This is a genomic window from Mesorhizobium sp. L103C131B0 (assembly GCF_000502275.1).
Classification (GTDB): Bacteria; Pseudomonadota; Alphaproteobacteria; order Rhizobiales; family Rhizobiaceae; genus Mesorhizobium.
The window spans coordinates 1-56,667 of record NZ_AYXC01000027.1 but is presented as its reverse complement, the minus strand read 5'-3'; the positions used below and the strand labels follow the sequence as shown (position 1 = coordinate 56,667).

General features: G+C 58.3%; 45 protein-coding genes and 1 pseudogene. 20 read left to right on the top strand and 26 right to left on the bottom strand.

The features are described 5' to 3' along the window. Nucleotides 1-297 precede the first annotated feature (297 nt). A complete protein-coding gene (locus X730_RS137620; RefSeq protein WP_023827542.1) occupies nt 298-1,728 on the bottom strand; it encodes a hypothetical protein in 1,431 nt (476 codons plus the stop codon). A gap of 481 nt (nt 1,729-2,209) precedes the next feature. Between X730_RS137620 and X730_RS1000000165550 the strand changes: the two genes are divergently transcribed. Together X730_RS1000000165550 and X730_RS1000000167835 are read left to right on the top strand one after the other, a co-directional pair. Further along, nucleotides 2,210-2,992 (top strand): pyridoxal phosphate-dependent aminotransferase, encoded by a 783-nt coding sequence (locus X730_RS1000000165550; protein ID WP_081731670.1) that lies wholly within the window; start codon nt 2,210-2,212, stop codon nt 2,990-2,992. Between the two features lie 87 nt (nt 2,993-3,079). Further along, nucleotides 3,080-3,319, top strand: coding sequence for a hypothetical protein (locus X730_RS1000000167835; protein ID WP_155922539.1), 240 nt, complete (start codon nt 3,080-3,082; stop codon nt 3,317-3,319). Nucleotides 3,320-3,919: 600 nt separating this feature from the next. On the opposite strand, the gene X730_RS0134825 is transcribed toward X730_RS1000000167835, so the two are convergent. Further along, nucleotides 3,920-4,504, bottom strand: a complete 585-nt coding sequence (locus X730_RS0134825) for a response regulator (protein WP_245261434.1) — start codon at nt 4,502-4,504, stop codon at nt 3,920-3,922. A gap of 26 nt (nt 4,505-4,530) precedes the next feature. Next, a complete protein-coding gene (locus X730_RS1000000168335; RefSeq protein WP_023827539.1) occupies nt 4,531-4,932 on the bottom strand; it encodes a hypothetical protein in 402 nt (133 codons plus the stop codon). Nucleotides 4,933-5,298: 366 nt separating this feature from the next. On the opposite strand from X730_RS1000000168335, the gene X730_RS1000000168875 reads away from it, so the two are divergent. Next, a complete protein-coding gene (locus X730_RS1000000168875) occupies nt 5,299-5,643 on the top strand; it encodes a hypothetical protein (protein ID WP_023827538.1) in 345 nt (114 codons plus the stop codon). Between the two features lie 893 nt (nt 5,644-6,536). On the opposite strand, the gene X730_RS1000000166900 is transcribed toward X730_RS1000000168875, so the two are convergent. The 6 genes and pseudogenes from X730_RS1000000166900 to X730_RS1000000168870 all read right to left on the bottom strand — a co-directional run. Then, nucleotides 6,537-6,830 (bottom strand): helix-turn-helix transcriptional regulator, encoded by a 294-nt coding sequence (locus X730_RS1000000166900; protein WP_081731668.1) that lies wholly within the window; start codon nt 6,828-6,830, stop codon nt 6,537-6,539. 322 nt (nt 6,831-7,152) lie between these two features. Then, nucleotides 7,153-7,452: a DUF1236 domain-containing protein gene (locus tag X730_RS137630; protein ID WP_023827537.1), complete on the bottom strand. Its 300-nt coding sequence runs from the start codon at nt 7,450-7,452 to the stop codon at nt 7,153-7,155. Between the two features lie 375 nt (nt 7,453-7,827). Further along, entirely contained in the window at nt 7,828-8,094 is a 267-nt protein-coding gene (locus X730_RS1000000168325) for a hypothetical protein (protein WP_155923348.1), read from the bottom strand. Nucleotides 8,095-8,683: 589 nt separating this feature from the next. Then, the gene (locus X730_RS137645) at nt 8,684-8,968 is read right to left on the bottom strand and encodes a hypothetical protein (protein ID WP_023827535.1); all 285 of its coding nucleotides are present in this window, start codon (nt 8,966-8,968) and stop codon (nt 8,684-8,686) included. A gap of 321 nt (nt 8,969-9,289) precedes the next feature. Then, the gene (locus tag X730_RS137650) at nt 9,290-9,550 is read right to left on the bottom strand and encodes a hypothetical protein (protein WP_023827534.1); all 261 of its coding nucleotides are present in this window, start codon (nt 9,548-9,550) and stop codon (nt 9,290-9,292) included. Between the two features lie 340 nt (nt 9,551-9,890). Continuing rightward, nucleotides 9,891-10,079 (bottom strand): annotated as a pseudogene (locus X730_RS1000000168870) (DoxX family protein); the annotation flags it as partial. Nucleotides 10,080-10,568: 489 nt separating this feature from the next. Here X730_RS1000000168870 and X730_RS137660 point away from each other — a divergent pair. The 4 genes from X730_RS137660 (at nt 10,569) to X730_RS137670 (ending at nt 22,302) form a co-directional block, all read left to right on the top strand. Continuing rightward, nucleotides 10,569-16,037 carry a trifunctional serine/threonine-protein kinase/ATP-binding protein/sensor histidine kinase gene (locus X730_RS137660; protein WP_023827532.1) on the top strand — a complete coding sequence of 1,823 codons (5,469 nt, stop codon included), beginning with the start codon at nt 10,569-10,571 and terminating at the stop codon, nt 16,035-16,037. Between the two features lie 695 nt (nt 16,038-16,732). Further along, nucleotides 16,733-18,031: an epoxide hydrolase family protein gene (locus tag X730_RS137665; RefSeq protein ID WP_031197413.1), complete on the top strand. Its 1,299-nt coding sequence runs from the start codon at nt 16,733-16,735 to the stop codon at nt 18,029-18,031. Between the two features lie 1,091 nt (nt 18,032-19,122). After that, on the top strand, nt 19,123-21,894 hold the full coding sequence (locus tag X730_RS0134810; RefSeq protein WP_023827529.1) for a PAS domain-containing protein: 2,772 nt from the start codon (nt 19,123-19,125) through the stop codon (nt 21,892-21,894). Between the two features lie 42 nt (nt 21,895-21,936). Further along, the gene (locus tag X730_RS137670; RefSeq protein ID WP_023669218.1) at nt 21,937-22,302 is read left to right on the top strand and encodes a response regulator; all 366 of its coding nucleotides are present in this window, start codon (nt 21,937-21,939) and stop codon (nt 22,300-22,302) included. Nucleotides 22,303-22,728: 426 nt separating this feature from the next. On the opposite strand, the gene X730_RS1000000168865 is transcribed toward X730_RS137670, so the two are convergent. Continuing rightward, nucleotides 22,729-22,938 (bottom strand): hypothetical protein, encoded by a 210-nt coding sequence (locus X730_RS1000000168865; RefSeq protein ID WP_023698552.1) that lies wholly within the window; start codon nt 22,936-22,938, stop codon nt 22,729-22,731. Nucleotides 22,939-22,969: 31 nt separating this feature from the next. On the opposite strand from X730_RS1000000168865, the gene X730_RS1000000168860 reads away from it, so the two are divergent. Next, complete coding sequence (locus X730_RS1000000168860; protein WP_023827528.1) at nt 22,970-23,110, top strand: hypothetical protein; 141 nt, start codon at nt 22,970-22,972, stop codon at nt 23,108-23,110. Nucleotides 23,111-23,209: 99 nt separating this feature from the next. Here the strand turns inward: X730_RS1000000168860 and X730_RS137675 are convergent, their stop codons facing one another. Next, entirely contained in the window at nt 23,210-23,590 is a 381-nt protein-coding gene (locus X730_RS137675; protein ID WP_023669215.1) for a nuclear transport factor 2 family protein, read from the bottom strand. Nucleotides 23,591-23,684: 94 nt separating this feature from the next. Further along, complete coding sequence (locus tag X730_RS137680) at nt 23,685-24,281, bottom strand: redoxin domain-containing protein (RefSeq protein ID WP_031197408.1); 597 nt, start codon at nt 24,279-24,281, stop codon at nt 23,685-23,687. Between the two features lie 433 nt (nt 24,282-24,714). Here X730_RS137680 and X730_RS1000000167825 point away from each other — a divergent pair, with 433 nt between their 5' ends. The 7 genes from X730_RS1000000167825 to X730_RS137710 all read left to right on the top strand — a co-directional run bounded on the left by X730_RS1000000167825 (nt 24,715) and on the right by X730_RS137710 (nt 31,997). Further along, nucleotides 24,715-24,867, top strand: a complete 153-nt coding sequence (locus tag X730_RS1000000167825) for a hypothetical protein (RefSeq protein WP_023669213.1) — start codon at nt 24,715-24,717, stop codon at nt 24,865-24,867. Continuing rightward, complete coding sequence (locus tag X730_RS137685) at nt 24,864-27,302, top strand: PAS domain-containing protein (RefSeq protein WP_155922537.1); 2,439 nt, start codon at nt 24,864-24,866, stop codon at nt 27,300-27,302. The genes X730_RS1000000167825 and X730_RS137685 overlap by 4 nt, the downstream gene beginning before the upstream one ends. Then, entirely contained in the window at nt 27,299-27,673 is a 375-nt protein-coding gene (locus X730_RS137690) for a response regulator (protein ID WP_023669211.1), read from the top strand. The genes X730_RS137685 and X730_RS137690 overlap by 4 nt, the downstream gene beginning before the upstream one ends. Before the next feature lie 42 nt (nt 27,674-27,715). Beyond that, nucleotides 27,716-28,384: a response regulator gene (locus X730_RS137695; protein ID WP_023827525.1), complete on the top strand. Its 669-nt coding sequence runs from the start codon at nt 27,716-27,718 to the stop codon at nt 28,382-28,384. 292 nt (nt 28,385-28,676) lie between these two features. Further along, complete coding sequence (locus X730_RS137700; RefSeq protein WP_081731671.1) at nt 28,677-29,639, top strand: enoyl-CoA hydratase/isomerase family protein; 963 nt, start codon at nt 28,677-28,679, stop codon at nt 29,637-29,639. Between the two features lie 54 nt (nt 29,640-29,693). Continuing rightward, entirely contained in the window at nt 29,694-31,100 is a 1,407-nt protein-coding gene (fumC, locus tag X730_RS137705) for a class II fumarate hydratase (protein ID WP_031197403.1), read from the top strand. A gap of 93 nt (nt 31,101-31,193) precedes the next feature. After that, nucleotides 31,194-31,997: an aquaporin gene (locus X730_RS137710; RefSeq protein WP_023827522.1), complete on the top strand. Its 804-nt coding sequence runs from the start codon at nt 31,194-31,196 to the stop codon at nt 31,995-31,997. A 515-nt stretch (nt 31,998-32,512) separates the two neighbouring features. Here X730_RS137710 and X730_RS137715 read toward each other — a convergent pair. The 4 genes from X730_RS137715 to X730_RS137730 form a co-directional block, all read right to left on the bottom strand. Beyond that, nucleotides 32,513-34,111: an MFS transporter gene (locus X730_RS137715; RefSeq protein WP_023827521.1), complete on the bottom strand. Its 1,599-nt coding sequence runs from the start codon at nt 34,109-34,111 to the stop codon at nt 32,513-32,515. After that, complete coding sequence (locus X730_RS137720; protein ID WP_245261432.1) at nt 34,108-35,250, bottom strand: HlyD family secretion protein; 1,143 nt, start codon at nt 35,248-35,250, stop codon at nt 34,108-34,110. The genes X730_RS137715 and X730_RS137720 overlap by 4 nt, the downstream gene beginning before the upstream one ends. Before the next feature lie 272 nt (nt 35,251-35,522). Continuing rightward, nucleotides 35,523-36,596 (bottom strand): MBL fold metallo-hydrolase, encoded by a 1,074-nt coding sequence (locus X730_RS137725; protein WP_023669203.1) that lies wholly within the window; start codon nt 36,594-36,596, stop codon nt 35,523-35,525. Nucleotides 36,597-37,900: 1,304 nt separating this feature from the next. Continuing rightward, a complete protein-coding gene (locus tag X730_RS137730) occupies nt 37,901-38,194 on the bottom strand; it encodes a hypothetical protein (protein ID WP_023827519.1) in 294 nt (97 codons plus the stop codon). Between the two features lie 629 nt (nt 38,195-38,823). Here X730_RS137730 and X730_RS137735 point away from each other — a divergent pair. The 3 genes from X730_RS137735 to X730_RS137740 all read left to right on the top strand — a co-directional run bounded on the left by X730_RS137735 (nt 38,824) and on the right by X730_RS137740 (nt 42,174). Continuing rightward, nucleotides 38,824-39,471, top strand: a complete 648-nt coding sequence (locus tag X730_RS137735; RefSeq protein ID WP_031197399.1) for a VOC family protein — start codon at nt 38,824-38,826, stop codon at nt 39,469-39,471. A 219-nt stretch (nt 39,472-39,690) separates the two neighbouring features. Beyond that, nucleotides 39,691-40,983 (top strand): epoxide hydrolase, encoded by a 1,293-nt coding sequence (locus tag X730_RS0134800; protein WP_031197397.1) that lies wholly within the window; start codon nt 39,691-39,693, stop codon nt 40,981-40,983. A gap of 129 nt (nt 40,984-41,112) precedes the next feature. Continuing rightward, nucleotides 41,113-42,174, top strand: coding sequence for an alpha/beta hydrolase (locus tag X730_RS137740; RefSeq protein WP_023827515.1), 1,062 nt, complete (start codon nt 41,113-41,115; stop codon nt 42,172-42,174). A gap of 56 nt (nt 42,175-42,230) precedes the next feature. Here X730_RS137740 and X730_RS137745 read toward each other — a convergent pair whose 3' ends face one another. Then, a complete protein-coding gene (locus X730_RS137745) occupies nt 42,231-43,994 on the bottom strand; it encodes an MOSC and FAD-binding oxidoreductase domain-containing protein (RefSeq protein ID WP_023827514.1) in 1,764 nt (587 codons plus the stop codon). 571 nt (nt 43,995-44,565) lie between these two features. On the opposite strand from X730_RS137745, the gene X730_RS137750 reads away from it, so the two are divergent. Both X730_RS137750 and X730_RS137755 read left to right on the top strand, forming a co-directional pair. Next, nucleotides 44,566-45,291 (top strand): ATP-binding protein, encoded by a 726-nt coding sequence (locus X730_RS137750; protein ID WP_023669196.1) that lies wholly within the window; start codon nt 44,566-44,568, stop codon nt 45,289-45,291. 77 nt (nt 45,292-45,368) lie between these two features. After that, entirely contained in the window at nt 45,369-46,445 is a 1,077-nt protein-coding gene (locus X730_RS137755) for a tellurite resistance protein TehA (RefSeq protein ID WP_023669195.1), read from the top strand. Here the strand turns inward: X730_RS137755 and ugpC are convergent. The 9 genes from ugpC to X730_RS137800 form a co-directional block, all read right to left on the bottom strand. Next, entirely contained in the window at nt 46,420-47,517 is a 1,098-nt protein-coding gene (gene ugpC / locus X730_RS137760) for a sn-glycerol-3-phosphate ABC transporter ATP-binding protein UgpC (protein ID WP_023827513.1), read from the bottom strand. The genes X730_RS137755 and ugpC overlap by 26 nt on opposite strands. Further along, nucleotides 47,517-49,625, bottom strand: coding sequence for an ADP-ribosylglycohydrolase family protein (locus X730_RS137765; protein WP_023698539.1), 2,109 nt, complete (start codon nt 49,623-49,625; stop codon nt 47,517-47,519). Before X730_RS137765 ends, ugpC begins: the two co-directional genes overlap by 1 nt. A gap of 26 nt (nt 49,626-49,651) precedes the next feature. Continuing rightward, nucleotides 49,652-50,485 (bottom strand): carbohydrate ABC transporter permease, encoded by an 834-nt coding sequence (locus X730_RS137770; protein WP_023669192.1) that lies wholly within the window; start codon nt 50,483-50,485, stop codon nt 49,652-49,654. Then, nucleotides 50,482-51,327, bottom strand: coding sequence for a sugar ABC transporter permease (locus tag X730_RS137775; RefSeq protein ID WP_023669191.1), 846 nt, complete (start codon nt 51,325-51,327; stop codon nt 50,482-50,484). The genes X730_RS137770 and X730_RS137775 overlap by 4 nt, the downstream gene beginning before the upstream one ends. Before the next feature lie 47 nt (nt 51,328-51,374). Further along, complete coding sequence (locus tag X730_RS137780) at nt 51,375-52,694, bottom strand: extracellular solute-binding protein (protein ID WP_023706328.1); 1,320 nt, start codon at nt 52,692-52,694, stop codon at nt 51,375-51,377. 36 nt (nt 52,695-52,730) lie between these two features. Next, entirely contained in the window at nt 52,731-53,747 is a 1,017-nt protein-coding gene (locus tag X730_RS137785; RefSeq protein WP_023669189.1) for a LacI family DNA-binding transcriptional regulator, read from the bottom strand. A gap of 164 nt (nt 53,748-53,911) precedes the next feature. Further along, the gene (locus X730_RS137790; protein ID WP_023669188.1) at nt 53,912-54,304 is read right to left on the bottom strand and encodes a heme-binding protein; all 393 of its coding nucleotides are present in this window, start codon (nt 54,302-54,304) and stop codon (nt 53,912-53,914) included. A 47-nt stretch (nt 54,305-54,351) separates the two neighbouring features. Next, nucleotides 54,352-55,191 (bottom strand): enoyl-CoA hydratase/isomerase family protein, encoded by an 840-nt coding sequence (locus X730_RS137795; protein ID WP_023827512.1) that lies wholly within the window; start codon nt 55,189-55,191, stop codon nt 54,352-54,354. A gap of 324 nt (nt 55,192-55,515) precedes the next feature. Further along, on the bottom strand, nt 55,516-56,667 hold a 1,152-nt coding region (locus tag X730_RS137800; RefSeq protein WP_023827511.1), incomplete at its 5' end, for an ABC transporter ATP-binding protein/permease.

The following is a 56,667-nucleotide window of genomic DNA, read 5'->3' as shown; positions in this document are numbered from 1 at the left end:
CAGTGACGTGAACAATCACCAGCCTGCCATGACCGCCCCCTCTCAGCGAATTTGCAGAACTCTCAGCACACTACCCGTGATGCCGACAGGGGTGACGCCTGCGGCCGACGCGCGAGGCTCGTCTGGGACATTGTCCCGGCTACAAGGATACCCCAACAGGATTTTCCTGGCCGCCTCACCAAGTCCTGCCCCGACAACAGCGTTAGTGTCCTGTCATCTTTTGCGCAACAAACAGCGCATACCGTTCCACGATCATCAACATGGGCAATTGCCTCACGAGGAGAGGTTCTTTGCTTCCTACGACGCGGCGAGGGCCCTGCGGCGGACACGGCGTGCGGCATGCACCGTTCGGTCTGCAGTCACCGCTACATTTGCCACGTCAGATGTATGCGGCAAGGCGTTCGCGCTTCCATGCGACCTCTTGTAGGGCAGCAATTCCCTGACCCGAGCATTGACCGAGGCAATTTCGACCCGCAAGTCCTCGCATTCCTGCCGTCTCACATCGAGTTCAATCTGATCGGACGCCTGCTGCATGGACAGCTGTGCAAAATCTGCGGTGATCTTGGAAAGGTTCACCTTGTTGGTTTCGGCCTCCTCAGCGAGTGCGGCCAACCTTTCGTCAGTCACCTGTTTTTCCGCCAGGGCGTCGCTCCATTGTAGCTGGAGCCTGGCGATCTCGGCTGCGGCCTCGTTGTTTGCGATTGAGGCGAGTTCGAAGCGCGATTGGAGGCTTTGAACTTCTGAGCGCAATCCTCGGTTCTCAGCCTGGCAGCGTTTAAGCTCGCCATCCATGTCCGCCTGCATAATCCTGGCTGCTTCGGTCACCTCCCATAACTTCGCCTGCGCAACCTCGAGTGAGGTGTGCAATTTGATTGCCTCTTTTTCGCTCTTGCCGAGCGCACTCAGCATTTCGGAATTTCGCGCAGCTTCGTTGGCATGGATCGTCGAGAATGCATCCAGCCTATGCCGTGCCTCTTCCTCCCGCTTCATGGCCTTTTCCAGGTCAATAGACAGGCTCACATTCTTTTCACGCAGCTGTTTGTTCTCTCGGGAGCGCCTGTCGGCCTCGACATTTGCGGCGGCAAGCATGTTCGTGAGGTCGCCAAATTCCGCTTCGTTCTTTGTGGTGTTGTTCGCCGCTTCGACCAGCTCCAGCCTTGCCGCGGCCAATGCGCCACGGAGCACTTCGCACTCCTGAACAAGGCTTGCCTGGCGCTGCTGCAATGTCTCGACCGTGCCTTGACGCTCACAGTACCGTCTGTTCAGGTCATTGAGTGTTTCCGACAAGCTCCTTTGATCTGCGATCAGATTTTGATTCGCCAACTCCAGTTCGTTCGCACGGAGAATGTCCGCGTGAAGGATGTGAAAAAACTCGAACGTCAGTTGACATGTGCTTGTAATTTCGGAGATTTTTGCGTTGATCTCCTCGAAATGGAGCTTGGCATCGTGGAACAAGCCGTTAAACGAGCTCACGGCAGCAATTCGGCTCTGCGTGTGTGAGGTCATCCGATGCGCTGGTATCGGCGAGCTATCATCGTCGTCGCCGGCACCGTCCTCGCTTGGTACGCTGTCATCCTGTTCGTTGTTTTCGCCTGCCATGTTTGGCACGTCGGCGACATCCTCCAAATCGAGGCACTGGTCGACAGCGTTAGCCAAGTCAGCTTCGAGATCGTCGAACGACCTCTCCACATTGTCCTCGGCGCGTCTGATCAAATCCCTGAACTTCATGACTTCATCCCCTGCAGCCGCATGCCCGGACCATTGAGGCACGAGGACTGAGATGCTTTTGTATCGAGAGCTCAACTCAGCGTCTTCGTTCAATCAAACGATGCCAGGGCGCCGGCGCCGCGAGGAGCCGAGAGCTGCGATCGGAAGGCCCTACATCGGTCTAGGTGCCTGCTGACTTATTCTTGAGGACTGCGCGGCTCCCCTTCTTGCCATCGTCTTGGCGTCAATGGTGTGTTGCCTGGGCACATTAACAACTCAGGTGCAGAAGCCCCGACGAACGGCCCGGCACAGCCTCTTGTGGGGCGCATCAGGCGGCCGGGCCTAACCGGCGGTTGAGTGTTTTGGTTTGCCGGCTGACTCACCATGCGACATTGGCGAGGCAAGCGCATCATTCGAACGAATTGGGGACCGGCCGCCTGGCCGCTCAATCGCACTAAGCTTCCGTTGCCGGAGCTGGCGACGAGGTGCTTTGCCTTGAGCCTTGGTATCTACATACGAAGCGGCAATACGCGCCGATGGAGCAGTGGTCCGACCCGTCAAACTATCGCTGCAAAATGCGCGGCGGAAGGCATCCGAGGATATTCTCCGTTCAGCGGTAGGAGATCGAACGCGGGCGATCTTGCTGAACTCCCCAAACAATCCCGGCGGATATGTGTTCGGCAAGGAGGATCTGGAAACCATTGCCACATTTGCCGAGCGGCACAATCTATGGATCATCAGCGATGAGGTTTACCGCAGCACAGTGTTCGACGGCGAGTTCCTCTCAATAGCATTCAGTCCCGGAATGAGAGAGCGGACGATAATTGTGAACAGCCTGTCGAAGTCTCATGCAATGACCGGCTGGAGGCTAGGGTGGACGCTTGGGCCGGTCTCGGCATCAGTTCATCTGGAAAATCTTGCGCAATGCATGCTCTTCGGGTCGCCGACCTGTATTCAGGATGCCGCAGCGGTGACTCTCGATGAGGCGGTGACGAAGAGATGCGTTTTTCTCAAGCGAACTGAAGCGCAGACGCGATCTGATGTGCGCGATCGCACACGAAAGTTCTGCTTCTTTTCTTTTTTAGTTCCGACGACAGAGCCGCCGGCAGCCCTTTTCGGACGCCCTTCTGCCGCTGATTTGACCATTGCTGTGCGGATGTTCGCCGGGATATCCGTGAACCTTATCGTCCGCTGCGGCGCTCAGTTTGCATGGGGCTCTTGGAACCGTTCCGAACTTTCTCCTTGCACCTCCGATCGAGTTGCGCGTGCTCATGCGGGGCGCTGAGGTGTCTCGATCCGCAGTGGCGCGGCCATTATGCGACGAAGCCGATCAGCTTAGTTGAAATTTGTCCCCAGCGGACGGGAACGACGCTTGGCCATGTTAGTTGATGTGAATGGAGCAGCTAAGAAAAGATCTGGCATTGCTTACGCGACCGGGCTTCTGGATAGCTTTCGGCATTTTGTTGCTGCTTTACGGGATTCAGGTCATTTTTCTAATTCGGGCATGCCAATGCCTTTAGCCTGGAACATCGATACCGCTGGCTGGAACGCGGTCTGTCCATCTCCCGGCGGCTGCGCCGATAGCGTTGATCAACGACATATTCATTTATAAGCCTGCTACTGCCGGGGATGCCGAGGTTGGCAGCGCCTGCATCGTTGATTACGCACGTGGCGCTCCCCTCAAGGTAGGTGGTTACCATTCTCGCGCAGCCGGTGAGCATTGGAGCCCGCACTGTGTTGGACGTGCGCTCATGCGTCGGGAATTTCTTATAGACAGGGGAGGGTCTGTCAGGCTGGAAAATCACAAGCTGTCCCGCGAATGAGGAAGCAAAAAAGGTGCAAGACCAGATCGATTTCTTCCAGGCAACTCGGTCCTCGCATCATCGCCGATCAGCGGCCGTACCGTCGAGAACCAAAATGCGTACGATCTCAGCCGGTCGGCTTCGACCAAAACATGCGGACTACCGGGCGGGGACAGTCGGTGCCGCGTCCCGTCCTGTGGCCGGCGCTATGCTGACGCTCCTACGGTATCCCGTTCACCGCCCGCGGCAGGAGGGCGAATTTCCTCCGTCCTGCGCGCGACAACCGTCCACTGTTGCGGCCGCACGCAGGACTGCGGCTTATACGCCGTTCTTCCTTTGAGCGGCGTCCAGTTCGCAGGGCTAAATTCACCATTGGTATGCAGACGAGCCTCTCGGCGTCTGGACAGAGATCAATTGCGCTTTGCACCAGGGTTCCTGGATCGTAAGCTCCAAACACGCTGCAGTCGCCTGATATGGTCCACTACGTTGGCCGGCTCATACGGCTTCGCAAGGTGCGGGCCTTCCTGACAAAGGTCGCCCGCCGCGATCGCAGTTCGTTCTACTGCGGCNCATACGGCTTCGCAAGGTGCGGGCCTTCCTGACAAAGGTCGCCCGCCGCGATCGCAGTTCGTTCTACTGCGGCAGATAGCACTGTTGACCTCGGGCTTGTTCTCACGAACCCACTTCGACAGTTGGAACCCGTTCATGTTGCCCGGCAGGTCAACGTCACACAAGACGGTGTCGACACCGAACTCCGCATAGTTCAACGCTTGTTGCGCCTCACGTGCGAAATGGGCCTCAATCACCCTGTAGCCACAGTGGCGGAGATAGTCCGCGATGACGCATCGGGCGATGACGTCGCCGTCAACCACGAGGATCGTTTGGCTCTGTTGGTTCGGGGCTTCCATTGACGGAGAACGGTCAGCAACCGGCAGGGTTCCACGCATCATGACCTGCGCGGGATGCCGACCGAAGATCGCGGCGAGATCCTGCACGAAATGATCCCTGCCGGCGGGCGCATTCAATTCAGCGGAGCGATGCCGCACTGGTGACGCCGTCTACCACCTGGTCGACGAGACGGGCTAGAAGACATGGTCTCGAAGCTCAAGGGCAGCCCATATCGCAGCGGCAAACGAGCGCTTGGCGCAAGATCAAGTGCTTTGAGGAAAAGGAAATGCAAATCATCGGTGCACAGCGCGAGCGCGGCAAAGCTACCCAGGTGATCATGGCTGAAAAGGGCCTCTACAAAGGCGGCGCACTCGTCAACTTCAATGCCGATGAGCGGCAAGCGCTTTGGGATCGTGTCCAGGGCAAGGTTGGCGGCCCGGTCCCGAAGGGACATAAAAAGGAAAAGGCCGAGTGGCTGAAGCCCGGACTGGTTGGCTGGGTCGAGACCCTCAAAGGCGAAGAGAAGCTGCGGCACGCAAGGCTGCTGGATTCCGGGAGGATGATGCAAATGCCATGCCTAAGAAAGATCAGGAACGCGCCACCTACGCCTGGATGTACGGCGCCTAAGCGCGCAAGGATGGCAAGGAGCGTGAGGTGCCAGCTTACTGGCAGGAACATGCCGACGCGTGGCTGCAGGGCTTTGACGGTGTGGCGATGGACGGTTTTGGCAAGACCAAGACCGTCAACGACGAGACATGGAAGCCGAGGTCGACGAAGCTGCCGTCGAGCGCCCCGACGAATAGCCATTTTGCCGTATGCCGTATGGTCGTTTTTAATTGGAGAAGGGTTTCGTTGGGCCTATAAAGATTGCGTTTACCATTGCCTTTTTAGGGAGAATGCGATGGTTGCAACGCCCATAGAAATCGCCCAAGCCGCTACTGCGACTACGGCCACCTTGCTGAAGTGGCAGAAGTCCATGGAGGAACGCGCCACGTTTCGCCAGAACATGGATCAATCGCGCAGGGCGATTCAAGCCTCACGCGATCTGCTGAAGCGCCTTCGCCAACGTCATCGCGACGACATGGCGGAAAGTTCGGAAAATGCCNGTCACGCTTATGCGATCGGGCGTCACCCGGCCGCGCACAATCGCCGTGACTGCGACCTCGTCGCCAACTTTGATATTTCCCCGAGCGATGCCCAAGACTTTGGAGCAGCCGGCGCCAGCGTCAAGATGAGGGGGAGCTAATAAACCCCTCCGCGCCGCGATGCAACATCCAGCGCTAATGCGGATTCCACCTTGAAAGATCGATTCCCCAGGTCTTATAATCCGTAATTAGCCTATTGGAGGTGGAGGGAACTGCGATGGGCGGCACAGTTCAGAACACAAACTCAGACAGTGTGGAGTGGCCGAAGCCTGCTGAGAATGGCTGGTCCGCGTTATAGAGAAGGGCAAGGAAGACAGCTGATCGAGCTCGAATCTTATGCCATGGCCTCTGCGGAAGGCCAACGGATCCGTCTAATCTCGAGAAGTTCGGTCGCGAGGCTTTGCCGGTCCTGTCCCATTCCACTGGATGAACTGCGCGTTCTGGCCGGTGATACGAGCCTTTGAGCTACGGCCGAGTATGGTGAGGCCACGGAGACGATCCGGATCGAAGGGCAAGGAACAGCTTGCCTGCCCCCTTCAGCATTTGGACTTAGGTCTGATTGCTCCGCGTAAATGGCCGAAGCCGGAAACATTTCTCCTTCTACGTTGTTGCAGTGGCCGTGCCGCTGAGGAGAACATGCACAGTGCCTCTATCAAATGAACTGCGCGACGTACCTTTAGNTTGTTGCAGTGGCCGTGCCGCTGAGGAGAACATGCACAGTGCCTCTATCAAATGAACTGCGCGACGTACCTTTAGAATTCCAATGCCCCTCCTGTTCACGCCCTATGGTGAGAAGGGGATCCTGGCTGAAAACGATTGCCGGTTTCAAATGCGATAGCTGCAGGTCCAGAGTGCGGCTCGGCTACGAAGAGAAGCTGGCCATATTCGAGCGGCACCTTAGAAAGGTGAGCGCCAGCACAAAGTCAGTGAACAACCGCCCTTGTTAGCGGCCGCTTTAGACATCGGGTGCAGTGGGTACACGGGCTTTTCCCCGCTATCCTTTTTTCTCCCGGCCCCGCCACCGTCTATTATCGGCGGCTAGGCCGCTATCACCTTCTGAGCGGGCTAGCGATGGAGTGCCTTGGACGGTGAAAACGATTCCGGCATCCTCAAACGCTTTGCGGATGGCGGCGATGTTGTGGGGACGCGGTTTCCTGTATCCGTTCTCAAAAGCGCTGATCACCATCTCGCTAAGATTGGCCTTGGCGGCAAGTCGCACACGCGGCCAGTTCAGTAGGGCTCGTGCCGCTCTGACTTGATCTGCTGAGAGTACGGTTCGGCTGTCCATAGCCAGTCGAACATTTAGTATCGCTAAACTGTTCCCCTTGACCTTCTGCGATTTCTAACGGTGTGAGGCCGGCCTGTCGCAAGCCGTCATCGATTGTGGCTGCAACCTTTCGGACGGTTGTTACCTCGGCACCAACAAGACGTGCTGCCTGCATTCTTGCTTGGAGATCAGCCAAGCGGGCAACCAGGGCTTGCGTCCTCTCGAGTTCAGGGTTCGTCATGTTCATTGTCCAGCTGAGTGGCAATTTGAATTGTCCGGCTGAGTAGCGTTTGAATGCACACACTCGCCACCCAAGGGTGGCGAGCGTGGGTTGTTCGAAATCTCAGTCGTAAACTTTCACGATCTTGCGGGTGCCCGGATCGACCAGGACCGTGCGGTTGTCGACCACCACGTAACGGTATTTGACGTTCGGGACCTCGTGGATCTCCACAGTTTCCGGCAGAGCTGTCCCGACGTTCAATTCCACGCCGGGAAGGTTCACCGAAGCCAAGGGCTGCTTCTTGACATACTCACGGATGACGGTGTCCTGTTCCGGCTGGATGATAATGTCGTCAGCGGCGGCGGAGCCGATCCCCGCCAAGAGCAACATGGCTGCGACGGTGTTCACAAAGTGCATCTTCATATCTTCTCTCCTGCAAGGACCGGCACACGACGATCATCGTCCCGCACTGCCCGGCAACCAACTTTGAGCCGCGGTAAACGTTCCCGCCTACGCACCTTGGTCTAATCCGATTGGGCTAAAGTCGGACCAGACAACGCAATGGTCTTACCTTTGGACTAGGCGGAACGGATTAGGGCTTCAGCTTGTTGGTTCTCCACAACGGGAGAGAACAAATGGATCAAAGTGTTGGCCAGGCGCGATGGTTGCTCGCACCGATTTTTGCAACAGCCGTTACCTTTCTGGTAATGGCGTAGCTGACATGTCTTGGATCGGCGCAGCCAGGTCCCTTCCTGCGCTGATAGGATTCGCGAGTTGCTTGAGCGGCTGGCCAATCCTCTATTTTACCGTGCGCTGGGCCTGCTCCTTCAGCAGGCGGGGCGCTTCGTTCAGCTCATGTAACTTGGGAGGTTTACTATGGATCGGCGATCCTTTTTGACAGCGATATTTGGCGTTGCAGGGGCAGCAGCCTTTGCAGGCGCGGTCCGGCCTATCAACGCATTGGCCGGTGTTCCAGCGGCCAAAAGCGGCATTCTCGAAGAACTCGACGCGCCAGACGCCTTCGACAACGAAGGTACTCACGCGGAAGTGGAGCCGGTCAACCATCGGCGCTACTACGACCAAGATTACGACCCAGACTACGACCCAGATTACTACCACCGGCGCCGCCGCCGGCGCGGCTGGAGAAGAGTCTGCCGTAGTTACTGGCGACACGGGCGCCGTCGGGTCCGGTGCTATCGCCGACGTGGTCCTTCGGTCGTCTTGCGATTTTAGCCAGTTGGCTGTTCTCCCCATGGCCCGTTCCGGCTGACGTGCTGAGAACGGGCCGGTACGATTCCTTTTTCGTGGCAAACGCAATCCATCTGTCCAAGGGCACTCATCAGCAGGGCCGATGGACCTGACTTACAGCTTGGTGGTGTCGCTGTGGTGCGCCAGGAGCGGTCTGACGATCCCTCTTCTGCAGCCCTTCGGCTGCCGCCAGCCTGGGAAAGCTTTTCGGAACGTTTGGTTTTGGCCGTTAGGCCACGGGGCCAAGCTCAGTCATCAGGACACCCCGCAAGCGATGAGCAGCGGGGCCTGGCAAGGCCCGGCGACCTCCTTTTGACACACGGGGAGAAACCAAGAAGGGCGCCGAGCCTTACCGGCGCTGCTTTGAGGGAGACGACGCCGGACGAGATGAGAGTAGGCGATAATGCTAATCTCTGCGAACCATGCGAATGACGGAAAACCGTGTGCGATTCTTCGCTACCCAGCCACGAACCTCTGCCTTTCGGACATGGCGGTCCGTCGCTCGATCGAAGATGAAGAACGCCTGATGTAGCTGCTCGACTTCGTAGAGCCCGACCCGGATCTCGAACCCTGTCTGGCCGGTGGCATCGAAGTCACCGGGACCGATGACAGGGAAGGCGACGACGATGGCGAAGCGGACGACGAGCGCGAAGCCAACGATGCCGAGTATGGCTTCATTGAGGGAGGGCAAGGCCTATAATTGTCCGGTCGAGAATGAATAGCCCGCTGCCTCACGGTGGCTGGCTTCAGTTTTTGTGTGGCACGATGTAGCGACTGCTCACCGCACCCGCCCCTGTGCCCCGCGTGACGACAATCGTGCTATACCCGGCTGGAACGGAACCTGTAGCGGAGGGATCAATCGAACTGCATCGCCCCACGATCTCCCCGTTGGGAGCGCCCTCGAGCCTCACGGCTAACGCCAACTGGCATGTCTCAAGGGATCCGAACATGGACGGTGATGTATCGAGTGGCTTGCAGACTCCCTGGGCGGGACTGCAAGAAAGCAAAATCATCACAGCTGCAGTTGCCGGATCCATTCGTGAAGCTCCGTTGTTCGACGAGCCTCAACGCGGAATAGCGAGCTTTGTTTCGCAGGTGCTAAAATATGAGTTTTCTGGTCTGGCACGGTGGCGGGCTTTTCATTGTCACAGCTTTCGCCTCTCAAATCGTTCCGATCCCGAACGGCAAAACAGCCATCGCCGAGACACACCGAGGGGATCGCGATGGCCAGAAGGATGCCGCCGGCAATGTTCACCATCAACTTGAAATCCATCGGACCTCTCCCTCTTATATGCCGACACTCGGAAACTCGTGAAATCAACATGGGTGAACAGGTTGCGAACATGCTGCTACGGTTTTTGCAGAGCCAGGAGATGAGACGAGACGGACCAGCACGACAGGGACTAGCTCTCGTCGCAACAAATTGACACACAAGGACTCGACGGAGTTGAACGGCAAGGGCAGGGACGCCATCAAGCGAATTTCAAAACCGGTGCCTTGGCCGACGGGTAATCGCTGATAACATCAAGGTATGCCCTGAGGTGACGTCACAAGGCAGTGTACTTGGGTGCCGATCGGCGGTCGGGTTGTATGATGCCGGCGTGTTGGCCGGTTTAGAATGGAAGCTTGATTTCGCCGACCGAGAGAGGCCTACCGGCCGCTATCAGCGCCGCAACCGTCTTTCTGTCCTGTTGCCGGCGCTTCACCAGGCCGTTCAGCACCCTGTCGAGAGATATCGCGCCGGCGCCGGCTATGGCCAGGACGAACATGCCGCCCGCTATGGCGAGATCCTTTTCGAAATGGTGTGATCGGGACCGTGCTGGGGATCCCGGTTCTGGCGGGCTCGTCGGCTATGCCTCGGGCGAGGCTCTGCGGCAGGTTGGCCGCGGCAACTTAGCGCGCCCCTTGCCCGCCGGGGGATCGGGCCGCCGGCCGTCGGCTGCGTCCTGAGCGAAACCCTGGGCCAGCCCCTCCTAGGGTACAGGCGAGGGCGGGCTCCCGCCGTAGCTCTGGTGACTGGCGGGCACTTCGACAGGGCGACAACGGGAACGTACGCCAAGGCATTGACCTTGTTCGCTGTTGCGGTCGCGGCGATCATGGTAGCCTTTCCGCCGAACCTCCAAATGGACCTAAGTCCTGAAAGACTTAAAGCCTGATTACGCCTACTCTTCGCAGAATTTCACGGTTGATCGCTTCGCCAGATTGGCTGAAGCTCCACACGGGATTTGCGAATTTGCGCGGCCGAGTTCACTGTGTGGACAACGGCTCATCCCATAGCAAGAAGAATCGTGATGCCTGAGGGTTCGAAGTACGCGTTAGAGTTGCTTCGAGAAGGCGCGGAGTTCACGCTTTACCGCGGAAGAGAGCATGGCAACCACATGCCGATCTTGGCGGTAACGGTAGCTGGTGAGCAGCCGTCGATTCAGAATCTCCGGCGGCTCGAACACGAATACTCGTTGGCGAGCGAACTCGATTCAGCGTGGGCGGCTCTGCCCCTCGGAATGATTCGTCTTCAAGGCCGAATGCTCCTCATTCTTGAGGACCCAGGTGGTAAACCCCTGGATCAGACAGTTGAGCAGCACAAGGGACACCCGATCGACCTGGTCCGCTGCCTGCATGTAGCCATCGGCCTGGCAGCCGCGCTTGGTCAAGTCCACCGGCAAGGCCTCATCCATAGGGACATTAGGCCGGCGAACGCACTTGTGGACGACTTTGGTCGCGTGTGGCTCACCGGTTTTGGGGTCGCGTCGCGGGTCCCCCGCCAGCGTCAGGCGCCCGAGGCGCCCGAATTTATCGCTGGATCACTCCCATATATGGCTCCCGAACAGACCGGGCGGATGAACCGTTCTATCGATTCTCGGAGTGATCTCTATTCTCTGGGTGTCACGCTGTACGAAGTCTTGACCAGCCGGCTTCCGTTCACCGCTTCAGATCCGATGGAGTGGGTTCATTGCCACATTGCGAGGCGCGCCGACTCGCCCAGTGAGAGGATAAGCCAAATTCCACAGGTGCTTTCGTCAATCGTGATGAAGCTTCTCCTGAAGACCGCGGAGGAACGCTATCAGACCGCCGGGGGTGTCGAGGCTGACCTGCGTCGCTGTTTGATGGAATGGCAGCTGCATGGTCGCATCGAACCATTCTCGCTCGCCGCGCACGACATGTCGGACCAGTTGATGATCCCGGAGCAGCTCTATGGGCGGGAACGTGAAATCAATTCCTTGATCGCGTCCTTTGATCGGGTCGTGGCCGAAGGCGTCTCGGAACTCGTCCTGATATCGGGCTATTCCGGCGTCGGCAAATCCTCCGTGGTGAGCGAATTGCATAAGGTCCTTGTCCCGTCGCGCGGACTTTTCGCAGCAGGCAAGTTCGACCAGTACAAGCGCGATATCCCATACTCGACCCTCGCACAGGCCTTCCAGAATCTGGTCCGGCAGATTCTCGTCAAAAGCGAAGCGGAAGTGGACCAATGGCGGCGTGCCTTGGCTGAGGCGGTTGGATCGTACGGACAGCTGATCGTCAACCTCGTTCCCGAAGTCGAGTTCCTCATCGGCAAACAACCGGCCGTTTCCGACCTGCCACCGCAAGAAGCGCAGAATCGATTTAAGGTGGTGTTCCGCCGCTTCCTTTGCGTGTTCGCCAAGCCGGATCATCCGCTCGTCTTGTTCCTCGATGATCTGCAATGGCTGGATACGGCCACGCTCGACCTCATCGAGCATTTGATCACGCATTCGGAAGTGCGCCACCTTCTCCTGGTTGGCGCCTATCGGTATGACGAGGTCGGTCCCGCACACCTTCTTTTGCGAACGCTGGATGCAATCAAAAAAACAGATGCGAGGGTGGGCGAGATAATCTTGGCTCCCCTCGGTCTAAAAGACGTCGATCAGCTTATCGCGAGTGCGATGCAGTGTGACATCGAGCGGGCACGGCCGTTGTCGCAGCTCGTTCAGGAAAAGACTGGCGGAAATCCATTCTTTGCAATCCAGTTCATGACCGAGTTAGCTGATGAGGGTCTGCTGATGTTTGACCCCGTCGCGCAAGCTTGGCGTTGGGAACTCGATCGCATCCACGCAAAGGGTTATACTGACAACGTGGTGGATCTCATGGTGGAAAAGCTGAAGCGGCTTTCTCCGCCTACCCTGGATGTGCTGAAACAACTCGCTTGTTTAGGCCACGTCGCCGACACCGCCACCCTGACTCTGGTACAGAATGGACCAGAGGAAGCAATGCACGCGACACTCCGGGAGGCAGTCTATACTGGTCTTGTCGATCGGCTGGATGGCGCATACAGGTTCCTGCATGATCGAATTCAACAGGCGGTTTATTCGCTCATTCCCGACGAGCACCGCGTTGACACCCACCTACTCATCGGCCGCAAGCTGCTGGCGAACATGTCGGGTGATCAACTTGCCGATCATCTGTTCAATGTCGTTGCTCAGCTCAATCGGGGCGCTGCAGTGCTGACCGACTCGCGGGAGAAAGCCCAACTGGCGACACTCAACCTGCGCGCCGGGAGAAAGGCCAAAGCGTCGGCTGCCTATGCGTCTGCGGGCGTGTATCTTGCAGCCGGACTGGCCATGCTTGACGAAAAAAGCTGGGACAGCCAGTACGAGCTGACGTTCAGCCTCTGGCTCGAACGTGCGGAGTGCAATTTTTTGATCGGCGATTTCGAAGAAGCCGAGCAATTGTTAGTAGAATTTTCGCAACGCGCGGCGTCGAAAGTCGATCTTGCGATCACCTACCGTCTGAAAGTCCTTCTCCACACTCTGAAATCGGAAAACGCCCAAGCAGTCGAGAGCGCACTCTCGTGTTTGCGGCTGTTCGGCATTGACGTCGCGGCGCACCCAACCCTGGCGCAGGTCCAGGCCGAATACGAGATGGTCTGGCAGACCCTCGGCGGACGCCCGATCGAAAGCTTGCTTGATCTGCCACTGATGACGGATCCAGAAATGCTGGCCGCGATGGACGTGCTCTCAGTGCTCCTCTCCCCAGCTAACCATACTGACTTCCATTTGTGGTGTTTACTCGCGTGCCGGATAGCGAAGGTGACCATGGAGCACGGCACAAGCGGCGCATCTGCCCATGGCTTTGCGGATCTCGGTCAAATCCTTGGACCAGTATTTCGCCGTTACAGCGAGGGTTATCGATTCGCGGAGCTCGCCTGCCACATCGTTGATAGACACAACTTCGCGGCGTACCGTGGAAAGGCCTACCACGCGAAAGGTGTAGTCGCCGTCTGGACGCAACCGATCTCAACCTCGATAGATTTTCTGCGAACGGCCTTTCGCATAGCGACCGACACCGGTGACCTGACCGTCGCCTGCTACTGCATGGACAAGTCCGTCACCAATTCTCTGATGCGGAACGATCCGCTGGACGCGGTGTGGCGTGAGTCGGAAATGGCCCTGGACTTTGTCCGGAAAGCTCGGTTCCACGACGTCGCTACCGTTATCGTGGCCCAGCAACGCTTCATTGCTACCATGCAGGGCCGTACCTTCACCTTCTCCACCTTCAGTGATGCGCAGTTTGACGAAGCGGACTTCGAAACGCAGATCGCGGCTGACGCAACGGCGACCGCGGCGTGCCTATACTGGGTCCTCAAGTTACAATCCCGGTTTCTGTCGGGCGACTGCGTCGAGGCGCTAGCGTCAGCCGAGCGGGCGAAAGAACTGCTTTGGGCCGCACCCGTTCATTTCCAGCGGCTCGACTACTTCTATTACAGCGCGCTGGCGATGGCCTCATTGTATGAGAACGCTTCCGCCGGCGAGAAGCGAACATGGGATGATCTCCTGGCGGTGCATCTGGAGCAACTGAGAGAGTGGGCCGAAATATACCCACCAACGTTCGGTGACAGGCATGCACTGCTGGCTGCGGAGATCGCCCGTATTGAAGGACGGGACGCCGCGGCCATGCACCTTTACGAGCGGGCTATTTCCTCGGCGCGCGACCAAGGTTTCGTACAGAACGAGGGGCTGGCCTATGAGTTGGCGGCAGGGTTTTACAACGCGCGCGGCTCCGAGACATCCGCCAATGCCCATCTGCACAAGGCCCGGCGTTGTTATCTCCGCTGGGGCGCCCACGGCAAGACGGCGCAGCTCGATCGGCTTTATCCACACCTGGCCGCCCCAGAAGGACAACATGATGCCGCAATCGTTGGCTCGCCGGTTCAACATCTGGATGCTGCGAGTGTCGTAATAGCCTCTCAGGCTTTGTCCAGTGAGATCGAGTTGCCCCGTTTGATCGAGCGGCTGATGAAGACCTTAATCGAGAATGCAGGCGCGGATCGCGGCCTGTTGATTCTGCCATCAGGGGATGAATATCTGATCCAAGCGGAGGCGCGAGCGAGCGCAGATCAGATCGACGTCATGATGCGTCAAGAACCGATCACACCGATCACCTGTCCAGAATCGCTCGTCCGATACGTCATCCGTACACGCGAAAGCGTGATTCTCGATGATGCCTCCAAACCCAACCTGTTCTCCGTTGATGACTATCTGCGTAAACGACAATCGAAGTCTATCCTCTGCGTGCCGCTCATCAAACAAGGAGAGTTGACCGGAATTCTTCTCCTTGAAAATGCGCTGACTTCACACGCGTTCACACCGGCACGAATTACTGTGTTGGAAATGCTGGCGGCGCAAGCGGCGATCTCGCTCGAGAACACACGCCTCTATAGCGATCTCCAAGAACGGGAGGCGAAGGTTCGACGCCTTGTCGACTCCAATATAATTGGGATATGCATCTTTGATCTTGACGGCCCCATCCTGGAGGCCAACGAGGCCTTTCTTCAGATCGTGGGATATAACCGCGAAGTTGTTATTTCGGGCAGCCTGAGCTGGAGCTCCTTGACTCCGGCCGAATGGAGGGGAGCCGACGAACGAGCCTTGGCGGATATGGCTTCTACTGGCACCTGCAGACCTTACGAAAAGGACCTTGTTCGGAAAGACAACAGCCTCGTGCCCGTGCTTGTGGGTGGGGCGACCTTCGACGAACTCCGACATCAGGGCGTGGCCTTCGTTTTGGACCTGACGGAGCGAAAACGCGCCGAGGCAGAGGTGGTGCACGCCAACCGCGTGGCAACGATGGGCCAACTCGCCGCGTCCATCGTCCACGAAGTCAATCAACCTATTGCTGCTACGCTTATGAATGCTGGAACCGCGATGCGCTTGCTCGACCGTCAGCCGCCAAATTTGGAAGGGGCCAAGTACGCGATCGACCGGATTATCAGGGACGGAAAGCGAACCGCTGATATTGTGAGCCGGATTCGTGACTTCTCCAGGAATGCGCCGGCACGAAAGGAAGACTTGGATGTCAACGAAGCAATTTTGGAAATTGCGGCCCTAGCCCGCATCCCAATGTCAGAGAGAGGGGTCTTGCAGACGATGCAACTGGCAGAGGGCCTGCCGCACATTTTGGGGGACAGAGTCCAATTGCAGCAAGTGATCCTGAACTTGATCATGAACGCCATCGAAGCGATGAGCGAGGTTGGGCAGGGACTGCGCGAATTGTCGATCAGGACCAGCAAGGCTGAGCCAGACGGAGTGCTGGTCGCGGTAAGCGATACGGGTCCGGGTCTGTCTCAGGCCAATCCCGATAGCATCTTCGAGGCGTTCTACACGACCAAGTCCAGCGGTTTAGGGATGGGATTGCCGATCTGCCGCTCGATCGTGGAAGCGCATGGCGGCCGTCTCTGGGCAACGCCTAACAAACCTCGTGGCGCCGTGTTTTGCGTGATGCTGCCAATCGGAAAAGAATCGGCTTAGAACCCATCTGCGGCTAGGGCCGCTAAAGGCGAACGCAACTGGTTGGGCCGCCGAAACTACCGAAATCAGCGGCGTGCTAGTTGGAATTCGCGCCAGCTGTAACGCTCTGACTACGGCCAGCGACCTCACGATTCCAGAAAAGCCCTTTCCTCAAACCGATGACAGGTGGCCGGGGCGATGACGACAGTGCGTAAGCACAGCTCCAGTTGCAGATAGAGCCCATACGTTTTCATTGGAGGCCGGGGGCTACCCGTACGGCAACCGTGCCGCCGCATATATTCCGTGCCTATGCCAGCGCGCCAGCTCGATGGCGCAATGGCTCGGCTCTACAATCCGTGACAGAAGCTGACAGAACCAGCATTCAGGTGACCACTCGGCCATGCGAGCGCACAACGTTTGGCCTCGCGCGCCGCCAGACACGCATCCATTGGACCCCAGGTATCGCCGATACATTTGTACCGACGTGGACGGCGTGGATGCGCCCGCCCTTGGCGCTGTCGTGCCGCAAGCGCCTCAGGCATCAGTCCAGAGGTCACGTGGCGGAGCCTCGGGGTGCGGTGAGATGCGCTTGACGCGGGAGCATACCAAGGTATCGGCGATACCAACGTCCAATAGAGCCGACCGGCACTTACTGGCCTCATGGGTTGATGCTGGCTCGACGCGAGCAGCTTTCGCCAAATTATGAGGAGGTACAGATGTCACCATTATCTTCAATGTCCACGCGCCGGGAAGTTCTCGTAGCATCCGCCGCAGGGGCTATTGCAATGATTGCCTCGGCGGGTGTCGCCGGGGCGATTTCGACGAGTGGCGGATCTGCCGCCATCCGCCCGTTCCGTATCCATGTTGCGGACGCCGATCTCGTCGACCTCAAGCGGCGTCTCAAAGCCACGCGTTGGCCCGAGCGCGAGACGGTGAACGACACCACCCAAGGCGTTCGGCTCGCGACGATGCAGGCGCTTACGCATTATTGGGAGACCGAATACGACTGGCGCAAATGCGAGGCCTATCTGAACGGGCTGCCGCAATTCGTTACCGAAATCGACGGGCTGGACATCCACTTCATCCACGTCCGCTCCAAGCATACCAACGCATTGCCGATCATCGTTACCCATGGGTGGCCCGGCTCGATCATCGAGCAGCTGAAGATCATCGGCCCCCTGACCGATCCGACGGCCCACGGGGGCAGCGCCGCCGACGCCTTCGACGTGGTCATCCCTTCGCTGCCGGGTCACGGCTTCTCGGGGAAGCCGACGGCGGCGGGCTGGGACCCGATCCGGGTCGCGCGAGCCTGGGGCCAACTAATGACGCGCCTAGGGTACACGCGATATGTGGCGCAGGGCGGCGATTGGGGAAATGCCGTCACCGAGCAGATGGCCTTGCAGACGCCGCCGGGTCTTGTCGGCATCCACACGAATATGCCGGCCACCTTGCCCGATGAAGTATCGAGTGCGCTTGCTGCGGGTGGCCTCGCGCCGTCGGGGTTATCGGCCGACGAACGCTATGCCTGGAATCAGCTTGACTTCTTTTGGAAGCATGGGCTGGCCTACGCCCAAGAGATGGCGAACCGGCCACAGACGCTGTACGCGCTGGCCGATTCACCTATCGGGCTGGCAGCCTGGATGCTCGACCACGATGCACGCAGCTATGACCTGATTGCCCGCGTCTTCGACGGAAAGTCCGAGGGTCTGTCCAAGGAAGACGTCGTCGACAACATCGCACTCTACTGGCTGACCAACACCGCGGTCTCATCGGCGCGCCTTTACTGGGAAAGCAAGCTCGCCTTCTTCGCGCCGAAAGGCGTACCCCTGCCCACCGCCGTGAGTGCGTTTCCAGACGAGATCTACACGGCGCCGCGGAGCTGGACCGAGAAGGCGTATCCCAAGCTGATCTACTACAACCGTCTCCCGAAGGGAGGTCATTTCGCGGCCTGGGAACAGCCGCAGGTTTTCGCCAGCGAGCTTCGGGCCGCGTTCGGGTCGTTGCGTAGCGCCTGACCAGTGCGCTGCAGACCTGCCTCGGGCCCAGGTAAGGGAGATGTGCGCGGCGGCCCGCCGTCCCGTAGGCGGGGCGGCGGCCTCTGCTTCATGACGTCATCGTCGATGAATCGTCATCGGCGGATGGTTGGTCAGCGGCGCTGTTCTCTAAAGGTGTGACTGGGTAGCCGGGTGTTGCGTATGCAGCGGTTTCATGCGGATTTGTTCCCGATGTAAGGAATGGCAAATGAGATGCTCGCTCTCCCAATGGGCACTGTCGCGATACGTCCGACAGCCGGTCACTGTATAACAAGCCTTCGGGCGCCCCGGACGACGCCAGTGCCAAATCTCGCCTGGCCGAAGGGTCCTTCCAGCGAATGTGCGAGGCTAAGCGCTGTGAGGTTGAGAAGATCTCTCATCGATCCCTGAAGGTGCTTGGCCTCCTCGGCCGGATTTTCGAACGTTGCCATATTTGGCAATTTCGTTGGCTCCGATTGATGCGTTTGAAACGGGAACAGCGGAAATGCTGCGTCTCAAGGAAATCATCTCCTAAAGAGTGGGAGAGAGGACGCGAACGTTTTTGCATCCTTTTTGATCGAGCGTTTGCCCGTCGACCGACAAAAAACCCCAGACCAATACCAAGGTGCTATGGATTTTCGGAATAGCAGGGGCCAGCGTTAGCATTGGCGCATTAAAGTCCAGTGCTTGTGGAGTTGCGTGGGTACGTCAGCGTAGCCTATGGTGCTTTTAGGGCGCTCAACTGTATCGAGTGGCTAGTGTTTGTGTATTCTTCAATGCGGGGACCAAGGGTATCGCGTTTTCATGCCATGGATAAAGAATCGCTTTGACCGCGACCATCGAGTGGTTCAGATGGCGGGTCTTTGTGGTCCTGGTCACCTTAGTTGCCAATGGGATCCCGACGGGATCGACGCCATGTCGACGGAGCGCATTGACGAGTTGACTCCTCGCACAGCTGCTGGCGCCGACCGATGCGTCGGTCAGTTCGATATCGTTGAGCAAAATCCGTTCTTAGCCACCACGCAGGAGTTTCTTCAAGGACTTCTTCAACGCGGTACCGACAAAGCGCTCTCGCACCGAACCGCAAGCTGATCATGTATACCGATGTTCTCGCCGAGAATAAACGGCTTCAGCGCTGTCTCAGGGACTTGGGCAGTGTTATGGCGCTGTCCAGCGAATGGGTTGGCGGCGAGTCATCCCTGATCGCCGGTCAATTCCTCGAGTTAGTCCTCGGCATGTTGGACCTCGACTTCGCACACTTACACTTGAAGAGCGCCAGCAACGACTCGCCACTAAAGGTAACGCGGCTGTCACAATGGGCGCGCAGCGTGGCCACATCGGAGAATTTCGGGGCGATGCTCGCGCCCTTGACGACCGCCGAGGCGCCGCAACGACTTACGGCTGGCGGCAGTGTTCTTACGATCCTGCCTATGCGCCTCGGCGTGCTCGGAGAGTTCGGGCTGCTGGTGACGGGATCGCGGCGGGAGGATTTCCCGCGCCACACCGAGACAGTTCTCCTGAGAGTCGCGGCCGCCCAGGCGACGATCGGCTTGCAGGCGGCTTTACAAATTAGCGAACAGAAACGCTTTGCCCATGCAGAGCAAGCGCTCGCTGCAAACGAACGTAATCTTGCACAATTCCTAAACACGATTCCCGGTCTAGCGTGGTCGGCCCGGATCGACGGCTCGGCCGAGTTCTTCAACCAGCACTACCTCGACTACGTTGGGCTTACGGTCGACGAGGCGCTTGGGGCGGGCTGGGTGAAGGCAGTTCATCCGGAGGATCTAGAGGGGTTGATTGCGAGTTGGCATGCAATGTTGGCTTCACGTCAGGCGGGCGAAGCGGAGGCTCGGCTCAAGCGCTTCGACGGGGAGTACCGCTGGTTTCTGTTTCGCACAAATCCTCTGCACGACGAGGCCGGCGGCCTTGTCAAATGGTTTGGTGTCAACGTCGACATCGAAGATCGCAAAAAGACCGAGGAAGCGTTGCGCGCCGGGGAGTGGAACCTTCGTCAGCTAACCGAAACCATCCCTCAGATGCTGTGGAGCGCTACGCCGGATGGATCCATTGACTACTGCAATGCGCGTTTGTTGGATTACACCGGGTTCTCGGTCGATGAAATCATCGGCGGTGGTTGGACCAAAATGCTACACGCCGACGATGTCGAACGGGCCCGCAAAGTGTGGCTTGCTTGCATTGAGAATGGTGCGCCCTATCAGGTCGAAGTGCGGACGTTTCATGCTGCCGACGGCAGTTATCGCTGGGTCTTGACCAATGCGTTGCCACTCCATGACGACTTCGGTCGAATCCTGCGATGGTACGGTAGTTGTATCGACATCCATGATCGAAAGGAGGCTGAATCAGCTATTGCAGCGAGCGAGCGGACCCTCGCACAAATCATCGATACGATTCCGGTCTACGTTTGGTCGGCTAGTGCCGATGGTAGCACCGATTTTCTCAGTAGCGGCTATCTCGAATATCTCGGAATTGGGCGGGATCAGATGCAGGACTGGCCCTGGTCGGCTGTGGTCCATCCGGACGATCGTGAGGCAAGCGCCGGTGTTTGGAAGGACTTGTTGGTTTCGGGGCGCGCTGGTGAAGTACAAGCCCGGTTCCGTCGTTTCGATGGGGAGTACCGTTGGTTTTTGTTTCGGGCAAATCCGCTTCGGGATGGAGCGGGAGCCGTCAAGTGGTTCGGAGTTACGATAGATATCGAGGAATTGAAGCGTGCAGAGGAAAGGTTGCGCGCCAGCGAATGGAATCTGCGTCATCTCACGGAGACCATTCCTCAGATGCTATGGAGCGCCAGACCTGACGGGGCGATTGACTACTGCAACACGCGTTTGCTCGACTATACCGGATTGGCTGCCGGCAAAATCACGGGCGACGGTTGGAAAAGTGTCGTTCATGCCGATGATCTCGCCCAAACTGCGCGCGCGTGGTCCACGAGTATCGAGACTGGAACGCCATATCAGGTGGAAGCGCGCCTCGTCCACGCTGCCGACTGTTCGTTTCGCTGGTGTCTAACCACAGGCCTGCCGCTGCGTGATGAAGAAGGGCGTATCCTCAAGTGGCATGGCGTATGTGTCGACATGCATGATTGGAAAGAGGCGCAAGACGAACTCCGCGAGACCCAGGCGGCGCTCGCTCACTTAACGCGCGTGATGACCATGAGTCAGCTTACAGCATCGATTGCCCACGAGCTAAATCAGCCTTTGGCCGGCATCATGACGAACGCCGGTACGGCCCTGCGCATGCTGACCGCCGATCCGCCGAACGTCGACGGAGCTCTTGAAACCGCAACGAGAACAATCAGAGATGCTCAGCGCGCATCGGAGGTAATCTCTCGGCTACGGGCCCTCTTCACCAAAAGAACCACGATTTCTGAGGTCGTAGATCTGAATACCGCCGCACAAGAGGTAGTTGCACTATCATCGAACGAATTACATAAACGCAATGTAAGCCTTCGCGTCAATTTTACCCAAAATCTGCCACACGTTATGGGTGACCGCGTTCAGCTGCAGCAAGTAATCCTAAACTTCATACTGAATGGCGCCGAAGCGATGGATGAAGTAATGGATCGGCCGAGAGAATTGTTGGTCTCGACGGAGCTGGAACGAACGGGCCATGTTAGGGTTTCGGTCAAGGACGCGGGCGGCGGTTTCGATCCTGCTGTAGCCGAGAAGCTCTTCGGCTCGTTCTATACGACCAAAAGCAACGGAATGGGCATCGGCTTGTCGGTTAGCAAAACCATAATCGAGAATCATCAGGGGCGTGTTTGGGCCGAACGTAATGATGACCTTGGCTCCGCATTCTACTTCTCCGTTCCTTCTCTGATTGCGGGAATATCCGTCACCAATTCTTAAACACGTTCCGCCGAGTTTGGGCGATAATTCTGGAAATGCACAATGATACCACGAGCCTACATCGCTGTTGTTGACGATGATGAGTCCGTTCGCGAGTCTCTGCCGGATCTAATCGGTGTCTTTGGGCATGAGGCCGAGGCATTCTCCTCGGCGGAGGAATTCCTGGCTTCTAAACGGGTCGATCAAACTAAGTGTTTGGTTCTTGACATCGCAATGCCTGGTATGTCCGGCATCGAGCTCCAACGCGAGCTGGCGCTCCAAGGTCGGCAGATTCCGATCGTTTTTATCACAGCACATGGTGATGACCGGGTCTGTCAGCGTCTGCGTCAGAGCGGGACAGTCGAATGTCTGCTAAAACCGTTTACTGACACTGCGCTGCTTGATGCTCTCAACGCTGTTCTCCACTGACCGGTTCAGGATGTTGCGGACGTCGCAGACCCGTGCTCTAACCGCTGCCCAAGTACCTCCGAAACTTTCGCGAAGTCTTCGCCGTCATGATTGTTGACGCGGAGAATGGCCGCGGACATGTCGTTCTGCGCCTCGCGATGACCGATCCTACTCGGCGGGATGGCACTGAAGCATTGTGCAGCCAAGGATTTCATTTAGTGAGAGGGTTCGCCTTCGGGCCATGGGAATTTCAAGCCGGCTTTTCGTTTTGGGAAGCACGGGCGGCCGTCTTTTCCCCCGTACTCCTGGGTCGCTGACGAACGGACTCTCCCTGACACAAAAATCGCGGCAGGCGCTCGCATCCTTCAAAATGCCGATCGCGTTGCTCTGCCCAATTTCACCGGGTTCATGGCTACCGCATGCGACGCCGTGGTGATCGCGTCCAAGTCATCGAGGCCTTCCGGCAAAGATCGAGCCCGTCGAGCGAACGATCAATCCGCAGCGCTTGGGCGAGCCTTCCCGGTCCTCGCGCCAAGTCGCGCAAGCGCTCAATGCTTCGACATTTGCCCGGATGATCTCGATGCGTTCGAGCGGCTCGAACGCCGTGATCAGGACGCCGATGCCGGTGCCCGGCGTCTCGTTCGAGACGTTGAGCATAGAAGGTGCCGTAGGCGAGATAGACATAGGCATGCCCGCGCTCGAGGAACAGCGAGCGGTTGCGCGGCGTCATCCCGCGATAGCCGTGGCCGGCGGCGTCGCCGATGACATAGGCTTCGGTCTCGACGATGCGACCGCTGGCGACGCCTTCCGGCAACTCGCGAACCACTAACTTGCCAATGAGATAGCGGGCGAGGGCGGCCGTATCGTTCGGCAGCTCCGGGGGCGGGCGAGTGGGCGGCGGATGACCATCCTTTATGGCGGCCAGGGTTCAGGGAATCCGCTCGACCCATTCCGCACGCGAAGGCCCCGGCTCGAACGGATCGCCGAAATACTGGGTCTCGCGAGCCACCTTGCCATCGAGAAACTCCATGATGCTCACTGCGTAGGACGGCCGCCCGTCATAGGTCAGGACAAATTCCGTGACCCAGAGGTCGCCCGTGCCGATGATGCGCCGCACCGTGAAGCGTTTCTTGTTCGGCTGCGCGGCGCGGGACGACTGAATGCATCGCAATCCGCGAATGCGCTCGCCCGATTGCGGATAATCGAGCACCGCGTCCTCCCGATAAACCTGATGTTCCGCCTCGAGATCGTTCGCATCGGAGGCGGCCCAGTGGCGATCCAGAGCCGCTCGTATCTCCCGGTCTTCCATATCAGATCTTCTTACCCCCTAAGGCCTAACCTCGCACAGCGACTAAAGCTCGTCACCTTGCCAGCCCGCTCTCGCGCCCCGACAATCTTCGAATTCATTTCATTTCGCGAAGTGTTTGAGCGCGCGTCTTTCCATAGGGATAGAAGAGCTCCTTACGACCCGTCTGCCACGCAGCCTTGAGTTCCGGGCTGGTGATGTCCCAATCCGGTCGGCATTTCACGGTCACCGCTCGCATGTCCTGCCGCAGTTCCTCCACGGTGGGTCGCCCGAAAAACCAATACCCATTGTAGACCTTGGAGACGATGAGGCCGGGTTCCATGACGATAATGTGAGGGATCATGGGGTTGTGCGCGGGATCCGTGTACTCGGCGATGTCGAGGTCCTTCTGGATCACGCGCCGCGAGTCGGAAAGAAAAGGCCAATGAGCGCCAGCGCTCAATCGATACTCGTTTGTCTCTAGGAGATTATCCGTGGTGATGGTGACGAGCCGGCAATAACCCACCGCCATTTCGTGATAGAGCTGAACAAGCCCTTCCGCCTGCCGTCGGTCCCTAGGACAGTACCCACCTCTGCCGAGAACCAGGACCATGGGGTCTTCCCCCTGCAATTCGGAAAGCCTTCGTCGCACGGCGCCATGATCCGGTAACTCATAATCCGGAAAAATCGATCCTGGAATGATGTCGGAACGCATCTGAAAGCCTCACTGAGTGTCCCGGAGGTTGAGAACCATTTTGGCCGGACGGACCAATGAAAAGCCGGAAGAGGTATCAAAATCCATTATCCGATGGTGTCGCCGATACCATGGAATAATGGTTACTCCAGCATCGAATATAGGTCGCTAGGCTAAGGCTGAGGTTGCTGAGTCTTAGCACAATGCACCGCTTGCCAAGCCAAAGGTTCGGCGCCGGTCGCCGGCTTGTTCAGGGTTTGCTCCACTTGATGGTGAATGCATCGCGGGTCGCAGACATTGCCCGTCATTGCCTTGAAGCGTTTGAGTTGGCTTTTTCCCATCGCGCGTTTCGATCTCCGTAACCAAAATCGACACCAAGGCATAATAGACGTTCGTGTTGTCCGGGGGCATGGTCCGCCACGACGTAGACCCGTTCTGTTAGGCGACAACGGCCATGGAGAAAACCGACGCATCCGCTTCCTTCGCCGGATATGAACTCGGCGGAGCGCGTCATGGCCGTGCTTTCTTCAACGGCGATGACGAGGCGTTTCGCGTGATTGCCGCAGAACAGAAGAAGCACTGTGCAAAAGCGAAAAAGTGGTCGTGACAAGTCAGCACAATTTTAAACTCATCATCGATACCATTCCTGCGATGGCGTGGTCAGCTCGGCCCGACGGACCCATTGAGTTTCTAAGCCATCCCTATCTTGAGTACACGGGTCAATCCATTGAGCAGGCGAGGGGTTGGGGCTGGACGGCCGCGGTCCATTCTGACGACCTGGATGGGCTGATCACCATATGGCAGACAATCATAGCCTCGGGTAAGGCCGGGGAGACCGAAGCGCGATTGCGCCGATTTGATGGAAGTTATCGGTGGTTTCTTATCCGCGTTAACCCGTTGCGGGATGAGACTGGCAACATCGTCAAATGGTATGGGGCGAACACTGACATCGATGAGCGGAAGCGGGCTGAGGACAAGGCCATCGAAGCTGAGGGCGAGCTACAACGGACTATCGACGGCATACCGGCGCTGGTTGCGACCTATAACGCGGATGGCTCGCGAATTTCTATCAACAGGCGGGGACGCGAGTTCACGGGGCTCTCTGCTGAGGATGTGACGAATGGTAGGTGGAGAGGCGCAATCCACCCAGATGACATCGGACTTGAAGAGAGCAAATGGCGCGCATGTGTCACGGCTGGAGAACCGTTCGAACATGAATACCGAGTGCGAGCGGTCGATGGTACGTATCGCTGGCACATGGCCCGTCGCGTGCCGCTCCACGACGACGCCGGTAAAGTGACCCGCTGGTACGGCATGAGCCATGATATTGAGGGTCGAAAGCAGGCGGAAGCGTTCCTCGCGGGCGAAAAGCAACTGCTGGAGATGATCGCATCGGGCAGTTTGCTTCGCGATGTTCTAAGCGCATTGTGCGAATTTATTGAAGGGGCCGCGCCTGATTGCGTATGTGATGTTCACCTGATCAATTGGAGCAACTCGACATTTGAATATGCCGTGGCTCCTTCTCTGCCTTCCGCCTACAGCGACCCGATTGCGGGGATGCCTGTCAGCGGTGAGCTTTTGCCATGTGGCATAGCGGCTTCTCAAAAGATACAGGTGGTAGCGGTGGACATCGAATCCGATCCGCGCTGGTATACGTCGCCTGTTCGGTCCCATGTTCTGCAGCACGGATACAGATCGGTCTGGAGTACGCCGGTCTGTTCCAGGGAAGGGCGGGTGTTAGCCACCTTTTGCATCGTCCAACGAAAGCCAGCGGCCCCATCGCCGCACCACCAGGATCTCATTGCGCACGCAACGCAGATCGCCAGCATCGCTATCGAGCGTTCCCTGACCGAAGCAGCGCTTAAGCGGACCGAAACTTTGCTCTCGGAAGCTCAACGTCTGAGTTCAACTGGTGCGTTCTCGTGGCGCTTGGACACAGACGAGATCGCATTTTCCGAGGAACTTTATCGTATCTTTGAATTTGACCCGAATGTCCCTGTGACGCTCGACCACATCAGTGGGCGAATCCACGCGGACGACATTCCGTCACTAACTACGCAAATGACCCGGATTCGCAGCGGTCAGAGCTATCTGGGCTACGAGATTCGGCTACGGATGTCGGACAACAGGGTAAAGTATCTCCGCACTTTCGGCCGGGTCATCCGTCATCAGGATGGCCGGATGGAATGCCTTACTGCAGTTCAGGACATCACAGAGCGCCGGCAGGCGGAAGAAGCCCTTGGCAAGGCTCGGTCTGAACTCGCACATGTCACCAGGGTTACGAGTCTCGGAGCGTTGACCGCCTCGATAGCACATGAAGTCAATCAGCCGCTGTCGGGCATCATCACCAACGCGAGCACCTGCCTTCGGATGTTGGCCGCCGATCCGCCAAATGTTGACGGCGCACGTGTGACGGCACGTCGCACGATACGCGACGGCAACCTTGCCGCCGATGTGATCGCGCGACTGCGTGCGCTCTTCAGCAAACAAGCCCCTACGATCGAGCCGGTAGATTTGAACGAGGCTGCACGCGAGGTAATAGCATTGTCGGCGGGCGACCTTCAGAGAAGTCGCGTGGTTCTGACCTCCCAATTCCCTGAGGGGCTTCCCCTCGTCGCAGGCGACCGTGTTCAACTTCAGCAAGTGATTATGAACCTGTTGCGAAATGCTGCGGATGCGATGAGCGGCGTCGAAGATCGGCCCAAGCGGTTGGTGATTAAAACTGAACCCGACGGAGAGGATTCTGTGCGTCTCTCGGTAGAAGATGCAGGTACGGGGTTCGGCGCCGATGGTCCGGAGCGGGTATTCGAGGCTTTCTACACAACCAAGAATGAAGGCATGGGGATAGGTTTGTCCGTCAGCCGCTCCATTATCGATAACCATTGCGGGCGCCTGTGGGCGGCAGCGAATGACGGCCCGGGGGCTACGTTTACGTTTTCCGTACCCGAGTATTCCAAGTGCCAGTTGTCAGCAGGGGACGTGGCTCTAAGCGCGGGTGTCCGAGGTCGGCGACGCTCAAAGGTCAGTGTGGGGGTTAGATGAAGCTTACGCATGCACTCGTGTCGGTGGTCGATGACGATCAATCCGTACGTGAGTCCCTACCAGATTTGCTGCAGGAGTTCGGCTTTAGCGTGAAGGCATTCTCTTCAGGGAAGGAGTTCCTCGCATCTGATGCCGTCGATAAGACCAAGTGCCTCATTCTCGATGTTGCCATGCCTGGCATGACGGGACCCGAGCTGCAAGTCGAGCTGGCACGTCGCAGCAAGATGATCCCGATCATCTATATCACCGCGCAAAGGGATAGCACGATCCGCCAGCGTCTCATCGAACAGGGTGCAGTGGAGTGTCTGTTCAAGCCGTTCAGCGATCAGGTTCTTCAGGACGCGCTTATTTCGGCGCTCCGTGATCCTTGAACCTGGTAGATTGTTAATGCCATCTCAGGAGGATAATTTGCGATGTACTCTTATCCGGCGGTTCAACGAGACGGTGCGGCGAGATCGTCAACCATGTCGGACGAAACACCTGTCGTATTCATTGTCGACGACGACGTTTCGGTACGCGAATCGTTGGAACTACTCATCTGCTCTGTGGGCTGGCGACCAGAGACGTTCGCCTCAGCAAAGGCATTCCTCGAGCGGTCACGTTCGCTGGTTGCGAACTGTCTGATCCTCGACGTGAATCTTCCTGATCTGAGTGGGCTCGACCTGCAGAAGCTCATATCTGTCGACCGTACCGACATGCCCATCATCTTCATAACCGGCTATGGCGACGTACCGATGACGGTAAAAGCGATGAAGGCTGGGGCTGCCGAGTTTCTCACCAAACCATTCAACGACGAGGAACTTTTGGGTGCGATCAAGCTGGCACTCGAAAGAAGTAAGACCGCACTTGCTCTGGACTCTGAGTTGCACGTCCTTAGGGATCGTTATGTATCGCTCAGCCGACGCGAGCAAGAGGTTATGACGCTGGTCGTGCGTGGTCTCTTGAACAAGCAGGTCGGCTTTGAGCTTGGCATCAGCGAAATCACAGTCAAGGCACACCGTGGCCAGGCTATGCGGAAGATGCAGGCCCGCTCGCTGGCCGAATTGGTGAACATGGCGGCCCGACTGCGCATCACTGAGTAGAGGTTTCTCCGCGCGCGAACTATCGTGCAATCGCCATCGCGGTGAGAAGTCTCATCAATGCCAAGGTATTGGCGACACCATCGTCCTATCGCTTTGGCGACAATGTTCCTGCACCTATATCCATAGTTTCGAAGCAATGTGGAATTGTTGGCAGACCGGCTGGCGAGGCAGGGGGGTGTTCGTCAGTATTTTCGAGAGAGATGGTGTTTGGCATTGTTAAATATGTATCGGTGTCGAAAGTTAATCTCTTTCAACGGTGTCGATCTCGACGACCAATGAGGTGGAGATAGCAATGGACAACTCTAAATCTAGAAAACCAGTGATACTGTTTTCCATTATTGCATTGTTATGCTTCTCAATTAGTGTGTTCGGGCAGAATTCAAAGCAATCCAATGATTATAGCACGCTGCTTGCAACGACGCCAACTACGAAGACGGCGAAGATCCGCCTGACGCGGAAGAGTGAGGCCTACTGGGAAGTCACTTTCGATAATCCGCCGCTCAATATAGTTGGCCCGTCCGAAGTCCGCGAGCTTGCAAAAATTGTTGGCCAGATCGAAGCGGATCCGAGGGTCAAGGTCGTGGTGTTTGACAGCGCGGTGCCGGACTATTTCATCGCTCATTACGACCTTTTGAGTCCTCTTAAGGACTCCAGCGGTATGAAGCCGGGGCCAACGGGCATGCATCCCGTGCCGGATATCATGGTGCGCCTCAGCCGCCTGAGGGCGGTGACGATTGTTTCAATTCGCGGACGAGCGAGTGGCATCGGGAGCGAGCTTGCGCTAGCGGCAGACATGCGCTTTGCAAGTCGGGAAAAGGCGGTCGTGTCGCAGTTTGAAGTTGGCGCCGGCTTCGTCCCTGGGGGCGGCCCTATGGCGCGACTGCCTCGGTTGGTCGGCCGCGGCCGCGCTATAGAAATGTTAATCGGTGCCGAGGGCTTTGATGGCGAACTTGCCGAGCGTTACGGCTATGTGAACCGGGCGCTGCCCGATTCGGAATTGGACGGTTTTGTCGACGCCTTGGCGACGCGCATTGCTTCGTTCGATGGGCAGGCGATTGCCGACACCAAGAACCTGATCAACCAGGCCAGTTTGCCCCCGGACTCCGAAATGCAGCCGGGCTGGGACGCATTCATCACTTCTGTACAACGACCTGCGGCTCAGGCGCGTGTGAAGGTCCTTGTCGATGAAGGGCTGCAGCAGCCTGGGGATGTCGAGAAGAACCTGGAGCAATATACCGCCAAGTATCAGGAGTAATTTGCGAACGTGGAATTCGATGGAGCGACGTGAGGCGTGTGAAAAGGACTGATCATGATTCAAATGCGCAAGGAGACTGATAGTCTGGGCGAGGTGGATGTGCCAGCCGATAGGCTCTGGGGAGCCCAAACGCAAAGGTCTCTCGAGCACTTTTCCATAGGGAAGGATTTGATCCCTCGCGAGATGATCGCGGCTTATGCCGTCCTTAAGAAAGGCGCTGCCAATGCAAACTACACTGGTGGGCGACTCGATGATCAGGTCCATCGACTGATCGTCCAGACATGCGACGAGATCCTTGCCGGGCGACATCAAGACATGTTTCCCCTGCATGTCTGGATGACGGGTAGCGGCACCCAGTTCAATATGAATGTCAACGAAGTGATTTCTAACCGGTGCTGCCAGCTGGTCGGGACGGTCCTTGGCAGCAAGACACCGGTACATCCGAACGACCATGTCAACATGGCGCAGTCGTCGAACGATTCATTCCCTTCCGCGATGTACATCGCTACGGCGAGCAATGCCAAACAGCGACTGATGCCGGCGGTCAAGCAGCTCTACGAAGCTCTCCGCTGCAAATCGGAGGAATGGAAGGACATCGTCAAGATCGGCCGCACCCACATGCAGGATGCGACGCCGCTGACCTTGGGCCAGGAATGGTCGGGATATGCCGAAATGCTCGCCGACGATCTGGATCGGCTCGAGACTTCGCTGGATGGCGTCTATCGCCTCGCCCTTGGCGGTACCGCGGTGGGCACGGGGATCAATTCGGCACCAGGTTTCGCAGAAGCGGCCGCAGCGGAAATCGCGAGGCTGACCGGGCTTCCCTTCGTAACGGCGCCGAACAAGTTCGCCGTTCAGGGCGCTCACGATGCGCTTGTGCAGTTTTCTGGCACGATGCGCACGCTGGCAATTTCCCTGTACAAGATCGGCAACGACGTCCGTCTCATGTCGTGCGGACCGCGGGCCGGCTTCGCCGAACTCATAATACCGGCGAACGAGCCGGGCTCGTCCATCATGCCAGGCAAGGTGAATCCCACCCAGGCCGAAGCACTAACCATGGTGGCTGTGCAAGTGATGGCCAATGACGTCGCGGTCGGATTTGGCGGAGCGAGCGGCTACCTCGAGATGAACGTCTACAAGCCCCTGATCATCCACAACATCATTCATTCGATCACGATCATGGCCGACAGTTGCACGAATTTCCGCAAGTTTCTGGTCGAGGGCACGCAGCCCAACAAGGACAAGATCGCCCAATATGTGAGCGAGTCGCTGATGCTCGTGACCGCGCTCTCGCCTGTTGTCGGCTATGATAAGGCTTCGAAGATCGCGCACTATGCGATGGACAACGATATGACGCTCAAGGCGGCCGCGCTGAAGCTCGGCTTCGTTTCCGAAGCGTTGTTCGACCAAGTGGTTGACCCGGAGAAAATGGTCAAACCTTTCGTCGCAACCTGCGCCTAGGATCGCGTCAGTTCGTCAGACGCGGGATTCGGATCCGCTGCCGGCCTCGGCAGAGGCAGTCATCACTTCAACCCAGGATTTCTAGGAGGACCCATGAGCATCCCCCCTGTCGTGTTCGGCGAGGCGGCACTCGCGTTGCAGATTGGTCAACCTCGATTCAACGCCAACTGGAAAAGTCCCGAGCATCGATTTCGGCGCCTGCTGTCCGAGTTCATCGGCACGGCAGGATTGACCTTCGTATTGTCGGCTGGCGCTGCCATCCTCGTACTGTACGGCGGAATAAAGGTTGAGCCCATCATCGCTGCATTTATCCTATCGGCGATTTCCGCGCTTTGGCTGGTCGTGGCCATCTATTTCCTCGGTGATATCAGTTCGCACTTCAATCCTGTCATGACATTTGCCTTTGCATTGCGCGGCGACATGGGTTGGCCAATGTGCGCGGCCTATGTCGTTGTGCAGTTAGTCGCGGCCGCAGCCGGATCATTTCTTGCCCGCTCGTTTTTTGGCATTGAAGGCAACCTGGCAGCCACCGTCCCGCAAGCTGGGCAGGCCATGCAGGCGGTTTTCTTCGAGGCCATCCTTACGTTTGGCATGGTTTTGATGGTGCTTTCGATGGCAAATGGCCCAAAGCTTAATGGCCAGTTCATCCCCATTGCGGTGGGTGCTTACGTGATGTCGCTCGGGACGTTGGGCGGCCCGTACGAAGGAGGCGCGATGAATCCCGCCCGCGCCTTCGGTCCCGACCTGGCCCGCGGCGATCTGTCCACCTGGTGGGTCTATGTTTTGGGACCGCTGACCGGCACAATTGTTGCCGTTCTGGTAGCCAACGTGCTCCGCGGCCCGGCCACGGCTCAGGAAGCCCAGGCAGCAATGGGAACGCCGCGGGGTGAGGCCTGAGCATTCGGCGGACCTTCGCGCCATCCGTCGAGGATAGGATGTCATAACCCGTAGGGTCTTTGAGCAGATCTGGGTCCCTTGACGTGCTCACGCTCGAGAACGCGTTCTGCGGACCAACACCATCCAGTCCGCAAAGGAGCTATTGATCTTAGCGAAGACGCATAACTCGGCAAGAAAGACCTTTCTGGCCTCGAGGCGCCATTCCGTTCGTCCTCGCCGGTGGACCGCAATCGGGATTACTCCGACCACGAAACCGAACATTGAATTCGCTTTCGTCGATTTGGCCAATCCAGCCGGCAGCCTGGAGCGCGCCGCCACGGCACCAAGGTAGTATCTCACAGGCCGCTTTCTAAGTGCGAAACCTCCTTGAGGCGTAAGAGCTATTGACCCGACGGTTGGCAGCGATAGCGGCCAAGAGCGCGTCACGTTTGAACGGATTCAGGCGACGCGCTTTAGGATCTGTTTTCATGCATGTCGTCATCACAAAACCGCTGCGCACTTTTGCGCGACATGCATCAGACCCTCGATCCACCTACCGGGACTGAGGATCGACGGCCAAGCAACCTCCTGGAGAGGATAAGGCAAGGCGCCGCGACCAAGAACAACAGCACAATCGCCAAGAAGGCCTCGTTGAAGGAAATGGTGACGGCTTGCCTGTCCACGGCCTGCCGCAGAACCAGCAGTGCGCCTTTACCAGCAGCAACACCGTCGAGCTCCCTAGCTCCAAGTTGGCCCGCCACTGCCTTCAGGCGCTCTTCGAGGACAACATCGCCAACATCCAGGTGCGATACCAGTACCGTCCGATTATAGGCAAGTTGTCGATCGAGATAAGTCTGCAGGAGAGCCGTGCCAGCCAGACCACCAACCTGCTTGCCAAGATCGAAAAGACCGATGCCGAAGGGCAGCGCTGTCGCAGGAAGTTGCATGAACGCAATCAGCGTCAAGCTCACGAACAGGAAACCCAGTCCAAAGCCGCGCAGGAGCAGTGGAAACTCCAAATCCACAGCTCCGCTGTCGCTTGTCGAACCCGACATGAGCCACATTGACGAGGCGAAAAACACGATCCCGACAGGAGCCAGAGCAAACGGACTTATTCCGCTTTTTTTTACGCCGATTCCTGCAATTACCAGCGAGCAGCCCAACATTGCTCCACTCGGCAGGAGAAGAGTTCCAGCATCCGTAGCTGTGAAGTTGAGGACGTTCAAGGCAAAGGCGGGGATGAGAAAGGCGCTGCCGGATAGGGCAAATCCGGCTACCAGACTGGCGACAAGGGCGAAGCAATAGTCGGGATCGCCTAAAGGCGACGCGGGAAGTATCAGACGATCCGATGCAAATTGGAACTCCCACAGCAGCAGCAGGATGACCGCCAGCAGACCGGTCAGGGTGAGAAGGATGATGTGCCCGTCGTCGAACCAATTGAACCTGCTGCCTTGTTGCGACACATAGGTCAAAGAGGCTGCGGCGATTCCAGCCAGCGCGATCTGGATGTAGGGGATGCGGATTTTGTGGCGGACCGTTTGTCCGCGGTCCGCCGCGAGCATGACGAGGGCGAGAATGCCCATCGGCACGTTGCTCAGGAATATCCAGTCCCACGAAAGGTGGTCGACAACCCAACCTTGGAGCGCTGGTGTCAATGTCGTTGGGGCCATGACGGAGCCGAGGGCTAAGAGAGCTTGCACAATCGGTTGCTGACGGCTCGGGAAACGAAGGAACAGCAGTGTCTGGCCTGCCACGAGCACGGTCGCGCCGGCAAAACCCTGAACGATGCGGCAGACGTCAATCCAGGCAATATCGACGGAAGAGATCATTGCGGCAGATGCCAAGAGAAGCGCGACCGTGCCGGCGCGCAAACAGGGCGTAGGCTTTAGCGCTGCAACAAACAGCGGCGCGACCAAAAAGCCGGTCAGCTTGGCCGCGAGAAATGCGATGTCGAAAGTCGCGAATTCGTCGGTCGTGGCATGTATGTCGCCCAGCATATCCAAGCGCCCAATAGAGAGCGCCGTGCTGGCGATCGAATCCATGACGGCGGTCAGTACAACTCCGGTCAAGACCATCGCGGCGCCGAGCACCTCGGGCTTAGTCAATAACGGTGGCGGTTCGATCTGACGGCTCATTGTGCCGTACCGGGCCGATTATCCGCAAGGTCGCCGACCGGGTTCGAAGTGGTGGTCGCGGGATCGGTTCCTCTGCCCACCCGGACGGCAATGCGGGCTGAAAGTCCGGGAACCAGCCGACCAGGCAACGGATTGTGTGTAAGTCTTATCTTGACTGGAACGCGCTGGACGACGCGGATGAAGTTACCCGTCGCATTGTCCGGTGGCAGCACGCTGAAGGCAGCCCCGCTACCCGGGGCGAAGCTGTCGACGATACCATCGATATGAACGTCAGGGTACTCGTCGATCACCACCTGAACAGGCTGTCCAACCTCCATTCGGCCAAGCTGGGTCTCCTTGAAATTGGCGACGACCCATATACCCTTGACCGGAACAACGTCCATCGCCGGGGTGCCAGGCGTGACGTAGCGTCCGACGCGAACTTGCCGGTTACCGATGACACCGTCGATCGGCGACAGGATGACGGTATTGGCGAGATCCATCCTGGCCAGACTAACGGAAGCTTTCGCCAGAGCCATCGCTGCTTGGGCGCCGGCGAGTTGGGCGTCGAGCACACCAAGCTTCAGCCTCTGCGCCAGAGTATTGGCCGCCTGGGCTTTGTCCCCCGCCTCGGCTTTTGCGAACGCGGTCTGCGCATCCTGGAGTTTTTGTTCGCTGGCCGTCCCGCTCTTTCGCAGAGCCATGTAGCGGTCAAGATTGGCGCTCGACAACAGCAAATCCGCTGAGACCGAGCGCTGCTGCGCCACCGCTTGTTCGATCAAGGCATCTTGCAGTTTCTGCGTTGCTTCAATGTTTGCGATCTCGGCCTGTCGGGTCGCAAGAGCGGCAATGGCTTCGTCGAGTTTCGCTCGGTAATCACTGTCGTCGATGCGAAACAGAAAGCTCCCTTTGCTAACGTCGGCGTTGTCGCCAACTGCAACTTCCACCACATAGCCGGAGAGCTTGGGCGCGATACTCGTTATATCGCCGCGGACATAAGCGTTGTCGGTAGACTCTTCGGAACGGCCGTGGAAATACCATTGCCAGACCCAGGCTGCCGACAGCGACATCGTCACAGTCGCCACCACTAGAATAGCGGTCTTTCGAGCCCAGCCTATTGGTGCTTGCGTTGATTTCTGCGAAGCCACCAGGCCGAACACAGGAGACGCCGCCGGTTGCGGTCCGTTGTCACTCCTCAAAGCCGATTGCGTGGGTCCTTCAAAGCCTTCAGCTCGGAGCATCTCAACGATCCAATCTCCAACATGCGGGGCAGTCGATCTTACAAATTGTCTGACCATGCTCCGAGGATTGCCGGCTACGCGCAGAGCGGGCTGACTCTCCGGCAAATCCTCTGAGACCACGCTTCGCGCTACCCCCCCGCGGATCGTCACATAGCTACGACCCCCGGCTGAGCTCCCGGGTTGCCAGGTCTTCAGTCGATACGAAGGCTCTGCTCCATCGCGTAACACTGGTCCCAGATGAATACGTCATAGCCGGCCAGTCGGGACTGCCACTTGGGCGTGACGGCATTGACGCATTTCACAACGACGCGGTCGATGTAGTTGTCGTAGACGGCCCAGAGATTGGGCTTGTCCTCGGCTTCCATTTCCTCGCCTGGGGGCGTTGATTTGAGGGCAGCAACGGCAGCTGACTTCAGGTCATTCATGAACTCGAGCTGCGTACGTACATCGGAATGAGTACCCACGCGATTGACATGACCTCCGACGAGCGTTTCGAACGGCAATGTGTCGATGTACGCCACCTGGTCGAAGTAACCGGGGATGTCCTTGGCAAGCGCAAAGCGACGCCACGGCATCCAGCCAGGGAAGATCACGTCGACCACCATCAGGACCTTCTGCTCGGGAGCATAGATGAAGATGTTTCCTGGCTCATGGGGGCTGCTGCCGGGATAGCTCAGGTCGAGAACCTGGCTACCGACGTTCAGGGTGTAGTGATCCTTGAACGTGACCGTAGGCAAAGGCCGCCTCGGATCCTTGGCTCGTTCGAGCAGCCGCAGGGTCTCTTCTTGGGCGATGATGATTGGATGACCGCCGAGGTCGATTACGCCGCCAATATGATCTACGTGCGCATGGCTGTAGACGATATGTGTGATTGGTCTGTCGGTCACCTCGGTGATAGCCTGACGTATGTGGGCCGAGTATCCCGGAGGTGCGTCGACCACGACGACGCCGGTTTCGTACACCAGGAACATCGACTGGTAGCCGTTGTCGGTGACCATGTAGAGGCCACGGCCCAACTCTTGGCTCCGGTATCCCTTCTTCGTCTCGATGGCCGGGGTTACGTCTTCCTTGGGAATCGGAAGATAGTGGTCAACGCGCGTACCTATCGGCGCCAGCGATGGCATACTCTGGTAAGGGGCGCCAGACTGTCCTGGCAAGGTCTCGGCGCGGGCGCTTTGGAATGGCGCCGAACTGAGTCCGACAGTGATCGCGACGGAGCCGACCTTCGCCGCTACCGCCAAAAGATTCGAACGGAAGAGAAACATAACAAATCTCCTGGTTGATTGATGTCTGCAGGGACATTTGTCGAAAATTCGAAGATTGGTTATTATGCTTAGGTGTCGCGGGTACCATGGTATTAGAATTACCCTGCGGCCCTCGGCACCAGCCCACGCCTTCGAACAATCGCCCTGGTATGGTCTTGAGTTTGTCGGGCGGATGCGGCGCGAGAAATCTCACCGCTGTCGCTTCCTGATGGGTGTCTTTCGTATGGCCCAAAATGCGGTCGGACTTGATGTCAGATCACATGGCCTCCTCGCCGGCGGGCGGCCAGCGTCTCTATGATCGTTCTGACCTGCCGACCTGCCCCGCCGAGTGCCACAAAATATTGCCGAGGCTATCGTACAATAGATTTTGCCGCTACTGCAGGTCGATCTGCGCTCTACCTGATAGGGCGCCGATTTCTTGACCGACCGGCGCGAAATTCTCGGCGCAGTGAGCCTGACCGGGCCGCGAATCGCCCACTGTGGGCAATTGGGAGGAACTCATGTCACCGACGTTGCAGCGTTGGAGGGTTTGCGCGGCATAACGGCAACATTCGGGACACACAGATACCGGGGGGGGGACGCTTCTCCTACAATTCTGCCAAGTCTGAGCCAATGGCAGACGATCTTGCGCAACGCGACAGCGAAATGGGAACCAACAGAGTGCGCGATGGGTATTCCAGACCGACAGAAACAGTGTGAGGCAAGCGCGGTGGATCCTGGTGCCGCTATTTGGGTTGTGGATACCAGGCGGCCCGATGCCTCTCCGGTGCCACACCTGCGGAGAACCACCGGGAGGTGGGACGGCGGGATGTTTTGTTCTTACGACAAGCGCTTCAAGAGCGGTTGAGCGGTAGGTCAGGTCCATCATGGCGACTTCAAAGCATGCCATTGCAGAGGGATTGCAAATGAAGCAAAGCAGCAATGTATCACAGCCTTTTAGCTGAAGGCGTGCCGATATGATGGCGAGCATTTTGGTCGCCATCATATTCGCTCCCTTTGACTCGGTGGGTCACGAAACGGCAAGGGCATCTTGACGATGGTATCGGCGATACATTGGGATTGACCGGTGAGACAAATCGGCGGCTGCGGCCCTCGCTTGATGAGGGGCAATGCGTTGGAACCAGCTTCGCATTGCGCGGCCTCACAGCGAGACATCGACTGATGTCACCAGGCCGGTTTCCAAGGGGCAAAGCCATGGGCACAGACGGCAGGTTTTCCAGCCACAGCAAGCATGGATACAAAATGGCGGGCACTAGGCCCGCCATTGTCCGGCTCAACAGGGTTCATCACCCTGGCTTGGAGGATCATGAGCCGGCAAGGGCATTCAGATCGGCACAGAATTCCGCATAAGGCTTTGTCATTGCCGCGTCCTGGCACTCTCTCATCATCGCCATACGCTTCGCGTGCGGCAGGGTTTTGAAGGCTGCCTTGAATCTGCCTCTCATGACGGGATTCGTGTGGACGGGCTCCTTGATAGAACTGGTGTAAAACGACTGCTTGTTGATGGGGTCGATAACATCAAGCGCGCCAGCCAACGCATCCCTGCCGAGAGCCGAAAGAGCAAACGCTAGGACGAGGCATGTAGTTTTGGTGTTCATAACGAATTCTTCTCCTCGATGAGACAACCGCCTACTCGACGATCGCGATGGTGATCTATTGATAACTTCCACTGGCCGATACTCTCCGGACGGACTGTTATCTACCTACGGATAGGAATGAATATATTGTGCGATGGTATCGTCCACACTTTGGCATAGGTCGGTGGGAAAAATGCCGGTATTGCGCTTGCCGAATGCCGAGGAGTAATTCGGTTCGATCGACCGATCTGGCTCAGCTTTCCAATCGCTGGCCCGCGATGCGTCGGGAACACTGCAACCCTGCCGATACCAACGTGCAATAGACTAATCTCCACCGAAACTGGATGCTGTGTTCGGAGCGAGGAGCACGAACGGAGCGCGGCGCGATGCCAGCAAGATCACTAACGGCCACACAACGTGAGTTGCTCGCCGCGACGGCGATTGTCGGGATCATCGGCGCGCTTCCGGGGACGGTTGAAGCATGGCGTCGCGAGGGTTCCTCTGAGGTGGCGCCCCGCATGTCGATGAAAGCCGAAGTCGTGATCAATGGAAAGTCATCCGGCGATAGCATTGAGTAATTGACGCGGTCGCTGGCACTGCTCACGCAGATGTACTTGGGCATGCCCTGCCGCCAAACTAAGGAGCTCGACATGAGTGACGATGTAGTGCGCAGCGAAACTGCGAAAACAGCGATGATCGACCTGAAGTTCGAGGCCGTGGTTATCCCCGTTTCGGACGTCGATCGTGCCAAGCGTTTCTATGGCGGCCTGGGTTGGCGGCTCGACGCCGACTTCCCCGTCGGTGACACGTTTCGGGTTGTACAATTTACGCCCCCGGATTCACCGGCCTCGATCCACTTCGGCACCGGCCTCACGTCGGCCGCGCCCGGCTCGGCACAGGGACTTTATCTCATTGTGTCCGATATCGAAGCAGCGCGCGCCGAGCTTGTGGCGCGCGGGGCCGACGCCAGCGAAGTGTTCCACCGTGCTGGTCCTGGACAGCCGGCAATTAGCGGCAAGGATCCGGAGGGGCGCAGTTATTCCTCGTTCGCCTCGTTCAAGGACCCGGACGGCAACGGGTGGTTGTTGCAGGAAATCACTGTGCGGCTGCCGGGACGCGTGGAGGCCGGCGGCACGACATTCACCTCGTTGAATGAGCTTGCAGGTGCACTCCGGCGCACCGCGGCCGCGCATGGCGAACACGAGAAGCGGACAGGCGGAACACGCGATGAGAACTGGCCCGACTGGTACGCCGAATACATGGCAGCGGAACAGATCGGGCAGCCGCTGCCGACGTGAGCAGGGGCGTAGTTGCTCCTGGCGCGATGCAGGATAGCTGTGTTTGCCGTATGCCGCGCGAGACCATGACGGTACGGCGCCGACACGGATCGGGGATCATTGGTTGCTTGTCTGTGACTAATCGTCAAGTATTGTTGATACAAAGGTGTGATGGATTTAGGATGTTTTAGGTATATACTTAATTTATGTGAATAAATTGGGTTTATCGAGGAACAAATGATGTCAGCGATATCGCTATCAGCAACTCGACGTGATGTCATTGTTGCAGCCGCCGCAGTTGGAGCGGCCAATCTGGTGCCTAGGGCTCTGCAAGCAGCGGTCGGGCAAGAATCTATCCGTCCGTTCAGTATTCATGTCCCGACTTGGGCGCTTGCAGATCTTCGCCGGCGTATCAAAGCTATAAGATGGCCGGAACGGGAGACCGTCAATGATCGCTCCCAGGGCGTCCAACTAGCAAAGCTGCAAACGCTGGTCGAGTATTGGGGGAGTCGTTATGACTGGCGCAAGGTGGAGACGAAACTGAATAAATTGCCGCAATTCATTACTAGTGTTGATGGAGTAGATATTCAATTCGCGCACGTCCGCTCCCCACACGGGGGGGCAATGCCCTTGCTTATGATGCATGGTTGGCCAGGCTCGATTGTGGAGCTTTTGAAAGTCATAGGCCCCCTGACCAATCCCACTGCGCATGGAGGGCGGATAGAAGATGCATTTCACCTCGTCCTTCCGACCATGCCGGGTTACGGCTTCTCGGGTAAGCCGTCTGCGACCGGTTGGGGTCCGGCGCGGATAGCTGGCGCGTTTCACGAGCTAATGCTCAGGCTGGATTACAACGAATACGTCTCCCAGGGAGGCGACTGGGGCGCGATCGTCTCGCAGGTGCTGGCCGTTCAGGCTCCGAAAGGTCTTCTCGGCATTCACGTTAACATGCCCGGGACTGTACCCCCGAGCATTCTTCGGCATCTCCGTAATTTCGACCCGGCCCCGGTGGAATTATCGGATCGGGAGAAGAGCGCCTACGATCGGCTGCTGCATTTCTACCGCGACGGTTTCGGTTATGCGGCTATGATGAATCAGAGCCCGCAAACCATCGGCTATGCCCTCTCCGATTCTCCGGTCGCAATGGCAGCTTACTTCTACGACAAGTTCGCGGAGTGGACCGATAGCGACGGAGAGCCGGAACGGATCTTCACGTATAACGAGATGCTGGATGCCATCTCCTTCTACTGGTTTACCAACTCAGGAGCTTCATCATCGCGGTCGTATTGGGAAGGCGCGCAAGCAGGCGGTGGTCCGTTTGATGCGTTCGACATCCCGAAGGTCCCTGTAGCGGTCACCGTCTATCCGGCCGAAATCTACCGCGCACCGAGGAGTTGGGGCGATAGAAGCTTCGGTAACGTCATTTACTGGAATGAAGTGGATAGAGGCGGTCATTTCGCGGCGTGGGAGCAGCCTTACGTCTTCTCTAACGAGCTCAGAGAGGCGTTCAGACCGCTACGCCGAGCAATCTGAGGCGAAAGAGGCGATTCTCCCCGCATCGTCTTCGCCCAGTAGCGCGGCCGGGTCGCCCCCCACCCGGCCGCGCATTTTAGTTGCACGTGGGGCAACAACGGACAAACCATTTCCTGAGGAGGTTTGAAAATGGACAGCATCCCACAACAAATTGACCACAATCGCCGCCGCTTACTAGGCACGGCCTTTGCCGCGATGACTGCCTTTGAACTGGGGATCGAGAAGCCAGCGGCGGCGAGATCCGCTGTCAGAAGTACAAGCAAAGAACTCCCCAAGAAAGCGGTACAAGAGCTGTTGGGTTCATTAAGGCAAATTGACGCCGGTTTGCTTAACATCGGATACGCGGAGATGGGATCTATGACCGGCGCACCGGTGATCCTCCTTCATGGATGGCCATACGACATCCAAACTTATGTCGGTGTCGCGCCTTTGTTGGCCTCTAAAGGTTATCGCGTGATCGTACCGTATCTACGAGGGTACGGCACAACACGGTTCCTTTCCGATGGCACCATGCGCAACGGGCAGCAGTCCGCAGTTGCCTTGGACGTCATTGCGCTGATGGATGCCCTCAGAATAGAACAGGCTATTCTTGCCGGCTGTGACTGGGGCGCCAGAACCGCCAATATTGTCGCTGCGCTATGGCCAGAGCGGTGCAAAGGAATGGTTTCAGTGAGCGGCTATTTGATAGGTAATCAGCAGGCAGGTAGGCAGCCGCTGCCACCGAGCGCGGAACTGCAATGGTGGTATCAGTATTACTTTGCAACCGATCGTGGGCAGGCCGGCTATCGGAAATTTACGCGCGATTTCGCAAAGCTGATCTGGCGTCTTGCATCGCCGCAATGGAATTTCGACGATGCGACCTTCGACCGTAGTGCTGCCGCGTTTGACAATCCCGATCATGTGGCGATCGTGATCCATAACTACCGCTGGCGTCTCGGCCTGGCCGAGGGCGAACCTCAATATAAGAACCTGGAGAAGCGGCTTGCGCAGGCGCCCGTCATCACCGTGCCTACAATAACGCTGGAGGGCGACGCCAATGGTGCTCCTCACCCGGAAGCCAGCGCCTACGCGAAGATGTTCTCAGGGAGGTACTCTCATCGACTGATCACGGGCGGCATAGGGCACAATCTACCCCAGGAAGCTCCGCTGGCTTTCGCCGAGGCCGTAATCGAGGTCGGTGCGGTCACGTGATTGCCCGACACGGAAATTTTCTTCCACATGCACCCAAACAATTCCTATCCGCTGCCTTAGAGATCAAGGACGACGTCTCCATTTGGCTGGGAACAGCAGATCAAGATGTTGCCGCTTGTTGGCGGATCGATTGGATCGGGCCGATAGGCGACTGTTCCAGCCACAAGCCCGGTCTGGCAAATGTGACAGACCCCTGTGCGGCACGACCATCGCGTGGGGACGTCGCACGCTTCAGCAATCTCAAGCAGACTCTGGAATCCTGAGCCCCAGCGGACGCTCAGGCCGCTCCGTGCGAACGAAACCAGAGGTCCCGTACCGTCGGTTTCGGCAGGTAGATGCGGCGCCCGGCCTGGAGCGGCGGCAATGCCCGGGGTACTAGAAGGACCTGGGCCGAACAGCTCCGTGTAGACCCGGTCGGCGCCGACACCCCAGGCTGCAAGCGCCGCGCTCAGGTTGCCCGTAAAGGCGGATGGTCCGCACAGATAGAAATTGGCATGGCGCGGAATGTCCAGTTTTCGAAGTACCTCGATGTCCAGGCGTCCGAGGGCATCAAAATCGACACCTTGCCTGTCATCTGGATCGGGCGCGCTGTAGCTTATATGGCTGTGACCGTTGGGCAAGACTTTCAGCAAGTCTCGAACCTCTTGGGCAAAGGCATGCTCACGGCTACATCGAGTGCCGTGGAGCCACCAGACTTCCCTCGTCGAACCTGTTTCCGCCAGTGCATGGAGCATCGCAATCACGGGCGTGACGCCCACCCCGGCACTTAGAAGGACGATTGGACGATCGTCCGTCCGAAGAGTGAAGCTGCCGCGTGGTGCGCTTACGTCGAGCACGTCGCCCATTTCGACCCGGTCGTCTATGTAGGCACTCACCACTCCATGGAGTTCCCGCTTTACGCTTATTCGGTAGCAGCGCTCACCAGGTCCGCCCGACAAAGAATAACTGCGCATTAGGGCCGGGCCATCGGACGCCACCTGCAGGCGCAGCACGACAAACTGTCCAGGGAGTGCTGCTGTGAGGCGGGATCCATCAACGGACTCTAGCACCAGCGACATCACACTAACGCTTTCGGGGATCTTGTGCACCACGCGTAGCGGGCGAAATCCTGTCCACGCAGGTGGTGGTCCAGACATTGGATCAAGTCCGGCATTGCCTGTCCTGGCATCGCGGTCTTCGTTTTGTGCTAGCATCGCCCGGAAGGATCCCTGCCAGCCTTCGCTTAGCGCCGGGATGCGCAACGCCCGCTCGATCTGGCTGTGAGGGTGGCCTGGCAAATATAGCAGCGCATTGACCTCTGACACAGTCATCCGTTCAGGGCCGATCCCGACCTGGACGATCTCATCTCCAGCCTCGACCTGGCCTTCTTCCAGGACGCGCAGATAGAAGCCGGGCCTGCCTCGCGCAACCAGCAGCGCGGCCATGCGCGGCTCGTTCATGCGAATACCGACCCGGTAGCAAGTGACGCGCGGTTGGGTCACTTCGAACAAGGCGCTCCCAATCCGATAGCGGTCGCCGATGCATACCTCATCGTCCGACAGGCCATCGACTGTGAAATTCTCCCCAAACTGGCCGTAGGAAAAGTTCTCGCGGCCCAGCTCGCGTTGCCAATAATGATAGGATTCCGATTGGTAGACCAAAACCGCCCTTTGCTCGCCGCCGTGCCCCGCCAGGTCTCCCTGCCTGTCGCCATCGACGTTGAGCCGTCGTACCTGACGTGGGCCTTCAACCGATGTTTTCCAGACTGCGGTGTTGACGGTCTTTCCTTGCCAAGGAATGCCACGCGGCAAGCCCACATTGACCGACAGCAAGCGAGCCATCACTGCGTCCTTCTGCCAGCCACTGCCAGCCCGTTCCGCTCACCGAGCAACCAAAGAGGGATGCTCACCGTCAGCGCTTACTATCGCAAACTAGCACGTGTAAGCATGGAAGCGATCGACACCAAAGTATTGGTAATACCATCGTTCAATATATTCCAACTTTGACCGCTGTCAGTACTCAGTTGGGTGAACACTGTTGATTGATGCCGGTGCGGAGTATCTGTTTTGAAGACGTAAACGCTGGAATTCTGTGTTTCGACCTTGTCAACCAATTTTCCCTTGAGGAGGATATGACGATGTCACATCATTATTCAGGTCCCAATTTTGTGTTCCCGCGGGGAGATGCGCGTCTGGATCTCACTGATGTCTATGCCTTTACGAAGCCGGGCGACGCCGTTTGGGGCTCCTTTTGCACGCGCTGCGTCGGATTGTGCGCGGGAGTTGTCTGAAACAAACGGCGAGGAGAGTGCTCCTGGCATCCGGTTAGCTTGTCCTCGGTCAGGGCAGGCCAGCGATGGTGCGTCCGCTTCGGAACGCAAGAAAATGTTTGTTCAGCAAACGGAGGAATGGAATGTCAAGTCTCCAAGTAGATGAAAGCATATTCGACGTCCGGGGGAACAATCCGCAAGGTGGTCTCGCCCTGCAGATCTCGACTGCCGGTATCGTCCATGACCTTGGTAATCTCATTCAGGTGGCTTCATCTGCGTTGAACCACCTGGGTCGAGACCCGAATATCGCAACGGCTCCGGGCGCAGGGGTGGTAATTGCTGGCGCCAAGACCGCTCTGGAGAGAGCCGGTTGTCTTGTCAGGCAGACCATCAGGACAGCCAGAGAAATCGAAGGCGTAATTTCAAATGCTAACGTGGGCATTTGCCTGGCCGACGTCGAAGCTTTTGTTCGAAGTGCTTGGGATGAAAACATCCGTGTCGAGGTTTGCGTCGGCTCCAACCTTCCTTTGGTAAGGTGCGATCGCGTCGGGTTGCAAAATGCAGTCCTCAACCTTCTGCTCAATGCACGCGATGCGATGCCCGACGGCGGTTTGATTTCAGTTCACGCGTTGGTATCGGAGAATTCCAAGGGGGTGGATGTTCGGGTTGAAGACCGCGGAATTGGGATGACCAACGAGACCATGGTGCGAGCATTTGATCTCTTCTTTACGACAAAGGGCGAGGGATTGGGTGGTGTTGGATTGCCGATGGTCAAACGCTTCGTTGAAGAAGCGGGAGGAAGCATCGATCTAAAAAGCATCCTCGGGTCAGGCACAGTCGTGACGCTGAAATTGCCCGCAATGCATTAGGAACTCGTTCGGGGAGTGCGATCAGGAGTTTGGTTGCAAGCCTGTGTGATTTCAGGGCAGATTCGTGAGGTGCAGTTATGAAAGAGTGGTCCCAATCTGACGTCGGCGCAGCGCAAGGGAGTGGACTCTGCTCCAAGGAAATAACCGCATTGAAGTGTCAGGCTGTTCTCGGTCTGTCGGCAGAGGGATCTCTAATAGCCCGGTTTCCAGCCTCGTTCTTTGCTATCGGCCTCGGGGCAAGTTCTTTTGCCGTTATGTGGGAGGTTGCGCAACAACTGTGGGCGATGCCGGTAGGAATTGTTGTTGGGGTTATGATACTGGCCATGGGCATATGGACAGCTCTTTTGACTTTATATGGTTTGAAGTTGTGGTTAGCACCGTTGGCGGTGCAGGCGGAACTCGCGGATCCCGTTCAGAACTGCTTTCCTGGTCTTGCGGGTGTCGGGATGATGCTGACCGCCGTGAGTGTATTGCCCTTCAGTGCGACAGTGGCCGCTATACTGCTGTGCATCGGCGGGGCGTTTGCAGTGGCATTCGGGCTTTGGCATTCGCAATTGATCTGGAAAACGACCATCGCTCTGTCCGACGCGACGCCTGCCTTATACTTGCCTGTTGCGGCCGCGTCATTCGTTCTCAGCATCGGCCTATCGACATTCGGACATTCTGAATGGGCTCAATTGGCTTTGGGTGCGGGGCTCTTCTCGTGGCTAACAATCGATTCCGTTTTGTTCTACCGGCTCTATTTTGGCGAGCCACTGCGAGACCAGATCCGGTCTACCTTGGGAGTTCAACTCGCGCCTCCGGCGGTGTGCTCGCTCGCCTATGTTAACTTGTCAGGTACCAGCGAAGACGTTTTTGTTCACTGTCTGATCGGTTACGCAATGCTCCAGGCTGTTATCGTCGGCGGCGTACTGCCGCGAATTGTCCGCCGTTTTTCTGCCGGTCTTTGGAGCGTCAGCTTCGGCGCCACGGCATTGGCAACCACGATTGAAAAACTGGCGATCCGTGGGGAGTCAGGCTTTGCTGGGTGGTTGGCTCTTCCAGTTTTTGCGGCCGCAAACCTGCTAATTATGTGGCTAGCCGTTAGAACGATCATTCTGGCCATGACCGGCTCTTTACTTCCGGCGCCTATAGGTGGGCAAAAGGAGCGATAGCAGGCTGAAACCGTCGTCCAGCGGTGTCGAACAAACAGACGCGATTGGGCTGCACCCGAAGCCAGATCATATCGTCGGGTTGCACGTTGATCCGCTCGTGAAACATAGTCACCATGGTCTGTCCTCCGACGCTCGCGGTCACTTGCGTTTCCGGGCCGAGGGGCTCGACGACTAGGACCCCGGCCGGGATACCCGAGCCTATCGGGGCGATAGTGAAATATTCCGGTCTGATACCGTAGAACGCTTCCGTGCCGGAGGGCCTTGAAACGTTGTCGGGCAGCGGCAGTACGATGCCGGCATCGGTTATGAAAACGGGCTGGCCGTCGGCGCTGTCGAAACGGCCTTTCAGGAGGTTCATCGACGGCGAGCCGATGAATTCGGCAACGAACATGCTCTGCGGATCATCGTAGAGGTCGAGCGGCCGGCCAACCTGCTCGACATGGCCGCCATTCATCACCACGATCCGGTCGGCCATGGTCATTGCCTCGACCTGGTCGTGGGTGACATAGATCGTGGTGGTGGCAAGACGGCGATGCAGGCTCTTGATCTCGGCGCGCATGGCGACGCGTAGCTTGGCGTCCAGATTAGACAACGGCTCGTCGAACAGGAAGACCTGCGGTTTGCGCACGATCGACCGACCCATGGCCACGCGCTGGCGTTGGCCGCCTGACAGCTGGCGCGGATAGCGATCGAGCAGCGGCGTCAGCCCCAGTATCCCAGCGGCGTCCGCAACACGCTTCTGCTTCTCCGCCTTGGGCGCACCGGACAGCGTCAGTGAAAACGCCATGTTCTCGGCCACCGTCATATGCGGATAGAGCGCGTAGTTCTGGAACACCATCGAGATGTCGCGTTGTTTGGGAGCCAGATCGTTGACGACCCGCCCGCCGATGCCGATCGTCCCGCCAGTGATGTTTTCCAGCCCCGCGATCATCCGCAGCAGCGTGGATTTTCCGCAACCGGACGGGCCGACGAGCACCACGAACTCGCCGTCTCGAATGTCGACGGAGACGCCATGAAGCACCTCTACCAGACCATATGCCTTGCGGGCCTTATCGATCGTGACATTCGCCATCAGACCGCTCCGACCCGAATTTCGTTGCATGACAAGGCGCCTTCATGCACCAGCAGGCCAATGCCGCCATCATGGAAAGCCTCGGGGCTGCAGTCTTCCGCAAAAAGCGATATGCCGTCCGCCTCGAAAGTGATGCGCTCGCCCTTGGCCGCCACTTTCATCGATATCGATTTTTCGAATTCGGTATTGAAGGCGGTCTCGGCGAGCACGTCGGTGCTCTCGTCTCGGACGCGCACGATCTGCATCCTGCCGTCGCGGGTGACGCGGGCACCATAATAGCGGCGCAGGCCCTGCGCCCGGACGGCGAAACCGCCATAGTTGCCGAGATGTAACATCACGTCGCCGCACACCTGGTAATCGGCCCACTGGCGCGTGCCATGGATGATGATTCCTTCGCCGCTATTCTGCGAGATCCGGAATGCCGCCGGATAGCGCTTGGAGAAGAAGTCTGCGCCGTTGACCCAGGACAAGCGCCAGAAATCGCCGTCGCCCGCCGGGCGCTTCAGCGTCAGCTCGGGCGTGCCATCCCATCTGACGTAGTCGACAAGCAAGCGGCCATCAGCGCGCTTGCCTGTGCTAGAAATCGCCAGGCCGAGTTCGGCAATCGGCTGGCCGCCCGTGTCCGGCAAAGCCCATTCCAAAACGGCCTCCTTGCCCGGCTCGATGATCACCGAACAGCCGTCGACATTGCGCCATTCGTCATGCTCGTCGTAAACGCGTGCCCGCAATCTTACCTCGACAGCGCCGCGGTTCTTTTGATCGGCAACGACGCGAGCGCGCACGACCTGACCGGGATAGACAAGCGGCGTTGCCATCAGGTCGTAGGTGCGCATGTTGAGCATTTCGCGCGGCGAGAAGGTCGGAGTGGTTACGACTGCGACCTGAGTAGGCCGCAAGGCTTCATAGTCGATTGCGAGAGCACGGGCGGCTTCGAACTCGGCATTGCCGATGCGCAGCGCAGAGCTGACATCGAGGCCGGTCTGCGGCCTGAAGCCTTGCTGGCTGCCCGGCAGCGAGAAATGGAACTGCGCGCCGGCCTTGGGAGCATCAAATTTTTGCCTGCCGGCCAATTGCAGGCCGAGGTTGGCGAGGAAATAGGCCTGGCGAACCGCGTCGTTGATCGAGTTGCCGCCATCTGCGGACGAGATCAGCAAGCGGTCAGCGATCGGCCCGCGCCAGTCCGGGCCTTCGTCCAGCCCTTCGAGCCCATTCATGATGCCGAGCAGGCAGCCGACATTGCCGGCATTGCAATCCGTATCCCAGCCCGACGTGTTGACGATCATCTGCGCCCGCTGGAAATCCTGCGGTGCATAGAGCACAGCCATGATCATCAGCGCATGGTTCGGGACGACGTGGCAGTTGCCGGGATATTTGTCGTAGCCGTAGTGTTGTTCGATCTTCTGGCGGGTGTCGCGCCAGTCGGGATGCGCCTTGTGCCAGGCCCTGATATTGGCGATCAGACTGGCGATCAGGCAATCCTGAGGTATCTGGCTCAAACCGGTATCGATCAGGTGGTCGATGTCCGACGAGCCGAAAGCTTCGGCCTCCATCGCCGCCCAAAGCATCGCGGCGTAGACCGACTCGCCATCATGGCTGACCTTGCCAGCCTGTTCGGCGAGCCTTGCGGCAAGTTCCGGCTGGCGCGGCGCGACCATGGCCCAACCATCGATGAAGATCTGTGCACCGATCTGTTCAGCAACCGCCTGGCCGTTGGTTGCAATCGAACCGGAATGCGGGGCCGAAATACCCTTCTTGAGGTTAAGCCATGCGGTGTGTTCAGTGGAATTGCCGTTGCCGCCCCACCACAGGATAGCGCGCTCCTCAACGATGTAGTTGAGCCAGGCCTTGCCGATTTCCTCGGCCGAAAGGCTTGCCTTGATGCCATAGTCCTCCAGGGCACGAACGAAGGTGAAGGTACCGGCGACATCGTCGTCGGTGACGACGAGCGGCTGGTTTAAACGCTCATGCACGTAGTATTCGATCGGGCCGAGCTCATCCATGATCTTCTGGTACGTCCAGCCCTCGAAAGGGCGGCCGAGATAGACCCCCACCAGCTTGCCGAGGACGCCGGCATAGACGCGTTCGAGATAATCATTGGGCAACTGCATCGTTCACTCCACAATTCGAAACGGGATTAGCCCTTCACCGAGCCACCGGCCATGCCCTCGATGAAACGCTTCTGCATGAAGACGAAGAGCAGGACGACGGGCACGACGATGATAAGGGCGGCGGCCATGATCTCACCCCAGTCGGAACTGTACTGGCCTGAGAGCAGATAGAAGGCGATGACGGCGGTGACATTCTCCTGCCTCTGCAGGAAGGTCGTCGCTATCAGAAACTCGTTCCACGAATTGAGGCCGATGATGAGCGCCACCGTGAGGATGCCGGGCGAGACGATCGGCAGCATTACCCGCCAGAAAACCTGCCAGGAGGTGGCACCATCGACGATCGCCGCTTCCTCGAGTTCCTTCGGAACTGCGATGAAGTAGGTCCTAAGCAGCATCACCGCGAACGGGCTGTAGAGTGCCGTGTAGATCAGCGAAACTCCGAAAATATTGTTGATCAGGCCGAGCTTGGCGAAGCCGAAATAGAGCGGGAAGATGTAGAGCTGGATCGGCGCCGTCGTCGTTGCGAGCAGGTAGAAGGTGAAAATCTTCCAGGATTTGACCTTCTTGCGGGCCAGCACATACGCTGTCAGCGACGAGGTCGAGCAGACCAGCACGATCGTCGTGCCGCTAACGACAAGGGAGTTCACGAAGGTCTTCGAAAACTTCGCATGGTTCCAGGCATTGACGAAATTCTGCCAGCGGATCGGTCCTGGCAGGCCCAGCGGATTTTGTACAATCTCAGCAGCCGGCTTCAGGGAGTTGAGTACCAGAAGTGCGATCGGAAACAGAGCGATGAAGGCGAACAGGCTAAGAAGCGCATAGGAAACGATTAGCGTCAGGCGGCTTTCGACAAGGCTCATTGCTCCCCCTCCCGCGTCTGGATGCGGACGTAGAAGAAGGTGCCGACCAGCCCGAACAGGCTGATGACGAGCGCCGCCGCCGCCGCTTGCCCGACATTCAGGTCATAGAACGCTTTTCGGTAGGCGAGGGTAGACAGGAGCTCGCTCGAAAATGCCGGGCCGCCCTGGGTCATGATGTAGACGAAGTCGAAGGCGAGGAACGACCAGATCACCGTCATGATCATCATGAGTGTCAACGTCGGCCGGATACCGGGCAACAAGACGTAACGCATCATCTGGAAATACGTGGCGCCCTCGACTTTCGCGGCCTCGATCTGTTCCTGCGGAACCTGGCGGAGCGCCGCGAAGAAGATGACGCAAAGGAAACCCCACCAGTGCCAGAGATCGACAGTCGCGACGCCGAACAGCGCAAGCGGCGGCTGCGTCAGCGGGTTGGGGATTGGCATGCCGTATTTCTTGAGGATGCCGAAGATCCCTGTCACCGGGCTGTAGATCATGCCCTGCCAGACGCGTGCGGTGATGGCGGTGGCAATGACGACGGGGAGGAAATAGACTGTCTGGAAGAAGTTACTGCCGCGGCGCACGATCAACAGCATCGATGCGGCGGCGAGACCCATGAGGATCGGCACGGTCAGGAAGACGAGCGTCCAGACCATGTTGTTGCCGAGCGCCGACCAGAAGACGCGATCCGCCGCCAATGCCCGGAAATTGCCGAGGCCGGCAAAGGTCGGCGCTGAGATGCCGTCCCAATTGCAGAAGGCGAGAGCGGCCGTCAGTAGTGCTGGAACGAGCACGATGACGACGTTGATGATCATCGTCGGAACGATGTAGAGTCGATGCATGGAGTTCCTCCGGGGAAGGGCGACGCATATCGCGCCACCCTGAGCGGTCAGGCGCGGGGCGGGATTGCAGGCACCTTGCCCGCGTCCTTTTCCTGCTTGAAGGTCTCGTCGAGCTTCTTAAGGAAATCGGCGGACGAGGTTTTCTTGAGCCAAACCTCTTCCATGCCGCTGACCAGATAGGTGTCAGTCGCGGGTGGCAGGAAAGTCCACGTCGTATAGCCATACTTGCCAGCGCCCACGGCGGTGGACAGCTCCCTCATCGCTTCGGTGTAGAGCGGCAGTACATTGTCCGACAGCTTCACCTTGGAGAGATCGGCAAGCGGCAGGTTCCATTCGCCTTGCCAGACCGAGTTCATCTTGCTGTAGAAATCGTCCTGGAACATGTAGTCAAGCACGGCGGCAGCACCGTCCGGATTTTCCGACTTGGCATTGACCGAAAGCGTCGAGCCGATGCCGAGCGGAAAGATCGGGTCGCCCGACGCGCTGGGGAAGCCGACAAAGCCCGGCTCGGCATCGTTGTCGGGGAAATATGGCTTGACGTTGGTGAAGCTCCAGGTGCCCGTGGGCGCCATGCCCGCTTGACCGGTCGCAATCTGAGCGAAGGCCTGCTCGGAGGTCAGGGAGAAGTAATTGTCGCCATAATAACCCTTGTCCCACCACTCGGCCAGCTTGTCGATTGACGCGACGAAGGCCGGATCTGTCCATTGAATCGATCCCGCCAATGCCTTATGCACGGTTTCCGGGCCAGCGATCGAATTCATGGCTATCGAGACGTGCCACTCGTTTGCCGGACGCCAATCGGCATTGCCGGCGCCGAACGGTACAAGGGCCTTGCCCTTCATTTCATCGGCGAGTGCTTCAAGTTCCGCAATCGTCGTAGGTGCTTTCCAGTTGTTCTTGGCGAACAGCGTCTTGTTGTAGAAAAGCCCCAGCGTCTCATAGGTCTTGGCAAGCGCGTAGAGCTTGCCTTGGTAGCGGCCGAGATCGAGGAACAGAGGCAGCAGCCGTTCGTTCCAACCGTATTTCTTGGCATAATCGTCGAGTGACAGGAGTTGTCCGGCCTGCGCCATGGCGGCGACATAACTCGGGCCTGCGGTGAAGACGACGTCGGGTCCGGTGCCCGAGAGCATGGCGACACGAAGCTGCTTGTCGAGATCGGAGCCGCGGAAGTCAATGCTCAGGAGTTCTTCCGGATGGGCCGCGTTGAACGGGTCCACAAGCAGAGTCTTGAGATTGTCCTGATTTTCCGGCGATGCCGATTCATACCAGAAGGCCACGGGCTTCTGGTCGGCCGAATAGGCGAGGCGCGGCAGGAGCGGCAGGCTTGCCAGACCAAGTCCGGCTTTCAGAATTGTACGGCGTTGCATCGTTTCTTCCTCCCAGTTTTGTAAGACGGCCAGCATCTAGATGGCTCGTGTCGAGCCTCGTTGGATAAGTTCAAAGGGCATTTCCAGCGCGGTTCCCGCACCGGTCTTGGCGCCGCGAAGCCGCTCCATCAGTGTCTGTGCCGCGCGCGCGCCCATTTGCCATTGAAACTGCGCGACTGTGGTCAGCGGCGGCGTCACCAGCTTCGCTGCAGGAATGTCATCGAAGCCGACGACAGCGATCTCTCTGGGTATCTCGATGGCGCGCTCGCGCAGCGCCTGCATGACGCCGACGGCCATCAGGTCATTCGCGGCGAATATCGCTGTTGGCTTAAACGTGCTTGCGAGTATTGCTTCGGCGGCGCGCGTGCCGCCGATCTCCGAGAATTCCTCGTCGATGATCACATGCGCGGGATATCCCACCTTGGCTAGGGCCGAGCGATAGCCGTCGATACGCGTGGCCTGGGGGCCGCCTCGGCCCGCTACCATGGCAATGCGCTCGTGACCCTGGCCGATCAGGTGGTCGGTGACCGCTAGCGCGGCTGCCCGGCTGTCGACATAGATGTCATCGACGACGATTTCGCCGCCGCGTTTCTTGGAAGACTCGATCCGCACCACCGGAACCCCTGCTTCGACCAGAGGGCTGAAATCGTTGGCACGCAAGGTAAAGAAAACGCCGATCACGCCATCGACGCGACCCTGCCGCGCCCAGTCGAGGAAGTGCCGCTCGCGTTCAGGTGTGCCATCGGTGTTAACTGCGATGACGTCGTAGCTCAGGCCGTCCGTCACCGATTGGATGCCGCGGATCAGCGATGGATAGAAAGGATTCGTGATGTCGGGCACAATGCAGGCAATGGTCATCGAACGGCTCGTCTTCAGCGCTTGCGCAAAGCGGTTTGGGACGTAGCCAAGGTCCTTGGCGGCCTTCGTGATGCGAGCCCACGTATCCGCTGGGATCGAAGAAGCGCTACCACCGCCCAGCACCATGGAAACCGTGGCCTGCGAAACCCCGGCTGCCCTTGCCACATCCTTCTGCGTCGCCCTGCCGTTTGCCATTCCCACCCTTGTTGATACGTATTACTGATACGTATCACTACTACCGGGTTTCCTTTGGGTGTCAAGCTCGGTCGATTACATAGTTACGGAGCAGCCGGGGCATCGCTTTACGTCGACTCCCGACCTCGGCCACCGGACCTCTGGCGAATTTGCTTGCGTTGCGCTTAGCGGACAGCGGCCTCGGCGATGGCGACATCCTCTTCGGCAGTGCCGCCGCTGACGCCGACACCAGCATACACCTTGCCATCTTCGTCAACCACAGGAATGCCTCCACCCATGGGGCAAAAACGGCCGCCGCCCACTGTGGTCAGCGCATACAGCGATTGTCCCGGCTGCACGAGCGGCAGGATGTCAGCCGTGCGCAGGCGCACGAGGGCCGAGGTATACGCTTTCCGCTCGGAAATCTCGAGCGCGAAGACGGGCGCCCCGGTCATCCGGTGCTGAAGCACCAGATTGCCATGAACATCGATGATGCACACTGCAACGGGCACATTGGCCTTTGTCGCCTCTGCCTCCACACGTTCGGCCAGTGACTTCGCTTTCGTGAGCAGATCCATGGGATTGTTCCTTTCTTTGAGGGGGTGCCGTCGCCATCGGCAGCGGTCTATCGCGGCGGCAACTCGCCTAGGTGGAAAGCCAGCCGATTCTCGACATCTCCCGGCGCCTGGAAGCCCTTGGCGGTCAGCGCTTTGATCCCCTCCTGGGCGGCGGGCCGGCTCAGTGAAGCTATGCAGGATTCCCAGCCGGCGCCTAGCTCGACATCCGGACTCAGGCTGGTGTTGACCAAGCGCTTGGTCTGCGCGATCGCCCACTTGTCGAACCTGGAGATCCGCGTGGCGAGCGCATCGACATAGGCGTCGAGCTCTGCGTCGGGCAGCGCCTTGTTCACGTAGCCATACGCCTCTGCCTGTTCGCCACGGATGTCCTCAGAGGACAACAGAACCTCCATGGCGCGATTGCGACCGATGAGATGCGGCAGGCGGGCCATCGGTCCACCGCCGGCGACCATACCCACGCCAACCTCCCACTGGGAAATAATGGCCTTTTCCTTGCTAGCGAAAGCCATGTCGCAGGAAAGGGTGATCTCGCTCCCGTTGCCCGTAGCGCGACCCCGGATGAGGGCGATCGAGGCGACCGGCGCGCGCGTCAGCCGCACAAGAAAATCCGGCCAGGGCGGCAGGCCCGTCGGCCCGGGCGCCAGCGCGAGCATATCCTCGATCCGCGCCTTGAAGTCTGAATGGTTGAGGAAGTATCCGTCGACGCTACTGTCGAACACCACGACCCGAACGTCTTCGTCAGCCTCAATGGCGTCAATCAGATGTGTGAATTCTTGCACCATCTGTGGACCCATGACATTGAGCGGGGCATTGTCGAACGTGACTCGCCAATAGGTGGGCGTCCGGCGTGTCAGGCGAATCTGCGAGGTAGTTGTCTTGGCGTCCACTGGAAACTCCTTCGATGTTTACATGCTCGATGCCTCGAACATGAGGCATTGGCTCCAGGCCCGCGAGTGGACGAACGTATCGCCAAGACCATGGTGTCGGTCTGGCAGGGCAGGGCCGACCGCTCGGTGATCAAACGGACTACCGACCCGTCTGAACAGTGGCCGTGCCGTCGCCATCGCGCTGCAAACTTCTTCTAACAGACCTCCACCGGGATAAGCGCTGCCTCGGGCGAACTGTGTGGTCATCGTGCAACATAGGGACGTAAGGGACGGTGGCCAACCGAACAGGCGATGGCGCAGCCCGGCGCGAATCTGAATACCGGTCTACTTCTTTCGCCGCACGGCCGCCTTCGGCGGAGGGTCGATGGCGCCGGCCCTGACGCGAGGGGGCTTAAGCGCCGGCGCACCGGAATCCTTTACGATCGTCAGGCCGCGCGGAAAGAACTGAGTGTTGTGCTGGCCGCGCCCGATATTGATGATCGCGGCTCCCTTCAGATGCTTTTCCAGCATCGCCAGCACGCGCCTCAGCGAGGGTCCGTCGAACGCATCCATCGCTTCGTCGATGATCACCCACTTCGGCTGCCGCAACGCGAGCCTGGCCACGCCCAGCAGGCGCTGTTCGTCATCGGCCAACTCATGGTCCCAGCGCCCCACGCGGTCGAGCGAAGATGACAGCCGTTCAAGACCAACCTCGGCCAGAACGGCCGAAATGTCGGCATCGTTGGCGGGCGCATGCCCATTCGCGTGATTGAGCACCTCTCGCAACCTGCCGGCCGGCAAATACGGGACACGCGGCACGAAGATGAGGGTTTCTCCAGCCGGCAGGCCGATTTTCCCTCTGCCCCATGGCCACAGGCCCGCTATGGCGCGGAAGAACAGCGTCTTGCCGGCGCCTGGCTCACCGGTGATCATCACGCGCTCGCCGGGACGGATCTCGACATGGCTGTCTGAAAGTTTGGTGCAGCCCTCCGGCGAGGCCACTTGGAGCTTCTCGAAGGTCAGGCTGCCATTGGCGTTGTCGCCGAATTCGATGCGCTTTTCCTTGTCGTGCAGCACATCGGTTTCATCGAGCGCGATGCGGAAGTCGGCAACACGCATCAGCGTGGCGCGCCAGTCGGCGATGCCGCCGATGTTGTTGATGAACCAGCGCAGGGACGAATGCACCTGGTTGAAGGCACCGACCGCCATCATCAGCCCGCCGAAACTGATATCGCCCGAAAAATAGACCGGCGATGCCACCAGGATCGGCGCCACCACGGTGATCCAGCCATAGGTATCGGTCACCCAGGACAGGTTGATCTGCGCTTTGTAGATGTTTCGCATCGCGCCCAGCACCGTGCCAAGGTCGATTTCGAGCCGTCTCTTGGCATCGGCTTCGCCGTGATAGAGCGCGATGGCGTCTACATTCTCGTTGACGCGCACCATCCCGGAACGCAGCTCGGCCTCGCGGGTGTAGCGGTCGCTGTTGAGGCGGAT

Excerpts from the sequence above, each read along its gene's own strand:
- X730_RS137680 (WP_031197408.1), bottom strand. The coding sequence starts at position 24,281 with ATGCGTTCCGACATCATTCCAGGATCGATTTTTCCGGATTATGAGTTA.
- X730_RS1000000168865 (WP_023698552.1), bottom strand. The coding sequence starts at position 22,938 with ATGCTCAACGTCTCGAACGAGACGCCGGGCACCGGCATCGGCGTCCTG.
- X730_RS137725 (WP_023669203.1), bottom strand. The coding sequence starts at position 36,596 with ATGTTTCTCTTCCGTTCGAATCTTTTGGCGGTAGCGGCGAAGGTCGGC.
- X730_RS137675 (WP_023669215.1), bottom strand. The coding sequence starts at position 23,590 with ATGGAAGACCGGGAGATACGAGCGGCTCTGGATCGCCACTGGGCCGCC.
- X730_RS137660 (WP_023827532.1), top strand. The coding sequence starts at position 10,569 with ATGCCTGAGGGTTCGAAGTACGCGTTAGAGTTGCTTCGAGAAGGCGCG.
- X730_RS0134800 (WP_031197397.1), top strand. The coding sequence starts at position 39,691 with ATGTCAGCGATATCGCTATCAGCAACTCGACGTGATGTCATTGTTGCA.
- X730_RS137790 (WP_023669188.1), bottom strand. The coding sequence starts at position 54,304 with ATGGATCTGCTCACGAAAGCGAAGTCACTGGCCGAACGTGTGGAGGCA.
- X730_RS1000000167825 (WP_023669213.1), top strand. The coding sequence starts at position 24,715 with ATGGAGAAAACCGACGCATCCGCTTCCTTCGCCGGATATGAACTCGGC.
- fumC (WP_031197403.1), top strand. The coding sequence starts at position 29,694 with ATGATTCAAATGCGCAAGGAGACTGATAGTCTGGGCGAGGTGGATGTG.
- X730_RS1000000168860 (WP_023827528.1), top strand. The coding sequence starts at position 22,970 with ATGCCCGCGCTCGAGGAACAGCGAGCGGTTGCGCGGCGTCATCCCGCG.
- X730_RS1000000168325 (WP_155923348.1), bottom strand. The coding sequence starts at position 8,094 with ATGGTTGACCGGCTCCACTTCCGCGTGAGTACCTTCGTTGTCGAAGGC.
- X730_RS137620 (WP_023827542.1), bottom strand. The coding sequence starts at position 1,728 with ATGAAGTTCAGGGATTTGATCAGACGCGCCGAGGACAATGTGGAGAGG.
- X730_RS137775 (WP_023669191.1), bottom strand. The coding sequence starts at position 51,327 with ATGCATCGACTCTACATCGTTCCGACGATGATCATCAACGTCGTCATC.
- X730_RS137650 (WP_023827534.1), bottom strand. The coding sequence starts at position 9,550 with ATGGATTTCAAGTTGATGGTGAACATTGCCGGCGGCATCCTTCTGGCC.
- X730_RS137695 (WP_023827525.1), top strand. The coding sequence starts at position 27,716 with ATGTACTCTTATCCGGCGGTTCAACGAGACGGTGCGGCGAGATCGTCA.
- X730_RS137670 (WP_023669218.1), top strand. The coding sequence starts at position 21,937 with ATGATACCACGAGCCTACATCGCTGTTGTTGACGATGATGAGTCCGTT.
- X730_RS1000000166900 (WP_081731668.1), bottom strand. The coding sequence starts at position 6,830 with ATGGACAGCCGAACCGTACTCTCAGCAGATCAAGTCAGAGCGGCACGA.
- X730_RS137735 (WP_031197399.1), top strand. The coding sequence starts at position 38,824 with ATGAGTGACGATGTAGTGCGCAGCGAAACTGCGAAAACAGCGATGATC.
- X730_RS137780 (WP_023706328.1), bottom strand. The coding sequence starts at position 52,694 with ATGCAACGCCGTACAATTCTGAAAGCCGGACTTGGTCTGGCAAGCCTG.
- X730_RS137700 (WP_081731671.1), top strand. The coding sequence starts at position 28,677 with ATGGACAACTCTAAATCTAGAAAACCAGTGATACTGTTTTCCATTATT.
- X730_RS137710 (WP_023827522.1), top strand. The coding sequence starts at position 31,194 with ATGAGCATCCCCCCTGTCGTGTTCGGCGAGGCGGCACTCGCGTTGCAG.
- X730_RS137740 (WP_023827515.1), top strand. The coding sequence starts at position 41,113 with ATGGACAGCATCCCACAACAAATTGACCACAATCGCCGCCGCTTACTA.
- X730_RS137785 (WP_023669189.1), bottom strand. The coding sequence starts at position 53,747 with ATGGCAAACGGCAGGGCGACGCAGAAGGATGTGGCAAGGGCAGCCGGG.
- X730_RS0134810 (WP_023827529.1), top strand. The coding sequence starts at position 19,123 with ATGTATACCGATGTTCTCGCCGAGAATAAACGGCTTCAGCGCTGTCTC.
- X730_RS137665 (WP_031197413.1), top strand. The coding sequence starts at position 16,733 with ATGTCACCATTATCTTCAATGTCCACGCGCCGGGAAGTTCTCGTAGCA.
- X730_RS137690 (WP_023669211.1), top strand. The coding sequence starts at position 27,299 with ATGAAGCTTACGCATGCACTCGTGTCGGTGGTCGATGACGATCAATCC.
- X730_RS137770 (WP_023669192.1), bottom strand. The coding sequence starts at position 50,485 with ATGAGCCTTGTCGAAAGCCGCCTGACGCTAATCGTTTCCTATGCGCTT.
- X730_RS137715 (WP_023827521.1), bottom strand. The coding sequence starts at position 34,111 with ATGAGCCGTCAGATCGAACCGCCACCGTTATTGACTAAGCCCGAGGTG.
- X730_RS137755 (WP_023669195.1), top strand. The coding sequence starts at position 45,369 with ATGAAAGAGTGGTCCCAATCTGACGTCGGCGCAGCGCAAGGGAGTGGA.
- ugpC (WP_023827513.1), bottom strand. The coding sequence starts at position 47,517 with ATGGCGAATGTCACGATCGATAAGGCCCGCAAGGCATATGGTCTGGTA.
- X730_RS137630 (WP_023827537.1), bottom strand. The coding sequence starts at position 7,452 with ATGAAGATGCACTTTGTGAACACCGTCGCAGCCATGTTGCTCTTGGCG.
- X730_RS137750 (WP_023669196.1), top strand. The coding sequence starts at position 44,566 with ATGTCAAGTCTCCAAGTAGATGAAAGCATATTCGACGTCCGGGGGAAC.
- X730_RS137745 (WP_023827514.1), bottom strand. The coding sequence starts at position 43,994 with ATGGCTCGCTTGCTGTCGGTCAATGTGGGCTTGCCGCGTGGCATTCCT.
- X730_RS137730 (WP_023827519.1), bottom strand. The coding sequence starts at position 38,194 with ATGAACACCAAAACTACATGCCTCGTCCTAGCGTTTGCTCTTTCGGCT.
- X730_RS137765 (WP_023698539.1), bottom strand. The coding sequence starts at position 49,625 with ATGCAGTTGCCCAATGATTATCTCGAACGCGTCTATGCCGGCGTCCTC.